50 protein-coding genes and 1 pseudogene (2 of these 51 running past the window's edge) are annotated in these 55232 nt (G+C 73.1%); 14 read left to right on the top strand and 37 right to left on the bottom strand.

Features of this window, described 5'->3' with window-relative positions:
- The 4 genes in view from flgH to flgF are tightly spaced (at most 29 nt apart) and all read right to left on the bottom strand, a layout consistent with a single transcriptional unit that may run on beyond the window.
- Positions 1-321, bottom strand: partial view of a flagellar basal body L-ring protein FlgH gene (flgH, locus tag LPC08_RS22080; protein ID WP_230450383.1) — the start only. 420 nt of this gene lie to the left of the window's left edge; the window shows 321 of its 741 coding nt (coding positions 1-321); the start codon lies at positions 319-321; the stop codon falls past the left edge of the window.
- Between the two features lie 14 nt (positions 322-335).
- A complete protein-coding gene (gene flgA / locus LPC08_RS22075) occupies positions 336-1265 on the bottom strand; it encodes a flagellar basal body P-ring formation chaperone FlgA (RefSeq protein WP_230450382.1) in 930 nt (309 codons plus the stop codon).
- Between the two features lie 12 nt (positions 1266-1277).
- The gene (gene flgG, locus LPC08_RS22070; RefSeq protein ID WP_230450381.1) at positions 1278-2063 is read right to left on the bottom strand and encodes a flagellar basal-body rod protein FlgG; all 786 of its coding nucleotides are present in this window, start codon (positions 2061-2063) and stop codon (positions 1278-1280) included.
- 29 nt (positions 2064-2092) lie between these two features.
- The gene (gene flgF, locus LPC08_RS22065) at positions 2093-2830 is read right to left on the bottom strand and encodes a flagellar basal-body rod protein FlgF (protein WP_230450380.1); all 738 of its coding nucleotides are present in this window, start codon (positions 2828-2830) and stop codon (positions 2093-2095) included.
- A gap of 261 nt (positions 2831-3091) precedes the next feature.
- Here flgF and LPC08_RS22060 point away from each other — a divergent pair, with 261 nt between their 5' ends.
- The 9 genes from LPC08_RS22060 to speE all read left to right on the top strand — a co-directional run bounded on the left by LPC08_RS22060 (position 3092) and on the right by speE (position 11273).
- Positions 3092-3631: a flagellar basal body-associated FliL family protein gene (locus LPC08_RS22060; RefSeq protein WP_230450379.1), complete on the top strand. Its 540-nt coding sequence runs from the start codon at positions 3092-3094 to the stop codon at positions 3629-3631.
- Positions 3628-4707, top strand: coding sequence for a flagellar motor switch protein FliM (gene fliM, locus LPC08_RS22055; protein WP_230450378.1), 1080 nt, complete (start codon positions 3628-3630; stop codon positions 4705-4707). Before LPC08_RS22060 ends, fliM begins: the two co-directional genes overlap by 4 nt.
- A complete protein-coding gene (locus tag LPC08_RS22050) occupies positions 4704-5174 on the top strand; it encodes a DUF6468 domain-containing protein (protein WP_230450377.1) in 471 nt (156 codons plus the stop codon). The genes fliM and LPC08_RS22050 overlap by 4 nt, the downstream gene beginning before the upstream one ends.
- A complete protein-coding gene (locus tag LPC08_RS22045; RefSeq protein ID WP_230450376.1) occupies positions 5171-5905 on the top strand; it encodes a MotE family protein in 735 nt (244 codons plus the stop codon). The genes LPC08_RS22050 and LPC08_RS22045 overlap by 4 nt, the downstream gene beginning before the upstream one ends.
- Positions 5906-5924: 19 nt before the next feature.
- Positions 5925-6305, top strand: a complete 381-nt coding sequence (locus tag LPC08_RS22040) for a chemotaxis response regulator CheY (protein WP_230450375.1) — start codon at positions 5925-5927, stop codon at positions 6303-6305.
- Complete coding sequence (locus LPC08_RS22035) at positions 6298-6903, top strand: protein phosphatase CheZ (RefSeq protein WP_230450374.1); 606 nt, start codon at positions 6298-6300, stop codon at positions 6901-6903. The genes LPC08_RS22040 and LPC08_RS22035 overlap by 8 nt, the downstream gene beginning before the upstream one ends.
- Positions 6903-9701 carry a hypothetical protein gene (locus LPC08_RS22030; protein ID WP_230450373.1) on the top strand — a complete coding sequence of 933 codons (2799 nt, stop codon included), beginning with the start codon at positions 6903-6905 and terminating at the stop codon, positions 9699-9701. Before LPC08_RS22035 ends, LPC08_RS22030 begins: the two co-directional genes overlap by 1 nt.
- 165 nt (positions 9702-9866) lie before the next feature.
- Positions 9867-10325 carry an adenosylmethionine decarboxylase gene (speD, locus tag LPC08_RS22025; protein WP_230450372.1) on the top strand — a complete coding sequence of 153 codons (459 nt, stop codon included), beginning with the start codon at positions 9867-9869 and terminating at the stop codon, positions 10323-10325.
- Between the two features lie 75 nt (positions 10326-10400).
- Positions 10401-11273: a polyamine aminopropyltransferase gene (speE, locus tag LPC08_RS22020; RefSeq protein WP_230450371.1), complete on the top strand. Its 873-nt coding sequence runs from the start codon at positions 10401-10403 to the stop codon at positions 11271-11273.
- Positions 11274-12074: 801 nt separating this feature from the next.
- Here the strand turns inward: speE and LPC08_RS22015 are convergent.
- The 11 genes from LPC08_RS22015 to LPC08_RS21965 all read right to left on the bottom strand — a co-directional run bounded on the left by LPC08_RS22015 (position 12075) and on the right by LPC08_RS21965 (position 22452).
- A complete protein-coding gene (locus tag LPC08_RS22015) occupies positions 12075-13343 on the bottom strand; it encodes a benzoate/H(+) symporter BenE family transporter (protein WP_230450370.1) in 1269 nt (422 codons plus the stop codon).
- 2 nt (positions 13344-13345) lie between these two features.
- Positions 13346-14341 carry a Bug family tripartite tricarboxylate transporter substrate binding protein gene (locus LPC08_RS22010; RefSeq protein WP_230450369.1) on the bottom strand — a complete coding sequence of 332 codons (996 nt, stop codon included), beginning with the start codon at positions 14339-14341 and terminating at the stop codon, positions 13346-13348.
- Between the two features lie 112 nt (positions 14342-14453).
- Entirely contained in the window at positions 14454-15809 is a 1356-nt protein-coding gene (locus tag LPC08_RS22005) for an MFS transporter (RefSeq protein ID WP_230450368.1), read from the bottom strand.
- A gap of 146 nt (positions 15810-15955) precedes the next feature.
- Positions 15956-16240, bottom strand: a complete 285-nt coding sequence (catC, locus tag LPC08_RS22000; protein WP_230450367.1) for a muconolactone Delta-isomerase — start codon at positions 16238-16240, stop codon at positions 15956-15958.
- 10 nt (positions 16241-16250) lie between these two features.
- Positions 16251-17411: a muconate/chloromuconate family cycloisomerase gene (locus LPC08_RS21995; protein ID WP_230450366.1), complete on the bottom strand. Its 1161-nt coding sequence runs from the start codon at positions 17409-17411 to the stop codon at positions 16251-16253.
- A 57-nt stretch (positions 17412-17468) separates the two neighbouring features.
- Positions 17469-18398 carry a catechol 1,2-dioxygenase gene (gene catA / locus LPC08_RS21990; protein ID WP_230450365.1) on the bottom strand — a complete coding sequence of 310 codons (930 nt, stop codon included), beginning with the start codon at positions 18396-18398 and terminating at the stop codon, positions 17469-17471.
- Positions 18399-18464: 66 nt separating this feature from the next.
- The gene (locus tag LPC08_RS21985) at positions 18465-19277 is read right to left on the bottom strand and encodes a 1,6-dihydroxycyclohexa-2,4-diene-1-carboxylate dehydrogenase (RefSeq protein ID WP_230450364.1); all 813 of its coding nucleotides are present in this window, start codon (positions 19275-19277) and stop codon (positions 18465-18467) included.
- Positions 19278-19287: 10 nt separating this feature from the next.
- Positions 19288-20325: a benzoate 1,2-dioxygenase electron transfer component BenC gene (benC, locus tag LPC08_RS21980; protein WP_230450363.1), complete on the bottom strand. Its 1038-nt coding sequence runs from the start codon at positions 20323-20325 to the stop codon at positions 19288-19290.
- A gap of 27 nt (positions 20326-20352) precedes the next feature.
- The gene (gene benB / locus LPC08_RS21975; RefSeq protein WP_230450362.1) at positions 20353-20880 is read right to left on the bottom strand and encodes a benzoate 1,2-dioxygenase small subunit; all 528 of its coding nucleotides are present in this window, start codon (positions 20878-20880) and stop codon (positions 20353-20355) included.
- 2 nt (positions 20881-20882) lie between these two features.
- Entirely contained in the window at positions 20883-22244 is a 1362-nt protein-coding gene (gene benA, locus LPC08_RS21970; protein ID WP_230450361.1) for a benzoate 1,2-dioxygenase large subunit, read from the bottom strand.
- Positions 22245-22257: 13 nt separating this feature from the next.
- Positions 22258-22452 carry a (2Fe-2S)-binding protein gene (locus LPC08_RS21965; protein ID WP_230450360.1) on the bottom strand — a complete coding sequence of 65 codons (195 nt, stop codon included), beginning with the start codon at positions 22450-22452 and terminating at the stop codon, positions 22258-22260.
- A gap of 154 nt (positions 22453-22606) precedes the next feature.
- Between LPC08_RS21965 and LPC08_RS21960 the strand changes: the two genes are divergently transcribed.
- Entirely contained in the window at positions 22607-23590 is a 984-nt protein-coding gene (locus tag LPC08_RS21960) for a LysR family transcriptional regulator (protein WP_441295820.1), read from the top strand.
- 376 nt (positions 23591-23966) lie between these two features.
- On the top strand, positions 23967-25793 hold the full coding sequence (gene htpG / locus LPC08_RS21955; RefSeq protein ID WP_230450358.1) for a molecular chaperone HtpG: 1827 nt from the start codon (positions 23967-23969) through the stop codon (positions 25791-25793).
- Positions 25794-26452: 659 nt separating this feature from the next.
- Here the strand turns inward: htpG and LPC08_RS21950 are convergent.
- The 4 genes and pseudogenes from LPC08_RS21950 to LPC08_RS21935 form a co-directional block, all read right to left on the bottom strand.
- Entirely contained in the window at positions 26453-28393 is a 1941-nt protein-coding gene (locus LPC08_RS21950) for an aconitase family protein (protein ID WP_230450357.1), read from the bottom strand.
- Positions 28390-29682, bottom strand: a complete 1293-nt coding sequence (locus LPC08_RS21945) for a CaiB/BaiF CoA transferase family protein (RefSeq protein ID WP_230450356.1) — start codon at positions 29680-29682, stop codon at positions 28390-28392. Before LPC08_RS21945 ends, LPC08_RS21950 begins: the two co-directional genes overlap by 4 nt.
- A 14-nt stretch (positions 29683-29696) precedes the next feature.
- The gene (locus LPC08_RS21940; protein WP_230450355.1) at positions 29697-30623 is read right to left on the bottom strand and encodes a hydroxymethylglutaryl-CoA lyase; all 927 of its coding nucleotides are present in this window, start codon (positions 30621-30623) and stop codon (positions 29697-29699) included.
- A gap of 49 nt (positions 30624-30672) precedes the next feature.
- Positions 30673-31600, bottom strand: a pseudogene (locus LPC08_RS21935) (LysR family transcriptional regulator).
- 150 nt (positions 31601-31750) lie between these two features.
- Here LPC08_RS21935 and LPC08_RS21930 point away from each other — a divergent pair.
- Entirely contained in the window at positions 31751-33328 is a 1578-nt protein-coding gene (locus tag LPC08_RS21930) for an ABC transporter substrate-binding protein (RefSeq protein ID WP_230450353.1), read from the top strand.
- 521 nt (positions 33329-33849) lie between these two features.
- Here LPC08_RS21930 and LPC08_RS21925 read toward each other — a convergent pair.
- The gene (locus LPC08_RS21925) at positions 33850-35379 is read right to left on the bottom strand and encodes a 3-hydroxyacyl-CoA dehydrogenase (RefSeq protein ID WP_230450352.1); all 1530 of its coding nucleotides are present in this window, start codon (positions 35377-35379) and stop codon (positions 33850-33852) included.
- A gap of 259 nt (positions 35380-35638) precedes the next feature.
- Entirely contained in the window at positions 35639-36259 is a 621-nt protein-coding gene (locus LPC08_RS21920) for a pyridoxamine 5'-phosphate oxidase family protein (protein WP_230450351.1), read from the bottom strand.
- A 109-nt stretch (positions 36260-36368) separates the two neighbouring features.
- On the opposite strand from LPC08_RS21920, the gene LPC08_RS21915 reads away from it, so the two are divergent.
- Positions 36369-37250, top strand: a complete 882-nt coding sequence (locus tag LPC08_RS21915; protein ID WP_230450350.1) for a LysR substrate-binding domain-containing protein — start codon at positions 36369-36371, stop codon at positions 37248-37250.
- A 529-nt stretch (positions 37251-37779) separates the two neighbouring features.
- On the opposite strand, the gene LPC08_RS21910 is transcribed toward LPC08_RS21915, so the two are convergent.
- Genes LPC08_RS21910 through ccoN form a run of 9 tightly spaced genes read right to left on the bottom strand, consistent with a single transcriptional unit; the run spans position 37780 to position 45823 of the window.
- Positions 37780-37989, bottom strand: a complete 210-nt coding sequence (locus LPC08_RS21910) for a hypothetical protein (RefSeq protein ID WP_230450349.1) — start codon at positions 37987-37989, stop codon at positions 37780-37782.
- Complete coding sequence (ccoS, locus tag LPC08_RS21905) at positions 37986-38144, bottom strand: cbb3-type cytochrome oxidase assembly protein CcoS (RefSeq protein ID WP_230450348.1); 159 nt, start codon at positions 38142-38144, stop codon at positions 37986-37988. The genes LPC08_RS21910 and ccoS overlap by 4 nt, the downstream gene beginning before the upstream one ends.
- Positions 38141-40486 carry a heavy metal translocating P-type ATPase gene (locus tag LPC08_RS21900; protein WP_230450347.1) on the bottom strand — a complete coding sequence of 782 codons (2346 nt, stop codon included), beginning with the start codon at positions 40484-40486 and terminating at the stop codon, positions 38141-38143. The genes ccoS and LPC08_RS21900 overlap by 4 nt, the downstream gene beginning before the upstream one ends.
- Positions 40483-40983 carry a FixH family protein gene (locus LPC08_RS21895; protein WP_230453134.1) on the bottom strand — a complete coding sequence of 167 codons (501 nt, stop codon included), beginning with the start codon at positions 40981-40983 and terminating at the stop codon, positions 40483-40485. The genes LPC08_RS21900 and LPC08_RS21895 overlap by 4 nt, the downstream gene beginning before the upstream one ends.
- A gap of 2 nt (positions 40984-40985) precedes the next feature.
- Complete coding sequence (gene ccoG / locus LPC08_RS21890; protein ID WP_230450346.1) at positions 40986-42491, bottom strand: cytochrome c oxidase accessory protein CcoG; 1506 nt, start codon at positions 42489-42491, stop codon at positions 40986-40988.
- A gap of 11 nt (positions 42492-42502) precedes the next feature.
- Positions 42503-43372 (bottom strand): cytochrome-c oxidase, cbb3-type subunit III, encoded by an 870-nt coding sequence (gene ccoP, locus LPC08_RS21885; RefSeq protein WP_230450345.1) that lies wholly within the window; start codon positions 43370-43372, stop codon positions 42503-42505.
- A 1-nt stretch (position 43373) separates the two neighbouring features.
- A complete protein-coding gene (locus LPC08_RS21880; protein ID WP_230450344.1) occupies positions 43374-43583 on the bottom strand; it encodes a cbb3-type cytochrome c oxidase subunit 3 in 210 nt (69 codons plus the stop codon).
- Positions 43584-43593: 10 nt separating this feature from the next.
- Positions 43594-44325, bottom strand: a complete 732-nt coding sequence (gene ccoO, locus LPC08_RS21875; RefSeq protein ID WP_230450343.1) for a cytochrome-c oxidase, cbb3-type subunit II — start codon at positions 44323-44325, stop codon at positions 43594-43596.
- 16 nt (positions 44326-44341) lie between these two features.
- On the bottom strand, positions 44342-45823 hold the full coding sequence (ccoN, locus tag LPC08_RS21870) for a cytochrome-c oxidase, cbb3-type subunit I (protein WP_230450342.1): 1482 nt from the start codon (positions 45821-45823) through the stop codon (positions 44342-44344).
- 257 nt (positions 45824-46080) lie between these two features.
- Here ccoN and LPC08_RS21865 point away from each other — a divergent pair, with 257 nt between their 5' ends.
- Positions 46081-46899 (top strand): DUF2189 domain-containing protein, encoded by an 819-nt coding sequence (locus tag LPC08_RS21865; protein ID WP_230450341.1) that lies wholly within the window; start codon positions 46081-46083, stop codon positions 46897-46899.
- On the opposite strand, the gene LPC08_RS21860 is transcribed toward LPC08_RS21865, so the two are convergent.
- The 7 genes from LPC08_RS21860 to fliP all read right to left on the bottom strand — a co-directional run.
- On the bottom strand, positions 46883-47611 hold the full coding sequence (locus LPC08_RS21860) for a sulfite exporter TauE/SafE family protein (RefSeq protein ID WP_230450340.1): 729 nt from the start codon (positions 47609-47611) through the stop codon (positions 46883-46885). The two genes, LPC08_RS21865 and LPC08_RS21860, sit on opposite strands and share 17 nt — an antisense overlap.
- Before the next feature lie 154 nt (positions 47612-47765).
- Positions 47766-48446: a 3'-5' exonuclease gene (locus LPC08_RS21855; RefSeq protein ID WP_230450339.1), complete on the bottom strand. Its 681-nt coding sequence runs from the start codon at positions 48444-48446 to the stop codon at positions 47766-47768.
- A gap of 11 nt (positions 48447-48457) precedes the next feature.
- Positions 48458-50287 (bottom strand): DUF294 nucleotidyltransferase-like domain-containing protein, encoded by a 1830-nt coding sequence (locus LPC08_RS21850; RefSeq protein ID WP_230450338.1) that lies wholly within the window; start codon positions 50285-50287, stop codon positions 48458-48460.
- Between the two features lie 42 nt (positions 50288-50329).
- Positions 50330-52027 carry a cation acetate symporter gene (locus tag LPC08_RS21845; protein WP_230450337.1) on the bottom strand — a complete coding sequence of 566 codons (1698 nt, stop codon included), beginning with the start codon at positions 52025-52027 and terminating at the stop codon, positions 50330-50332.
- Positions 52024-52353, bottom strand: coding sequence for a DUF485 domain-containing protein (locus LPC08_RS21840; RefSeq protein ID WP_230450336.1), 330 nt, complete (start codon positions 52351-52353; stop codon positions 52024-52026). The genes LPC08_RS21845 and LPC08_RS21840 overlap by 4 nt, the downstream gene beginning before the upstream one ends.
- A 33-nt stretch (positions 52354-52386) precedes the next feature.
- Positions 52387-54324 (bottom strand): acetate--CoA ligase, encoded by a 1938-nt coding sequence (gene acs / locus LPC08_RS21835; RefSeq protein ID WP_230449800.1) that lies wholly within the window; start codon positions 54322-54324, stop codon positions 52387-52389.
- 360 nt (positions 54325-54684) lie between these two features.
- A protein-coding gene (gene fliP, locus LPC08_RS21830; RefSeq protein WP_370643263.1) for a flagellar type III secretion system pore protein FliP crosses the window boundary here: on the bottom strand, positions 54685-55232 show its 3' portion. It continues 205 nt past the right edge of the window; only the last 548 of its 753 coding nucleotides appear in the window; the start codon falls outside the window, past its right edge; the stop codon is at positions 54685-54687.

Here is a 55232-nt window from a genome sequence, read left to right as displayed (position 1 = left end):
GTCGCGGGAACGCTCCGTCTCGTTCTGCAGCTGCGCCTGGTCCTGGATGGAGACCAGCACCGTCACCAGGTCGCCCACGGAGGCCGCGCGGCTGTCGCGCAGGAAGGTGCGGCTGCCCGGCCGCCACAGGCTGTTGGCGGACAGGGTGCTGGCATCGTGCGGGGCGGGGGTGGGCATGGTCACCGGCCGCCAGTCCGGGTCGCGGGTCGGATCCGCCACCGCCGCCATCTCCGGCGCGCGGCCGACCCGGGTCAGGCGCTCGGCGGAACCGCAGCCGGACAGCAGCGCGGCGAGGGGCAGGAGCAGCAGGGCGCGTCGCATGGCGGGGGCTCCGTTCAGCGGGGAGAGGGGCCAACGCGGACCCGGCCCGGGCCGATCGCCTGCGCCTCCACGACCTGGCGGGAGGACAGGTTCATCACGTTCACCACCCCGCCGCGCGGCGCGGAGTCCAGCGCGCGCCCCTGGGCGGTCAGCGCCAGCCCGCCCGCCTCCATCAGCATGGTGACGGTGCTGTTGCGCTCCACCACCGCGGGCGTGCCGAGGTCGTTCAGCGCGAAGGGCAGCCCCTCGCCCAGCGGCCGGCGCAACTGCTGCCCCACCACCTGCGACGGATCGCCCGCCAAGCCGGGGCGCACCCGCTCGGCGCGCAGCCGCTGCACCCGCACGTCGCCGGGCCGCACCACCTCCCCGATCGCCATCCGGCGCGTCGCGAGCGCCACCGCCACGGTGGCCGAGGCGCGGCCGGAGACGCGCATCCGCAGCACCGGCATGCCGTCCGCCAACACCACCAGCGTGGCGCCGAAGCGGTTGCCGCCGAGGCTGGGCTGCTCGACGCTCACCTGCGGCACGCCGGCGGGCGGGACCATGGGCGGTGAGAAGCCCGGCAGCTCCAGCTCCGCCTGCGGGTCCATGCCTAGGGCGAGCAACGCGTCGCGCAGCGGCTCGTGCCACTCCTCCCGCGTCAGCGCCCGGCCCGGGCGCTCCACCACCACGCGCTCGTTGGCGGAGAGCGGCCGCCAGGCGATGCCGTGCGCGCGGGCGATGGCGAGGAGCTGCGGCGTCTCGATCAGCAGGCGGCGGCCGGGGGCGGGGGCGGGGCCGACCCCGCGCGCGGCGGCGGGGCCGGCCTCGTCGAACAGGTCGCCGAGGCGGATCGTCTCCTCCTCCACCACCACCTGCGGGCGCAGGCTGGCGAGGTCCGTCCCGGGCTGCGCCCGGGCCGCGGCGGGCAGCAGCAGGGCGAGCAGGGCGAGCAGGCGGATCATGGCCCCCTCCCCTCACTTCAGCCGTGTCAGCGTCGAGAGCATCTCGTCGCTGGTGGTGATGACCTTGGAGTTCATCTCATAGGCGCGCTGCGCGGTGATGAGGTTGGTGATCTCCTGCACCACGTTGACGTTGGAGGTCTCCACGAAGCCCTGCATCACGTTGCCGAAGCCGGGCTGCCCGGGGGCCGCCTGCTGCGCCGCGCCGGAGGAGGGGGTCGCGAGCAGCATGTTGTCGCCCGTCGCCTCCAGCCCCGCCTCGTTGGCGAAGAGGGCGAGCTGGATCTGGCCGACATTCTGCGGCTGCTCCTGGCCCGCGACCTTGGCCAGCACCTCGCCATTGGCGTTGATCGTCACGTCCGTCGCATTGGCCGGGATGGTGATGCCCGGCGCGACCGGGAAGCCTTCCGCCGTGACCAGCATGCCCTCGGCGGAGAGGCCGAAGGTGCCGTCGCGGGTATAGGCCACCTCGCCGGAAGGGAGCTGCACTTGGAAGAAGCCGTTGCCCCGGATGGCGAGGTCGAACTTGTTCTCCGTCTGGTTCAGGTTGCCCTGCTCGTGGATGCGGTAGATCGCCGCCGTGCGCACGCCGAGGCCGACCTGCGCGCCGGAGGGCAGCGTCGTGCCCGTGTCGGAGCTCTGCGAGCCGACGCGGCGCATGTTCTGGTAGATCAGGTCCTGGAACTCGGCGCGGCGGCGCTTGTAGCCCGTCGTGCTCATGTTCGCGATGTTGTTGGAGATGACCTCGACATTGGTCTGCTGGGCCATCATGCCCGTGCCGGCCGTCCACAGCGAGCGCATGCGGGTGTTCCTCTATCTTCGCGGTCGGGTCAGCGGCGGCGCAGGATGCGCTCGACGGCGGATTGCAGGCGCTCGCCCTCGCGCTCGGCGAACTGGGCGACGAACTGGAACTCGCGCAGCTCGTTGGTCATGCGCGTCATCTCCAGGATGGGGCGGACGTTGCTGCCCTCCACCGCGCCCTGCACGATGGCCGGCCGCTCCATCTCCTCCGGCGCCTCGCTGCTGGCGAGGACGCGGTCGCCCTCGGCGGTCAGCTTCTGCGGGTCGGCGAAGCGCACCACGCGGATGCGGCCGATCTCGCCGTTCTCGCTCGACAGCACGCCCGTGCCGGAGACGGTCAGGCGCGTGTCGCCCGCGCCCACCCGCAGCGGCTGGCCGCCGGGGTTGAGCAGCGCGTTGCCCTCCGCGTCCACGATGCTGCCGTCGGGGCCGAGGGAGAAGCGCCCGGCGCGGGTGTAGCGCTCGCCGCGCGGCGTCTCGACCACGAAGAAGCCGTCGCCGGTGATGGCGAGGTCGAGCGGGTTTCCGGTGGTCTGCACCGGGCCGGGCGAGTCCTCGCGCCAGGTCGCGCGGTCCCAGGCGAAGGCGACGTTGCGGCCCGAGGGCGGCTGCGACACCCTGGCCTGCCGGTCCAGGTGCTCGGCGAAGAGCGGGCGGGCGGCGCGGAAGCCCGGCGTGTCCGCATTGGCCATGTTGTGCGCCGTCACCGCCGTGGCGCGCGCCTGCGCCACCAGCCGGGAGAGGGCGACGTAGCCGGGGTTGTCCATGCGGTCCTCCGCTGCGCGCCGCCATGGCGCGGGCGTCCTGGCGCAACCGGCGTGCCAGCGCGCGGCGGGGCTGGCGGGGGCCGGGCCTGCCGGGGCGGCGGCATTTCCTGCCGGCCGGGCGGCGGAAGGTGCCGGGGGCGCCCGGCCGCAAGCCTTCGTTAAGCGGCGGCCGCCATGCTGCGCCGCGGGGCGACCGGATGGTGCCCCACGCGATCCCCGGGCGTCGGAGCGGGGGCGGCAGCGGGGCGGCCAGGACGGCGCATGGCAAAGACGGAACAGCCCAAGGCCGCGGAGGGCGCGGCGGAGGGCAAGCCCGGCGGCAGGAAGAAGCTGCTGCTGGTCGCCCTGCCGGTGCTGCTGCTGGCGGCCGGGGGCGGCGCCTGGTTCATGGGGCTGGTCCCCGGACTCGGGGCGCATGCGAAGACGGAGTCGGCCGGGGAAGGCGGGCATGGCGACGGCCATGGCGGCGGGGGCGCGGCGCCGCGTGCGGCGGCGGCGCCCGTCTTCTTCGACATGCCGGAGGTGATGACCAACCTCAACGCGCCGGGCCGGCGCGCCGCCTTCATCCGCCTGCGCTCCAAGCTGGAGCTGTCGAAGCCCGAGGACGTGGCGGCGGTGCAGCAGGCCATGCCGCGCCTGCTGGACCTGTTCCAGACCTACCTGCGGGAGGTCCGGCCGGAGGAGCTGCGCGGCAGCATCGGCACGCACCGGCTGCGGGAGGAGCTGATCGCCCGCGCCAGCCTGGCCGCGCACCCCGCGCGGGTGAACGACGTGCTGTTCACGGAGATGCTGGTGCAATGAGCGGCGGCCTGGACGACCCTTCCGACGAGGATCTCGCCGCCGCCTGGGGTGCCGCGGTCGAGAGCGAGGGGCCCGATTCCGCCAAGGTGCTGAACCAGGCGGAGATCGACAGCCTGCTCGGGCTGGACGACGGCCCCGCCGAGGACCAGCGCAGCGGCATCGAGCGCATCATCAGCAGCGGGCTCGTCTCCTACGAGCGCCTGCCGATGCTGGAGATCGTGTTCGACCGGCTGGTCCGGCTGATGAGCACGACGCTGCGCAATTTCACCCAGGACAATGTCGAGGTCTCGATCGACGGCATCGTCTCGCTGCGCTTCGGCGACTACCTGAACTCCATCCCGCTGCCCGCCATGCTGGCCGTGGTGAAGGCGCAGGAGTGGGACAACTACGGCCTGCTCGTCGTCGACAGCGCGCTGATCTACTCGGTGGTGGACGTGCTGCTGGGCGGGCGGCGCGGCACGGCGGCGATGCGGATCGAGGGCCGGCCCTACACCACCATCGAGCGCACGCTGGTCGAGCGGCTGATCGAGGTGGTGCTGGAGGATCTGGGCGCGGCCTTCGACCCGCTCTGCCCGGTCACCTTCCGCTTCGAGCGGCTGGAGGTGAACCCGCGCTTCGGCGCCATCTCCCGCCTGTCCAACGCCGCCGTGCTGGCGCGGCTGCGGGTGGACATGGAGGACCGCGGCGGGCGGATCGAGCTGCTGCTGCCCTATGCCACGCTGGAGCCGGTGCGCGAGCTGCTGCTGCAGCAGTTCATGGGCGAGAAGTTCGGCCGCGACTCCATCTGGGAGACCCACCTGGCCGAGGAGCTGCGCCATACCGAGGTCGCGCTGGACGTGGTGATGGACGAGCAGACCCTGCCGCTCTCCGCCATCACCGCGCTGAAGCCCGGCGACCGGCTGACGCTGAACGCCGCCCCCGGTGCGCCGGTGCGGCTGCGCTGCGGCGACGTCGCGCTGTTCGAGGGGATGCTAGGCCGGCGGGAGAACCGCCTGGCCGTGCGGGTAGACCGCGAGCTGCTGCGTGGCGGCGAGGATGGGGGTCCGCTGGAGGCGCTGACGGGGAGGCTGGCATGAGCGGCGTCGAATGGGGGCTGCAGGGGCTGCTGCTGGCCCTGCTGATGGCGGCGATTCCCTTCGCCTGGCGGCTGGAGCGGCAGCTCGGGGCGCTGCGCCGCGACCGTCCGGCGCTGGAGCAGGGCGCGGCCGGCTTCGCCGAGGCGACGAAGCAGGCGGAGGCGGCGCTGTTCCGCCTGCGCGCCACGGCCGAGGCCGCCGGGCGCGGCGTGGCGGAGAAGGTCGCCCAGGCGGAGCCGCTGCGCGAGGACCTGCGCTTCCTGGTCGAGCGGGCCGAGGGACTGGCCGACCGGCTGGAGGAGCTGGTGCGCGCCGCCCGGCCGCTGGCGCCGCCCGGGCGCGGCCCGCTGCCTGCCCAGGCCGGAGCCGCCAGGCCCGCCGCGGCCGCGGTGGCGCCGGAGGCGGCGGAGGAGCCGCGCAGCCAGGCGGAGCGCGACCTGCTGCGCGCCCTGAGGCTGGGGCGTTGAGCGCGGCGGCCTCCCGCGCCTGGCCGCTGCCGCGCCTGCTGCCCGTGCTGATGCTGGGCGCGGGGGGGCTGGCGATGGTGAAGACGGGCGCGCTGATGCGGGCCCTGGCCGAGGCGATGCCGGTCGCGGCGGTGGCGCTGATCGCGCCGGCCGCGGCCTCCGGCACGGCGGCGCCCACGGCCGGGCCGGCGCCGGCCACGGCCATGCCCGCCTCGGCCCCTGCCGCCGCGGCATCCCCGGGCCCGGCGCAGCGCGCCGCGGCGCCGGCGCCCTCCCCGATGCCGCTGCCCGTCCCGGCCGCGCCCGAGCCGCCGAACCCCGTCGAGGCCGCGGAGCGCGCGGTGCTGGAGAGCCTGCGCAACCGGCGCGGCGTCCTGGAGGCGCGCGAGCAGGCCCTGGCGGCGCGGGAGGCGGTGCTGGCCGCGGCGGAGCGGCGGCTGAATGCCCGGCTGGAGGAGATGGCCGCGCTGCAGTCGCGGCTGGAGCAGCTCGACCGCCAGCGCGGCGAGCGCGAGGACGCGGGCTGGCGCGGGCTGGTGAAGACCTACGAGACGATGCGGCCACGGGATGCCGCCTCGGTCTTCGACGAGCTGGATCTGCCGGTGCTGGTCCAGATCGTCGACCGCATGCGCGAGGCCAAGGCGGCGCCGGTGCTGGGCGCCATGCGCCCGGAGCGCGCGCGGCAGCTCACCACGGAGCTGGCGCGCCACCGGGCCAGCCGGCCGGACTGAACACCCAGGAGGCGAGGCGATGGACAAGAGCACGAACGTGCTGATCGTGGACGACTACAAGACCATGCTCCGGATCATCCGCAACCTGCTGAAGCAGCTGGAGTTCGACAATGTCGAGGAGGCGACGGACGGACAGGAGGCGCTGGCCAGGCTGCGCAGCGGCAGCTTCGGGCTGGTGATCAGCGACTGGAACATGGCCCCCATGACCGGCCTCGACCTGCTGAAGGAGGTGCGGGCGGACGCGAAGCTGAAGTCCACGCCCTTCATCATGATCACCGCCGAGAGCAAGACGGAGAACGTGATCGCCGCCAAGCAGGCGGGCGTGTCCAACTACATCGTCAAGCCCTTCAACGCCGAGACGCTGCGCGAGAAGATCGCCAAGGTGCTGCCCAATGCCTGATGGGGATCATGCCGGCGGGGACCGGGTGGAGGAGGCGGTGCGCGCCGTCCTGGCCAGCCTGACCGGCGACATCACCGCCAAGGAGGCGGCGCTGCTGGCCGAGCTGGAGGCGCTGGGCCGCATGGTGGCGGAGGCCAAGGCGGAGATCGCGGCGCTGCGCGTGGACGACATCAACGCCAGCCACATCCCCGCCGCCACGGACGAGCTGGACGCGGTGGTGGAGCACACCGCCACCGCGACCAACGAGATCCTCGATGCCTGCGAGGCGCTGGAGCGGCTGTCGCCGTCCTTGCCGGGCGGGGCGGGGGAGACGGTCAGCGCCGCGGTGACGCGCATCTACGAGGCCTGCAGCTTCCAGGACATCACCGGCCAGCGCATCGGCAAGGTGGTCACCGCGCTGAAGACCATCGAGAGCCGGGTGCAGGAGGTGACGCGCCGCTTCGGCGGGGCCCTCCCCGGGGGGCCCCGCCCGGCCCCGCCGCCCGATGCGCCGCCCCATGCGCGCACCGAGGGGGAGCGGCTGGCCAACGGGCCGCAGCTGCCCGGCGCCGCCTCCTCGCAGGCGGAGATCGACGCGCTGCTGGCGAGCTTCGACTGATGCGGCGCCTGGCCTGGAGCCTGACGCTGTCCCTGCTGGCCTCGTCCGCCCTGGTCGCCCCGGCCTGGGCGCAGCGGGTGGCGGTGCGTGCCGGCGACCATGCCGAGCACAGCCGGGTGGTGTTCGACTGGCCCTCCCGCACCGGCTATCGGGTGGAGGAGGGGGAGGGGCGCGCCGTGCTGCGCTTCGACCGGCCCGCCGAGTTCAGCCTGCCGCGCCGGCTGCCGCGCAACGTGCTGGCCATGGAGCGGGTGGAGGGCGGGGTGGCCCTGACCCTGCGCCCCGGGGCGCGGCTGCGGGACGGGCGTCTGAACGGCAAGGTGATCCTGGACGTGCTGGACCCGGTGCCGGGGGCGCCGGCGACCGCCGGCCCCGCACCGGACCCCACGCCTGGGCCCACATCGGGCCCCTCGCCGGGCCATGCGCCGCTGCCGCAGCGCGACGCGGCCGTTCCGCCACCGGCCGCCGTGCCCCCGCCGGCCCCTGCCCCGGCCGTCCGGCCACCGGCCGCCCCGGCCGCGGCGCAGCCGGCGCCGCTGCCCAGCCTGCCGCCCGCCGGCGCGGTGCCCGTGCGCCTGTTCGCCGCGCCGGGCCGGGTGCGCTCCCTGGCCATGGCCCTGCCGGATGGCACCGGCCTCGCCGTGCTGCGCCGGGGCGATGCCCTGCTCGTGGTGCTGGACTCGCCCGTGCCGCTGGACCTCGCGGCGCTGCGCAACGATCCGGTCTTCGGCGGGGCCGACGCGCTGCACCTGCCGGAGGCGACGGTGCTGCGCCTGCGCCTGGCCGCCCCGGCGGTGCTGCAGGCGCGGCGGGAGGGCGCCCTCTGGGTGCTGGAGCCGGCGCGCGAGGCGCGGCCCGGCCGCACCATCCAGCCGGATGCCGATGGCTCGGTGCTGGCGCTGCGCGCTGCCGCCCCCGGCCGCGTGGTCGCGCTGGACGATCCCGAGACCGGCCTGCCGCTGCTGGTCGGCGCGGTAGCCGAGGCGGAGCAGTCCAGCCCCCAGGGCCGCCGCCTGCCGCGCGCCGAGCTGCTGCCGACCCTGCTGGGCACCGCCCTGCTGGCGCGGGGCGACGGCGTCTCCCTGCGCCCCGGAACGGAGCGCTTCCTGCTGGCCGGCGCCGGCGCGGGGCCCGCCCTGCCGGCCGCGCCCTCCGCCCAGGCGATCGCCATGACCCGCCTCTTCGACCTGCCGCCCGGCGATCCCCAGGCGGTGCAGGAACGGCTGCGGGCGCAGCAGGCCGGCATCGCCACCGCCGCGCCGCTGCAACGGCCGCTGCTGCGGCGCGACGCCGCCGAGACGCTGCTGGCGCTGGGCCTGCCGCAGGAGGCGCAGGCCATGCTGCGCCTCGCCTTCCAGGAGGACCCGCGCGCCGGGGCCGATCCGCGCACCCGTGCCCTGCACGCCGCCGCCGCGCTGCTCGCCGGGCGGCTGCCCGAGGCCGCCGCGCTGGAGGAGACGGAGCTGCCCCGCACGGACGAGGCGACGCTGTGGCGCGCGCTGCTGCGGGCCACGCGCGGCGACCGGGCGGGCGCCGCGCCGGGCCTCGCCGCGGCCGTGCCGCTGCTGCTGTCCTATCCGGAGCCGTTGCGCCAGCGGCTGCTGCCCCTGGCGGCCGAGGCGCTGGCCGAAGGCGGGGAGGCGCAGGCCGCCGCCCGCGTGGTCCAGGCCGCCGGCCCGCTGCCGGGAATGGATTATGCGCGTGGCCGCCTGGCCGAGGCGGAGGGCAAGGCCCCGGAGGCGCTGCTGGCCTACGAGGCGGCGGCGCAGGGACGCGACCGCCTGGCGCGCGCGCGCGCCCTGCGCCGCTCCGTCGAGCTGCGGCTCGCCGCCGGCGCGATCGATGCGGCCGGCGCCGCCGCGGCGTTGGAGGCGACGCTCTTCGCCTGGCGGGGCGATGCGGAGGAGGTGGAGGCGCGGATGCGGCTCGCGGCGCTGCGCCGCCAGGCCGGGGACGGGACCGGCTCCCTCGCGCTGCTGCGGGAGACGGCGGCGCAGTTCCCCGACCGTGTCGAGGCGCTGCGCCCCGCGATGCAGGAGGCGCTGCGCACCGCGCTGGAGCAGGAATCGCCCCTCGCGGCGGTGGCTCTGGCGGAAAGCCACCCGGAGCTGCTGCCGGCCGGTCCGGAGGGCTCGGCCGCCGTGCTGCTGCTGGCCGAGCGGCTGGTCACGCTGGACCTGGCCGATCGCGCGGCCGCGGTGCTGCAGCGCGCGATGGAGGGAACGGCCGGGGCGGAACGGGCGGCGCTGGGCGCCCGGCTCGCGGCCCAGCGGCTGGAGGAGGGGGATGCCGCCGCCGCCGCTGCGGCACTGTCCGGCAGCGAGGCGCCCGGCCTGCCGGCCCCGCTGGCGGAGACGCGCGCCATCCTGGGCGCGCGGATCATGGCCCGGCGCGGCGACCTGGCCGGCGCGGCGGAGGCGTTGCGCCGCCTCGGGCCGGCGGGGCTCTCCGCCCTGGCGGAGCTGCTGGCGGAACGGCAGGACTGGGCCGGCGCCGCCGGCGTGCTGGCGACCCTGGCGAGCCAGCCCGGCGAGGTGGACGAGGCGCGGCGCCGCACCGTGCTGCGCGCCGCCGCCTACGCCGCCCTGGCCGGCGATTCGGCCCAGCTCGCGGCCCTTCGCGGCGTGTGGTCCGCCCGGATGGGGGAGGGGCCGCTGGCGGAAGGCTTCGCGGCGCTGACCGCCGATCCGGTCCGCGGCGTCGCCGACCTGCCGCGGATGCAGCGAGAGCTGAATCTTTTCCGGGGAATTCCCGCCCGGCTGGAGGCATTGCGGGCGGATGCCTCCCCAACGCGGTGAGCCACGCGCCGGACGCGGGGGGGAGCCGCTTTTTTTTCGGCAGGATGGGGGCGAATTTTCCTTGCCCCCACCCCGCGCTTGCCCCATATGCGCGCCTCGCTAACAACTGACCTGTTCGGCGCCGCCGATGCTTCAGGTCGTCTTCTGGTGGAAATGGGGGCCGATATGGACGCTCTTGTTGCTCCGCTGGGGATGGTCTCGGATTTTCCGAGCGACGCCCAGGGTTCGTTCTCCTCTGGCCTGGATGAGGCCAAGGATTATTTCGTCGAGAAGGACGGCGTCCGCTTCGCGGGCACGCACCTGATCATCGACCTGTGGGGCGCGACCAACCTCGACGACCCCGCGCACATCGACGAGGTGCTGCGCGAGGCCGCGATCGAGACGGGCGCGACCATCCTGCACGGCCACTTCCACCACTTCCAGCCGAATGGCGGGGTGTCGGGGGTGCTGGTGCTGGCGGAGAGCCACGTCTCCATCCACACCTGGCCGGAGAAGTCCTTCGCCGCGCTCGACATCTTCGTCTGCGGCGCCTGCGATCCCTACAAGGCGATCCCGGTGCTGAAGAAGGGCTTCCTGCCCGAGCGCGTGCAGCTGGGCGAGCACCGCCGCGGCATCACCGTCTGACGCGGAAGCGTCACGCACGAGACCGGGGGCGGGCCCTAGGGTCCGCCCTCTTTCTATGTGGAGATGGGGGTTGAGATGGCCACCGATTCCTGGGTGAACGAGACGCTCTACGCCGACTGGGGCCAGCGCTTCCGCGTGAAGCGCGAGCTGGCGCGCGTTCAGTCGGACTTCCAGGACATCATGGTCTTCGAATCCTACAGCCACGGCCGCGTCATGCTGCTCGACGGCGTGGTGCAGATCACCGAGATGGACGAGTTCGTCTATCAGGAGATGCTGACCCACGTGCCGCTGCTGGCGCATGGCGAGGCGCGGCGCGTGCTGATCATCGGCGCCGGCGACGGCGGCGTGCTCCGCCGCGTGCTGCAGCACCGCAACGTCGAGAAGGCCGTGATGGTCGAGATCGACGGCGAGGTGATCCGGCTGGCCAAGGAGTTCCTGCCCGGCATCGCCGGCGACGCCTGGACCGACCCGCGCGCCGAGGTGATCGTGGGCGACGGAATCGACTATGTCCGCAAGGCGGAGGCCGGCTCCTTCGACGTGGTGATCGTGGACAGCACCGACCCGATCGGCGTCGGCGAGGTCCTCTTCACCGAGGAGTTCTACGCCAATGCCGCCCGTCTGCTGTCGGAGCGCGGCATCATCGTGAACCAGTGCGGCGTGCCGATCATGCAGGCGGACGAGCTGCGCGACACCTCGCTGCGCCGTGGCAAGGTCTTCGCCGATGTCTGGGCCTATGTCGCGGCCGTGCCGACCTATGTCGGCGGCTTCATGACGCTGGGCTGGGCCGCGAAGGACAGCGCCTCGCGCCAGGTGACGGTGGAGCAGGTGCGCGCACGCGCCGAGGCCGCCGGCATCCTGGGCAAGACCCGCTACTGGACACCCGAGATCCAGGTCGGCGCCTTCCACCTGCCCCCCTACATCGCCGAGCACCTGCCCCGGAAGGGCTGAGCCGCACGGCCGACGCTTCGGCCGCCGCGCTCCACCGGTTCCGCTGTCGCCGCCCCGGCTTCCGGGTTTGGCGCTTTCGGGACACGGGGACGCGGCGGCCGCACTCCACGCTCCGGCCGCCGCAGGCCACCGGTCCCGCCGTCGCCGCCCCGTTCCGGGCATGGCGCTTTCGGGACGCGGGGCTGCGGCGGCCGCTTTCCACTCGGGATGCGGCCCGGCCACCCGACCCGACACGGCCCCTGGCGGCCAGAGGCGCTGATCCAGGACCAGGATGGCGACAACACGCATGGCCGTGAGCAGCGCCCGCAGGATCAGGCACGCTCCCCTCGCCGCTCCCACCGTCTTGAGGAACCGCATCATACGCGCGACGTGATGCGTTGACGTCTGCCGGCGTGGTGCCCGTGACCCGGGGGCAAGGCTCTGCCTCGCCCCCGATACCCCCACTCCGCCAGGACCCTGCGGGCCCTGGACCCGAGGGGCGCTGCCGCGCAGATGACTGCGACGGGGTCGAGGCGCCGAGGAGCCATGCTCCTCGGCGGGTACGGCCACCACACTCGCTGACGCCTTTGATGTTTCTTTCAGCGTCCCGCCTGTCCGCGTTCCGTCAGGGTTCAGCCCGGAGGCTGACACCCACCGCACAGAACCAACTCCCAGCGGGGACCGGGGCCCGCTTGTGGCCCCGGCAGGGGAGGGTCTGGGACGGGGATCGATGCACTGCGTCGATGCCGCAGGCCGGCGTCCCCTCCCGGTCCGACGATGGAACACCACAGCACGACGGGTCACGACATCCCGCCGTCGGTATCAGTTCGTCCCCCCAGTTGGAGCGAAGTCGGCCTTCTCCAGCAGCCGCGAAACCAGCAGGCCGGCGAGCAGCCCCCAGAAGGCGGCGCCGATGTTCAGCACGGGGTGGTCGGCCACCGTCACCAGGAAGCTGACGAGCGCCCCGAGGGTGAAGCGCCCCCCGAACGAGGTGATGAAGGCGCCCTGCAACACGCGGAGCATCGCCAGGCCGCCGAGCGCCATGATGAATTCCCGGGGTGCCGCGAGCATCCATCCGGTGAAGGTGGGCGCCAGAAGCCCGAACCCGATCGCCAGCAGCCCCGTGAAGACCGCCGCGGTGTAGTGCCGCCTGCGTTCGCCGGAGGCGATGAGGAGGGCGTTGGTCGGGCCGGTGAGGCAGGAGCTGACGGCCCCGACCGTCGCCGCGAGGAGGGAGCCGATGCCGCAGGCCACGGTGACGGCGTTGAACGGGGGCCGGTGCCCCCCGGCCCGCAGGACGGCGAAGCCCTGCCCGTTCTGCACGACCAGCACGGTGATGGCCAGCGGCACGACGAGCTCCACCATCGCGGCGAACGACCAGGCGGGCGCCTGGATCACCGGCCTCGCGAAGCCGATCGTCCCGAAGGCGGCGCCGCTGAAGCGGCCGAGGAGCAGGGCGGCGGCCGCGCCGACCAGCAGTGCGCCGATGAGGGGTGGAAGGCGGCGGCCGGCGGCCGGCCAGGCCGAGAGCGCGAGGAAGGCCAGGAGCATCGGCACGGCGATCGCCGCGTCGGCGTGGAGCGCGTGCACGAGGTCGAGGCCGAAGCGCAGGAAGACCCCCGCCACCATGCCCATGACGACCGGCATCGGCACATGGGCCATGGCCCGCTTCACCCAGCCGGAGGCGCCGAGGACAAGGATCAGGACCGCCGTGGCGTAGAAGGCCCCGATCACCTCGGGGAAGGACTGGTGCTCCAGGGCCGGGCCGACCAGCACCGTGCCCGGGATGGTCCAGAGGACGCAGAGCGGCTCGCGGTAGCGCCAGCTCATCGCGACCGTGATCACGCCGTTGACGAAGAAGACGCCGAAGATCCAGGAGGCGAGCTCGGCCGGCGACAGGCCGCCGCGGGTGCCGACCGAGAGGATGATCGCGGTGGGCCCGGAGGCCGCGAAGAGGAAGCCCGTGAAGCCGCTCGCGGCATAGACCGGGCCGAAATCGGCGAGAAGCTGCCGCCAGCCCGGCGCCGGCACCGGGGCGGGCTCCAGCCGTGCCGACGGGCCCGGCACGGGCAGGGTGGGGAATCGCGGCACGGCTAGTCCGGCCGGATGCCGAGGCGCGCGACGAGGCCGCCCCACCGGGCGGTCTCCTCGGCGATGAGGCGCCCGAGCGCCGCGGCGTCGCCCTCCATCGGCTCCGCCCCGATCGCCGCGAACCGGCCCCGCAGCTCCGGGTCGCGCAGCGCGCCGGCGACGACCGCCTCCACGCGCGGGGCGGCCTCGGGCGGCAGGGAACGCGGCGCCAGCAGCGCGAACCAGGGGTCGAGCGCATAGCCGGGCACCCCGGCCTCGGCCACCGTCGGCAGGTCGGGGAAGGCGGCGATGCGGTGCGCGGTGGTGACGGCGAGCGCCCGCAGCCGGCCCGAGGCGACATGCGGCGCGGCGGAGGTCACGCTGTCGAACATCGCATCCACCCGCCCGGCGACGAGGTCCGCGATCGCGGGCGCCGAGCCGCGATAGGGCACATGGGTCATCTCCACCCCCGCCATGACGCCGAACAGCGCCCCGGCGAGGTGGATGGAGGTGCCGTTCCCGGCCGAGGCATAGGTCAGCGACCCGGGCTGCTGCCGCGCCGCCGCGATCAGCTCCGTCACGTTCCGCCAGGGCCGCGCCGCGGGCACGACGAGGATGTTCGGAACGACCGCGACGGGCGCCAGCGGCACGAACTCCTCCTCCCGATAGGGCAGGGACGGGTAGAGGGCGGGGTTCACGGCATGCGCGATGGAGACCATCAGCAGCGTGTGGCCGTCCGTGCTCTGGGCCGCCGCCGCGGTGCCGACGGTCCCGCCCGCCCCGGGACGGTTCTCGACCAGCACGGTCGCGGGGGAGCGCCCGTCCGGGCCGAGGGCCGCGGAGAGGCGCGGCGCGAGCAGCCGGGCCATGGCGTCGATCGCGCCGCCGGGCGGGAAGGGCACGATGATCCGCACCGGGCGCGAGGGCCAGGAGGCCGGCTGCGCCCCGGCCGGGCCAGGCCGGGCCAGGCCCGCGGCCGCCAGGGCGGCGGAAAGGGTGAGGAAGGGCCTTCGCCGCATCGTTCGCATCGGTCCTCGTTCCAATCCTGGACGTTCGTTGGGCCCGGCGACGCGCCGGGCCGGGCAGGAGAGGGATCCCCGCGCCGGGCGGGGATCCCTCCCGGGCGTTCCGTCAGGCCGTCTGACGGGTCGTGGCGTCCGGGACGGGGACGGCGACCGTCGGCCCGACGCGGCCCTTGGCGAAGATCGCGATGCCGGCGATGAGGGCCGGGACCGCCGCGATGGCGAACACCGTCGCGAGATTCCAGCCCATGCCGAGCAGCTGGCCGCCGATCATCGAGCCGACCACCGAGCCGCTGCGGCCCACCGCGTTCGCCCAGCTCACGCCCGTCGCGCGGCTCGCCGTGGGGTAGAAGGCCGCGGCGAGCGCGTTGATGCCGATCTGCGAGCCGCCCGTTCCGATGCCCGCCCCGAACACCGCGAGCACCAGGATCGCGGGGGCCGCGGTCGAGACGCCGAGGAGCAGGATGAAGGCCGCGGCCAGCGTGTAGCTGCCGAGGAGCACGGCATGGGGGTTGAAGCGGTCCATCAGCAGGCCGATGGCGATGGCGCCCACCGTGCTGCCGATCGGCAGCATCAGCGCGATGAGCGGCGCCGTCTGCGGCGTGTAGCCCGCGCTGTTCAGCAGCGTCGGCAGCCAGCTCGTCAGCAGGTAGAAGACGAGGAGGCTCATGAAGAAGGTGATCCAGAGCAGGAGCGTGCCGCCGGCCAGCCCGGCCGCGAAGAGCTGGCGCACCGGCGAGCCCTCGATCCGCCGGATGCCCGTGAAGTGGGCCCCCGCGATCTGGGCCGAGCCGTCCACCCGCGTCAGGATCGCCTCCACCCGCGCATCCTGCCCACCGCGGAGGACGAGGTAGCGCACCGACTCCGGAAGGAAGACGAGGAGCGCCACCGCCAGCAGCAGCGGCAGCACGCCGCCCAGGATCAGCACGCCCTGCCAGCCGAAATCGGCGATCAGCGCCGCCGCGCTGAGGCCGCCGAGCGCGCCGCCCATGGTGAAGCCGCAGAACATGATCATGACGAGCAGCGAGCGGTTGCGCTCGGGGCAGTATTCCGAGGTCATCGTGATCGCGGCGGGCATGGCGCCGCCGAGGCCGATGCCGGTGACGAAGCGCCAGACCGTCAGCGCCTCGATGCTCGTGGCCGTGGCGGAGAGGATGCTCGCGACGGCGAAGGCGGCCGTCGTGAGGACGAGAACCGCCTTCCGGCCGATCTTGTCCGCCAGCGGGCCGAAGACGAAGGCGCCCGCCATGAGGCCGAAGAGCCCGGCGCCGAACAGCGGCGCGAGCTGGGCGGGGGTCACGCCCCAGGCCGAGCGCAGCGCGGGCGCGATGTAGCCGACCGCCGCGGTGTCGAAGCCATCCGCCGCCACCACGAGGAAGCAGAGCAGGATGACGATGGTCTGGTACCGGCTCAGTGGCCTGGAGTTGATGAAGTCCTGAACGTCGATCGTCTTGGCGGTTGCCATCACTCTCCCCTCCCTCGGGATGCGCATGGGCTGTTCGTGCGGGGCGGCCATGCGTCACCCCGTTCCCCCGGGGCACGCCCCGGGGTGTGGTCTTCGTCCCCCCGAGGAGGGAGCGGGCTTTCGGCTGGGCGGCCGGGCCGCGGGCCTCAGCGCGTGTCGAGTGCCGAGGGATGCCGGGCGAGGGGCACGACGCTGATCTCCATGAAGGGGAACAGCGGGAGGGTGGAGAGGATCGCGTGCAGCTCGTCGTGATCCGCCACGTCGAAGACGGAGACGTTCGCGTACTGCCCGGCGATCCGCCACAGGTGCACCCACTTGCCCTGGCGCTGGAGATCCTGCGCGCGGGCCTTCTCCTCGGCCTTCAGCCGGTCGAATGCGGCCGGGTCGACACCCTGTGGCGGCCGCACGTCCATCCTCACGTGGTAGAGCATGCCTTCCTCCTCACGCCCGCGCGTAGTGGCGCAGCTTGTCCTCGTCGACGACCACGCCGAGGCCGGGACCGGCCGGCAGGTGGACCTCGAACTCCTCGAAGCGGAGCGGCTCCGTCACGTACTCGCCCGTCAGGATCTGCGGCCCGAAATGCTCGCAGCCCCAGGCCAGCTCCCGCAGGGTGGCGAAGACCTGGAGGTGCGCCGCCGCACCCACCGAGCTCTCCAGCAGGCAGCCGCCGTACAGGCCGATGCCGGCCGCCTCGGCCACCGCCGCCACCTTGCGCAGGCCGAGCAGGCCGCCATGCTTCACCAGCTTGAGGGAGACCGCGTCCGCCGCGGCGGCGGCCCCGACCATGAGCATGTCGTGCGCATCGAACACGCACTCGTCGGCGAGCAGGGGCGGCGTCCCGGGCCGGGCGCGGAGCCGCGCCATCCCGGCCAGGTTCCAGGCCGGGACGGGCTGCTCGACGAGCCGCACGCCCATCTCCGCGAGCTGCGGCAGGCAGCGCGCCGCGACCGTCTCGTCCCAGGCCTGGTTGGCGTCCACGATCAGCTCCGCGCGGCCTTCCAGCGCGCGGGCGAGGTGGCGCATCCGGGCCATGTCCGCCTCCGGCGCCTGGGCGCCGATCTTCACCTTGAAGACGCGGTGCAGCCGGGCCGCCAGCTTGCGCTCCGCCTCCTCCGCCTCCTGCGCCGGATCGCCCGAGGCGAGGGTCCAGAGGACGGGGATGCGGTCGCGGACCGCGCCGCCGAGCAGGGCCGTGGCCGGCAGGTCGAGCGTCTTGCCGACCGCGTCGAACAGCGCCGTCTCGATCGCCGCCTTGGCCGCGTTGTTGCGCTTGGCGGCGGCATCGAGGCGCAGGCCGATGGCCTCGAACAGGTCGGCGCGCTGGCCCTGGATCGCCGGCGCCAGATAGGCGTCGATATTGGCCTTCATGGCCTCGACGCTCTCCTCGCTCCAGCGCGGGCCGCCCAGCGTGGCGGCCTCGCCGATGCCCACGGCGCCGTTGGCCAGGCGCACCCGGACGAGCACGTAGCTCTGCGCGGTGACCGAGGTCTGCGACAGCTTGTGCCGCCGCACGGTCGGCACATCCACGATGGTGCTGTCGACGGCGGCGATCGCGAGGTCGCGGCGCAGGTCGGCAGGAACGGAGAGGATGGTGTCGGGCATGCGGGGCTCCGAAGTCGGGAAGGGAAGGCCCGGCCGTCGGACGGCCGGGCCGGATCGTCACGCCGCTTCGGCGTGGGTGCGGTGCACCTCGACGTTCGGGGCCGCCGCCACGTCGCGGTTCAGCACGAAGTCGAAGGTGATCTCGGCATAGGGCGCGTTCAGGCCACGCTTGTGGACCTCCGCCGCGTCCTCGACGCGCCGCACGGGCGGGATCAGCTCGTCGCGCGTGGCGAAGGCGAAGTCGTCGTGCAGGTAGGCGTCGCCGTCGATGTTGATCTGCGTCGTCAGCTTGCGGTAGCCCGGCGCGGTGACGAAGAAGTGGATGTGCGCCGGCCGGTTGCCGTGGCGGCCGAGATGGTTGAGCAGCGCCTGGGTCGGCCCCTCCGGCGGCAGGCCGTAGCCCGCCGGCAGGATGGAGCGGAAGCGGTAGCGGCCCTCGGCATCCGTCTCGATGCGGCGGCGCAGGTTGAACTTCTCCTGCGACGGGTCGAAGAAGGAGTAGCCGCCGAGCGTGTTGGCGTGCCAGACATCGACGATGGCGCCGGCGATCGGCTTGCCGTCGGCGTCGCGCACCTGCCCGTCCATGAACAGGACCTCGCCCTGCTCGTGGCCGTTGTCGAGCCGCGCCTCGCCCTTGCTGAGCGGCGCGCCGGCGATGTAGAGCGGCCCCTCGATGGTGCGCGGGGTGCCGCCCTCGATGCCCGCCCTGCGCTCCGCCTCGTCCATGCGGATGTCGAGGAAGGTCTCGAGGCCGAGGCCGGCCACCAGCAGGCCTCCCTCGTTCGCCTGGCCGACCCGGGTCAGGTAGTCCACCGCGGCCCAGACCTCGTCCGGCTGCAGGTCGAAATCCTCGATGATCTGGAAGATGTCGTTGACGACGCGGTGCATGATCCTCTTCATGCGCTCGTCGCCCGCCTGCTGGCCGAAGCCGGCGGCCTTGCTCGCCAGCGTCGTCACCTCGGGCTTGCTCATCACGGTATCGGTCATGGGTCCCACCCCTTCCGGCCAACGGGCCGTTTGCTCTTCTGGCCGGAAACGGTCCGGCCGCCGTCGCTAACCGAGGTCTCCGCCCGCGACGGGCAGGATGACGCCGGTGACGTAGGAAGCCTCGTCGGAGGCCAGGAACAGGATCGCCGCCGCCTGCTCCTCCGCGGTGCCGTAGCGGTGCAGGAAGCTGGACGCCCTGGTCTGCTCCGAGACCTGCTGCCACCAGAGCTGCTGCTGCTCGTCGGGGCCCGAGGGCGCCGAGAGGTTGCGCGGGATGCGCCGCGGCGGCGCCTCCGTGCCGCCCGGCGCGACCGCGTTCACGCGGATGCCCTGCGCCGCATACTCCCAGGCCAGGCAGGTGGTGATCGCGTTCACCCCGCCCTTCGCCGCCGCGTAGGGCACGCGGTTGAGGCCGCGCGTCGCGATGGAGGAGACGTTCACGATGGCCCCGCCGCCGCTTTCCAGCATCGCCGGCAGCGCGGCCCGGCAGCACCAGAGCGTGGGGAAGAGCGAGCGGCGGATCTCCGCCTCGATCTGCGCCTCGGCGTAGTGGCCGTAGGGCATCGCCCAGATGGTGCCGCCGACGTTGTTGACGAGGATGTCGAGCCGGCCGAAGCGGGACATGGCGCCGGCCACGGCGGCTTCCGCCCCCGCGAAGGTCTCCAGGTCGGCGATGACCGCCGCGGCCTGCGCACCGGCCGCCTCCGCCTCGGCACGGACCTCCTCCACGAGGGGCGAGCGGTCCACGAGGACGACCCGGCCCCCCTCCCGCGCGAGGCGCAGCGCGACGCTGCGGCCGATGCCCTGCGCCGCGCCGGTCACCAGCGCGACCTTGCCGGCGAAGCGGCCCGTCCAGGCCGCATCGTCCCGGGATGCCACGGTGCTCATCCTAGGCGGCCGCCCGGTGCGATTCGCCGATGGCGTTGACGGCACCGCTCGGGGAGAACTTCTCGTAGTAGAAATTGGCCGGCGTGATGCCCTGGCCGGAAAGCCAGTTGCGCACCGCGTCCACCATCGGCGGCGGGCCGCAGAGGTAGATGTCCACGTCGCCGCCGTGCAGCGCCTCCGGCGCGATATGCGCGGTGACGTAGCCCTTGCGGGGATGCGCGCTGGACTCCGCCGCGACCACGGTGGCGAAGGTGAAGTCCGGGATGCGGGCCGCATAGGCCTCCAGCTGCTCCACCCCCACCAGGTCGGCGTCGTTCGTCACGCCGTAGACCATGTGGACGGGATGGGCGCTGCCCTCGGCGGCGAGCTTGCCGAGCATGGAGAGGAAGGGCGCGAGGCCCGTGCCGCCGGCCAGGAACAGGAGCGGCCGGCGCGCGTCGCGCAGGTAGAAGCTGCCCGAGGGGCCCACGAACTCGATGGGCGTGCCCGGCACCGCCTCCCGCAGGAAGCTGCTCATCAGCCCGTGCGGGATGTCGCGCACCAGGAAGGACTGCGTCCCGGCGCCCGGCGGGGAGCTGAAGGAGTAGGAGCGGCGCGCCTCCGTCCCGGGCACGAGCACGTTCACGTACTGCCCGGGCAGGAAGGAGATCGGCCCCGCACCTTCCAGGGAGAAGGCGATGGAGGTCTCGGAGAGGCGGTCCACCGAGCCGATCGTCGCCCGGAAGCTCTGCCCCTTGGTCTTGCAGACCTCCGAGGAGGCGAAGACGCCCACCACCAGGTCGGATTTCGGCCGCATCTGGCAGGCGAGCGCCAGCCCCTCGGCCGCCTCCTCGTCGGTCAGCGCCTCCTCGATGTAGCTGCCGCCGTCGTACTCGCCGGATTCCACGCGGCACTTGCAGGTGCCGCAGGCGCCGTCGCGGCAGTCGAGCGGGATGTTGATCCCGAGGCGGTAGGAGGCATCCGCGACCGTCTCGCTCTGGTCGCAGGCGATGAAGCGGGTGACGCCGTCCTCGAAGTTGAGCGCGATGTTGTATCCCATGGAACCCTCCCTGCCGTCTCCGCCGGATCAGATGTGGTAGATGTCGACGACGTGGTGGATGTAGTCGTTCTTCATCACCACCTTCTTCCGCTTGATCAGCGGCTGCGCCCCGGTGGTGTCGAGCGTGTAGAAGGAGGTGCCGAAGTAGGTGTCGATGGTCTTGTAGCGGTAGCTGAAGGTCACCCAGTTGAAGCGCAGCTCGCAGCGCCCGCCTTCCTGGCGCAGGATCTCGACGTTGCTGATGTTGTGCGACGTGCGCGGCTCCGGCAGGCTGGTGGCGCTGGAGCGCTCCGTGCGGATGCGGAAGACGCGATCCTCCAGCCCGCCCTTGTTGCCGTACCAGATCAGCGAGATCTCCTGCTGCGGGTCGGTGACGAGCTGGTCGTCGTCGTCCCAGGAAGGCATCCAGAACTCGGCATCCTTGGCGTAGAAGGCGAGCCAGGCATCCCAGTCCTTGTCGTCCAGGCTGCGCGCCTCGCGGTAGAGGAACTGCTGCACCTGCTCCAGGCTCAGCGCCGGCGCGGCCGCGACGGGCGCCTCGATGGTGATCGACATGGTCAGCCCTCCCCCTTCCCGGTCGCTTCCGCCGCCAGGGCGCGCTGCATCGTCTCGTGCCAGTACCTGTGCTGGACGACGAACAGCCCCTCATCCTCCGTGCGCAGGCCGCTCATCAGCGGCTGCATGCCGATGGCCTGGGCAGCCTCGTCGGCGCCGTCGATCCAGTGCTTGGCGCCGCGGGACATGTCGTTCCAGCGCGCCGTTCCCGCGCGGTAGGAGAACTGGCAGGCGCGGAACTCCTCCAGGTCGTCCGGCGTGGCCATGCCGCTGGCGTTGAAGAAATCCTCGTACTGCCGGATCCGGCGCGCCCGTGCCTCGGGGGCCTCGCCCTTCGGCGCGATGCAGTAGATGGTCACCTCCGTCTTATCGACGGCGATCGGGCGGTAGTGGCGGATCTGGGAGCCGAACTGGTCCATGAGGTAGACGTTCGGATAGAGGCACAGGTTCCGCGAGCGCTGCACCATCCAGTCGGCGCGGGCCTGCCCGAACTGCGCCGCCAGCTCCTCCCGCCGGTCCCAGTTCGGCCGGTCCTCGGGGTTGGCCCAGTTGGTCCAGAGCAGCAGGTGCCCGTTCTCGAAGGAGTAGAAGCCGCCGCCCTGCTTGGCCCAGCCGCCGGCGCTCATGGCGCGGGTGGTGTCCGCCTGCTCCGCGTCGCGCAGCTTGCGCTGGTTCGTGGTGGCCGCGTAGTTCCAGTGGACGGCGCTCACATGGTAGCCGTCGGCGCCGTTCTCGGTCTGCAGCTTCCAGTTGCCGTCATAGACGTAGGTCGAGGAGCCCCGCAGCACCTCCAGCCCCTCGGGGGACTGGTCCACGATCAGGTCGATGATCTTGGTGGCCTCGCCCAGGTGCTCGCGCAGGGGCACCACGTCCGGGTTGAGGCTGCCGAACAGGAAGCCGCGATAGGATTCGAAGCGCGCGACCTTGGTGAGGTCGTGCGAGCCTTCCGTGTTGAAGCTGTCGGGATAGCCCGCGCCGTCGGGGTCCTTCACCTTCAGCAGCTTGCCGGAGTTGTTGAAGGTCCAGCCATGGAAGGGGCAGGTGTAGGTGGACTTGTTGCCGCGCTTGTGGCGGCAGAGCATCGCGCCGCGGTGGCTGCAGGCGTTGACGAAGGCGTTCAGCTCGCCGTTGCGGTTGCGGGCGATGAAGATGGGCGTGCGGCCCATGTAGGTGGTGAAGTAGTCGTTCTTGCCCGCGATCTGGCTCTCATGTGCCAGGTAGATCCAGTTGCCCTCGAAGATGTGCTTCATCTCGAGCTCGAAGAGCTCGGGGTCGGTGAAGATGTTGCGGGCGACGCGGAAGTGACCCGTCCCGGCGTCATCCTCCAGCGCGGTGTCCACGGTCTTCTGGATGGAGTCGAGCATTCCTGGTCTCCGGTTATTGTTGGACGGTGCGGGCGAGCGGCGAGGGCGCCGCGTCGCTGCGGATCAGGTGGAGGATTGTTGCCGTGCAGCATCCGCACTGGGCGTTGCAGCCGCAGCCGGCATAGACGTCCCGTGGCCGGCTGGCGCCGTCGCGGATCGCCCTGCGGACATCGCGCTCGCACAGCGCGTTGCAGATGCAGACATACATCAGCGCGCAACCGGCAGGATGTGGATGATGGAGGGGCCTGGGCGGCACCGCGCCGTGCCTGCCGCGCCGTTCGCGGCCGGGTCGCCGTGACGGCGATCGATCCCCTTTCCAGCGCAGGCTTCAGCCCTTTTGCAGCGCATCGCCTTCCTCCCTTATGGAGTCATCTGGGCTCTTCCATCGTTCCTGGTCCAAGACTAAATGGGTTGGAACCATACCCGGGAGGTATCGTCTGGAACTCCGCCACCTCCGCTACTTCGTGGTCGTTGCCCGCGAGCGGAACTTCACGCGCGCGGCGGAGGTGCTCCATATCGCCCAGCCGCCGCTCAGCCGTCAGATCCAGCAGTTGGAGGAAGAGCTGGGCGTCACGCTGATCGAACGCGGCAGCCGCCCGATCCGCCTCACGGCTGGCGGCAAGCTGCTCTACGAGCAGGCCGTGCAGATCCTGGAACGGATCGACGACCTCAAGGCCATGACGCGACGTGTCAGCAACACGACGCAGACGCATTTCAGCATCGGCTTCGTGGGCTCCACCCTGTACGGGTATCTGCCGGAGGTCGTGCGGCGCTATCGCGCGACCCGCCCGGACGTCGAGTTGTCGCTCCTCGAATTCACCACGCTCGAGCAGATCGTCGCCCTCAAGGAGGGTCGCATCGACGTTGGCTTCGGGCGCATCCCGTTTGACGATCCCGCGGTCGACCGCATCCTCCTCCGCAACGAGAAGATGATCGTGGCCCTGCCGTCGAACCACGCCCTGCTGGAATCCCGCGCGCCGCTGATGATGAGGGATCTGGTGGACCAGCCGGTCGTCGTCTATCCGAAGGCCCCGCGCCCGAGCTTCGCCGATCAGGTCCTCGCCCTCATCCGCAGGGCCGGCGTGAAGCCGGCGGCCGTCTATGAGGTGCGCGAGGTCCAGACCGCGCTGGGGCTCGTGGCCGCGGAGACCGGCGTCTGCATCGTCCCGGCATCGGTGGAGCGCTTGCGGCGCGACAATGTCGTCTACCGCTCGCTCGACGAGCCTGATGCGGTGACGCCCATTATCATGAGCACGAGGAAGGGAGATCCCTCCGAGGAGATAAAGGTGATCCTGAAGCTCATCCGCGAGCTGTACCGCAAGGAGGGGATCACGTTCGGCACCTGATGCTGGCCGAGTTTGGCAGTTTGCCTGCTGGGACGGTCCTGCGGGCCCGGTGCACGAGGGACGGCGGCTGTCCCGCATCTCCTGCAGGCGGGCCGCCGCGCGCTGCTGGTTCTGGCCCAGTCGCGCGGCCTGGGTGGCGGGCCCGGCATCGAGGCTCACCCCCCCGGGTCGCGGCCGGCACCGTCACGGCACGGTTGGCCAGGCTCGCGGCGCGCACCTCCACCATGCCGGCGGGCGTGGCGCCGGGCGGTGCCCGGGCTTTCGCGGGCGATGCGGGTGGACCCGGATCTGCCCCGGCACGATGCCCGCCGGTTGAAACGCCTGCCCGGCTCAAGCATATGGCGCGCCGTCCGAAAGCAGATCGTGAGGATGGCTGGTGAGCGAGACCGTGGAGCGGCACGAGTTCGGCGCCGAGGTGGGACGCCTGTTGGACCTGGTCGTCCATGCCCTGTACTCGGACCGCGAGATCTTCCTTCGGGAGCTGGTCGCCAACGCGGCCGACGCCATCGACCGGCGCCGGTTCGAGGCGCTGACCGACCAGGCCCTGACCCTGCCCGTTGAGGCAAAGGTCCGCATCCTGCCCGACAAGGCGGCCCGGACGCTGACGATCTCCGACCCCGGCATCGGCATGACCAAGGCGGAGCTCGCCCAGCATCTGGGCACCATCGCCCGCTCGGGCACGCGGGCCTTCGCCAGTGCCCTGGCCGAGGCGCCCGGGGCGGACAAGCCGAGCCTCATCGGCCAGTTCGGCGTCGGCTTCTATTCCGCCTTCATGGTCGCCGACCGGGTGGAGGTCACCTCCCGGCGGGCGGGGACGGAGGAGGCCTGGCTCTGGGCCTCGGAGGGCAAGGGGGACTACACCCTCGCCCCCTCCGACCGCGGGGAGGCCGGCACGGACGTCGTCCTGCACCTCAAGGCCGATGCCGAGGAGTTCCTCGATCCCTGGCGCCTGCAGGCGATCATCCGCAAATGGGCGGACCACGTCACCATCCCGATCACCGTCGCCCGCGATGGCCGGGACGAGCCGGCGAATGAGGGCACGGCGCTTTGGCGCAAGGCGAAGTCCGAGGTCGGCGAGGAGGCCTACGCCGAGTTCTACCGGCATGTCGCCCACGCCTTCGACCAGCCCTGGGCGACGCTGCACTGGCGGGCCGAGGGCACGCTGGAGTTCTCGGCGCTGCTCTTCGTCCCCGGCCTGAAGCCCTTCCAGGCGGTGGAGGGCGAGCGGGAAAGCCGGGTCCGGCTGCACGTCCGGCGCATGTTCATCACCGACGAGGCGAAGCTGCTGCCGCCCTGGCTCCGCTTCGTGCAGGGCGTGGTGGACACCGAGGACCTGCCGCTGAACGTCTCGCGCGAGATGCTGCAGGCGACGCCGGTGCTCGCCCGCATCCGCAAGGCCGTGACCGGCCGCGTGCTGACGGAGCTGAAGGCGCGCGCCAGGGACGCGCAGGACTACGCGACGTTCTGGGAGAATTTCGGGCCCGTGCTGAAGGAAGGGGTCTGGGAGGACGCCGAGCACCGCGGGGAGGTCGCGGCGCTGCTACGCTTCCGCTCCTCGGCGGTCGAGGGCTGGACCTCGCTCGCGGACTATGTCGGGCGGATGAAGGAGGGGCAGGAGGCGATCTACCTCCTGGTCGGCGACGACCCGGCGGTGCTGGCGGCGTCGCCACAGCTGGAGGGCTTCCGCGCCAAGGGGGTGGAGGTGCTGCTGCTGTCCGACGGCATCGACGCCTTCTGGCCGGAGCGGCTGCCGGAGTTCGAGGGCCGGCCGATCCGCAGCGTCACCCAGGGGACGGTGGACCTGTCGAAGGTCGCGGGTGGCACCGAGGCCGCCGAGACGCCGGAGATCGCCACGCTGCTGCCCCGGCTGCGGGACGCGCTGAAGGACGAGGTCGGCGAGGTGCGCGCGACGGACCGGCTGGTGGAGAGCGCGGTGGTGCTGGCCGCCCCGGCACACGGCCCCGACCTGCAGATGCAGCGCCTGCTGCGCCGCGCCGGGCAGGGCGCGGGCGGGCCGCTGCCGGTGCTGGAGGTCAACCCGCACCACCCGCTGATCCGCAAGCTGGCGGAGGGCAGCGCCACGGATGCGGCGTTCGCTGAAACGGCGGGCCTGCTGCTCGACCTGGCGCGGGTGCAGGACGGTGATGCGCCTCGCGATCCGGCAGCCTTCGCCCGGCGGGTGACGGCGGCCCTCGCCTCCTGAGGCCCGCACCGCCGCCGCAGCCGCAGCCGCAGCGGACCATCCGCGCCACCTGACGCCAGCCCGGAAGCATGCCTCGGCGTCACGCCGGCCCCCGGGCCGCCAGAGCGACGCGCACAAGCGCATCGCCCGCCTCCTGCGAGAGGCTGGGCTGGCCGGCAACGGCATGTCCGCTCCGCGATCATACGCACGGCGTGATGCGCTGACGTTGGCCGGCGTGGCGCCTGTGGCCCGGGGGCAAGGCTCTGCCTCGCCCCCGTACCCCCACTCCGCCAGGACCCTGCGGGCCCTGGACCCGGTGGGCGCTGCCGCGGGACAGCCGGACACGGGGTCGAGGCGCCGAGGAGCCATGCTCCTCGGCGGGTACGGCCACAGCACTCCCTGACGCCTACGAAGTTCTTATGGAGTCCTGCCTGTCCACGTTCCGTCAGGGCTGAGCCCGGAGGCTGACGCTCACCACGGAGAGCCAATTCCCAGCGGGGACCGGGGCCCGCTTGTGGCCCCGGCAGGGGAGGGTCTGGGACGGGGATCGACGCACGGCGTCGATGCCGCAGGCCGGCGTCCCCTCCCGGTCCACCGCCGGACCATGACAGCACGACGGATCAGGACATCCGGGCATCCACATCAGACCGGCCAGGGCATGCCGCACATGGCGTCGTGCGTCAGCCGTAGCGGGCGCGCAGTTCCTCGAAGGAGATCAGCTCGCCGGCGATGGCGCTGGCTGCCACGGTGGGCGGGCTGGCCAGCCAGACGGCGCCCGGGCCGCCGCGCCCGGGGAAGTTGCGGTTGATTGCGCTGACCGTCACCTGATCGGCCCGGGTGGAGGTGCCGGGGCCGCAATTGGCGCAGGCGCCACAGGCCGGCAGCAGGATCTGCGCGCCGACCCGCTGGAAGGTGTCGAGGTAGCCGCGCCCGGCGCAATAGTCCCGCACGGCCATGGTGCCGAACTGGAGGAAGAGGCTCACCCGTTCCGGCACCCGCAGCCCGCGGCCGGCGGCCCAGGCCAGGACCTCGTGGTAGCGGTCGAAATCCTCCCGCTTGCCGGCGGTGCAGGAGCCGCCATAGGCGATGTCCACCGGCACCGGCCCAGGAAGCGCCGACAGGTCGAGCCCGCGCCCCGGATCGCCGGGGGCTGCCACCATCGGCGCCAGGGCGGCAAGGTCCACCGGGATCACCCCGGCGCAGGGCGCCCCCGGATCGCTGCGCATCCAGGGCTCCAGCACCGCCTCCACGCCGCGCCGTTCCTTCAGGAAGCGCAGGGTCTCCGCGTCCGGCGCGACGATGCCGGTGAAGCCGCCCAGCTCCGCGGTCATGTTGGTCAGCGTCGCGCGCTCGTCCGTGTCGAGCCGCGCGATGCCCTCCCCGGCGAACTCGAAGACCTTGCCCACGCCCGCGCCCGCCCGCAGCGCGGGCAGCGCCAGCAGGTGCAGCACCACGTCCTTCGCCGTCACCCCGCGCGGCAGCGTGCCGTTCAGCTCGATGCGCAGCACCTCCGGCACGGTCAGGCGCACCACCCCCGTCACCATGGCGTTGGCCATGTCCGTCGTGCCCACGCCGAAGGCGAGGCAGCCGAGCGCGCCGCTGTGCGGCGTGTGGGAATCCGTGCCGACGACCAGCGTCCCGGGCAGCGCGTAGTGCTCGGCCATCAGCGCGTGGGAGATGCCCTCCGACCCCTCGCCGCCCGGCAGGTAGCCGTGGTCGCGCAGCCCGTGCTCGGCCACGAAGGCGCGGTGCGCCGCCGACAGGGCGCGCACCTGCGGCAGCAGCCCGCGCGCCACATGCGCCGGGCTGCGATGGGCGTAGGAGTAGTGGTCCTCGAAGGCCAGGATGGAGCCGGGGTCCTGCAGGGCCAGCGCCTCGCCGAAGCTGTCGCGCAGCATGAAGCGGCACATGGCCGTGTAGATGTCGTGGATGAAGCGCAGGTCCGCGCGCACGAAGGCGCCCTGTCCCGGCGTGAGGGAGGCCGGGCTGTCCGGCGTCGCCACCGCGTGCCGCGCCAGGATCTTCGCCACCAGCGTCTGCGGCCCCTCCAGGGCCACGGGGGCCGGCGCCGCGCCGGCGAGGCGCGCCTGGCCGTAGCGCAGCAGCCCGCCCGCGCGCAGCACGGCGGCGGTGACGGCGTCGCGGCCGGCGACCAGCTCCTCCACCGCGATCGGCTCGCCGCGCCGGATGCGGTCGAGCAGCCCGACATCGGTCGAGGTGAAGAGGCCGAGATTGTCCGCGTTCTGGCGGTAGATGCGCTCGAAGCTCTCCGCGATCACCAGCCGGATTCCCGCCATCCGCTCGGCCAGCGGGCTGTGCTCGCGCGAGGAGCCCTTGCCGTAGCGCCCGCCGGCGACGGCCACGGAGAACCCGCCCGCCCGCACCGCGCCCACGCCGACCGGCAGCGCCTCGCCCGCCTTGACCCCGGTATAGGCGTGCTCGGCCAGGCGCTCGTCGAAATGGACCAGCGCGGGCAGCGGGGTGATCTCGTCGGTCGAGACCTCGTCGCGCAGCCTCCCCGCTTCCGCCCGCTCCAGGTCGCGGCCGCCGAGCTGCGCCGCGATCAGCGCCGGGTCCTCGGAGAGGAACAGGACCCGGCCGGGGAGCGGCAGCGCGCTCATTCCGCGGCCAGGGGGACGGGCGGCGCCCAGAGCGTGCCCTCGGCGAGCAGGGCGTCGATCTCCGCCTCCGACAGATGCGCCTCGCGCGCGATCTCGACGCTGTGCTCGCCGTTGCGCGGCGGCTGGCGGTGCAGCCCCATCCGCTGGCCATCCAGCGCCACCGGCAGGCCGGGCAGCCCGGCGGCGGGCCGGGCGGGGGCGCCGCCCGGGGCGCCCTCGGCGCTGGACAGCGCGATCGGCAGCAGCCCGCCGGAGGCGAGCAGATGCGGGTCCTCGAACAGGTCGGACGGCTTGGCGATGGGGGCGAAGGACAGGCCCAGCGCCTCGCAGCGCGCCATCAGCTCCGCCTTGGGCAGGGAGCGGAAGACGGCGGCGACGCGCGGCAGGTAGCGGGAGCGGTCGGCCACGCGCTGCGACTGGGTGGCGAGGGCGGGGTCGGCCAGGAGATCCCCCAGGCCGAAGGCCTCGCAGAAGCCGCGCCACTGCGTCTCCGTCACCACGCCGACGAAGACCTGCCCCCCCGGATCGGCGCTGTCGAAGACGTCGTAGACGGACCAGGGCTTCTGCATCGCCGGATCGGCGAAGGAGGGCGGGTTGCGCCCCGCGATGGCCGCGCCCGCCATGTGCTGGGCCATGAGCACCATGTTGGTCTCGAACAGGCCGGACTGCACCAGCGCGCCGCGCCCGGTCGCCTCCCGCTCCCGCAGCGCGGCCATGATGCCGATGACGCCGAACAGCCCGCCCATGACGTCGTTGACCGAGGCGCCGGCGCGCAGCGGCTGGCCGGGCGGGCCGGTCATGTAGGCGAGGCCGCCCATCATCTGCACCACCTCGTCCAGCGCCGCGCGGTGCTCGTAGGGGCCGGGCAGGAAGCCCTTGCAGGAGCAGTAGACCAGCCGCGGGTTGAGCGCGGCGAGGGCGGCGTAGCCGAGGCCGAGCCTGTCCATGGCACCGGGGCGGAAGTTCTCCACCACCACATCCGCCTGGGCGGCGAGCTTGCGCACCAGGGCGAGGCTGGCGGGCTTCTTCAGGTCCACCGACAGGCTGCGCTTGTTGCGGTTGAAGGCGGGGAAGAAGCCCACGGCCGCGCCCATCAGGCGGCGCGTGTTGTCGCCGTCCGGCCCCGGCTCCACCTTCACCACGTCGGCGCCGAGATCGGCCAGCACCATGGCGCAGCTCGGCCCCATGATCATGTGGGTGAACTCCAGCACGCGGAGGCCGCGGAGCGGGCCGGGGCGGGAGGGGGCCGGTTCGGCGGCGGTCTGGTCGGCGGCGGTCTGGTCGGGCATGGGGGCGGTCTCGGTCAGGCGGCGGCGCGCGCCGGGTGATAGGTACGGGGGATGCCGGCGGCGGCGACGCGGCCGGCGAGGGCCTCCCCGGGCAGGCCGTCGCGCAGCGCCCCGCGCGCCTCCAGCAGCGCGGCGAGGTCGATGCCCGTGTCGAATCCCTCGGATTCCAGCAGGTAGACGAGGTCCTCGGTGTTGACGTTGCCGACCGAGCCAGGCGCGAAGGGGCAGCCTCCGAGCCCGCCCAGCGCGGCGTCGAAGCCACGCACCCCCGCCTCCAGCGCCGCGAGCACGTTGGCCAGGGCGGTGCCGAGCGTGTCGTGCAGGTGCAGGTGGCCGAGCGGGACGGGGCCGACCGCGGAGCGCACGGCGCGCACCAGCCGCCGCACCTGGCCGGGGGTGGCATAGCCGAGCGTGTCGGCGAGGGCGACCGCGGCAGCCCCGGCCTCGGCCAGCTCGGCGGCCAGCGCGACCACCTCCCGCTCCGGCACGGCGCCCTGCAGCGAGCAGCCGAAGGCGGTCGCGATGCCCGCCTCGATGCGCGGCGCGGCCTCGCCCAGCCCGCGCGCCCAGGCGGCGATGGCGCGGAAGGCGTCCACCTGCTCCGCGCGGCTGCGGCGCACGTTGGACCGGCTGTGCGCCTCGCTGGCCGAGACGGGGATGACCAGGGTCTGCGCCCCCGCCGCCGCCGCGTCCCGCGCGCCGCGCAGGTTGGGCGCCAGGGCCACGGCGCGCAGGGCCGGATGCCGTACCCGGACCGTGCGGACGACCTCGGCCGCGTCCGCCATCTGCGGCATGGCGGCGGGCGGCACGAAGCTCGCCACCTCCATCTCGCGCAGCCCGGCGGCGGCCATGGCGTCGATCCAGCGCAGCTTCGCCGCCGTGGGCATCACCGCCCGGACCATCTGGAGCCCGTCGCGCGGCCCGACCTCGCGGACCGTCACCGGTTCCGTTCTGCTGGCGTCTCCCATGGGGCCATGATGCCAACGCCGCTCAGGGGGGAGAAGCGCCGTCTGGCGCAGCCGGCGTGCGCGCCGGGCGCACGCTGCCGAGCAGGTGCTCGCGCAGCAGCCGTGCAGGGGGCGGCAGGGTCCCGGCCGGGCGCGAGACGAGGCGGAGCCGGCGCAGGGCCCAGGGCTCGCGGAGCGGCACGGCGCGCAGCCCCGGCCCGACCAGCCCCTCCGGCAGCACGGCCAGGCCCAGCCCCGCCGCGACCAGGCTCCGCGCCGCCTCCGACCCGTCCACCTGGAAGCGGTGGTCCGGCCGCCGGCCGAGCCGCTGCGCGGCCTCGGCCAGCAGCAGCGACAGCGCCCCGCTGCACGTCGACCAGCGGGTGGTCCAGCACCGCCTCGAAGCGCAGCCCCGGGGAATCCGCCAGGGGATGGTCCGGCGGCATCGCCACGACCAGCCGGTCGTGGCGCCAGGAATGGCCCTCCAGCCCTGCCGGCACCTCGCTGGCGCCGGTGATGAGGCCGAGATCCGCCCGCCCCTCCGACAGGTCGTGCAGGATGGCGAGGCTGTTGCCCTCGCGCAGCTCCACCCGGATGCCCGGGCTGGCCGAGCGGAAGCCGGCCAGCAGCTCCCCCACCCCGTGCCCCGCGATCACCGAAGGCGCGGCGTGCAGCCGCACGCTGCCCCGGCCGCCGGCGGCGAAGGCGCGCAGGTCGGCGGACATGCGGGCGGAGAGGTCGAACAGCGCCCGGGCATGCTGCGCCAGCGCCTCGCCGGCCGGGGTCGGGCGGACGCCCCGCGCGCCGCGTTCGAGCAGGGCGAGGCGGTGGTCCGCCTCCAGCACGCGCAGCCGCTTCGCCGCCGCCGAATGCGCGATGCCGCAGTGCCGGGCCGCCCGGGCGATGCTGCCCAGCTCCAGCGCCGCCAGGAACAGGCGCAGCGTCACCCAGTCCACGTCATGGCCCGCCATCGGCACTGCCCGCCCCCTTCCGATGCAGGGGCGGCATGATCGGCGCCCGTGCCGCGCCAGGAAACCCGGGCTTGGCGGGCGGCGCGCGCTGCGGCTAGACACCCCCGGACTGGCCAACCGGGACAACCCGGCGGCAGGGGAGGATGCGGCATGGACAGGCGTGGCTTTCTGGTCGGCGGTGCGGCCCTGCTGGCGGCGCCGCGCCTGGCGCGGGCACAGGACAACCGGGTGCTGCGGGTGATCCCGCAGGCGGACCTGGCCGTGCTGGACCCGGGCATCACCACCGCGACGGTCACCCGCAACCACGGCTTCATGATCTTCGACACGCTCTACGGGCTGGACGCCGCGGGCGAGCCGGTGCCGGAGATGGTGGGCGCGCAGGAGGTCACGGAGGACGGCAAGGCCTGGACCCTGCGCCTGCGCGACGGGCTGCGCTTCCATGACGGGGAGCCGGTCCGCGCCGCCGACTGCGTGGCCAGCCTGCGGCGCTGGGCGCGGCGCGACCCCTTCGGCAAGACGCTGATGGCCGCGACGGACGAGCTGTCGGCGGTGGACGACCGGACGCTGCGCTTCCGGCTGAAGCACCCCTTCCCGCTGCTGCCGCAGGCGCTGGCCAAGACCACGCCCTATACCCCCTTCATCCTGCCCGCGCGGGTGCTGCCGGCCGATCCCAATGCGGCGGTGACGGAGATGGTGGGCAGCGGCCCCTTCCGCTTCCTGCCGCAGGAGCGGCTGCCCGGGGCGCGCGTGGTCTATGCCCGCTCCGAGAGCTACGTGCCGCGCCCGGACGGCAGGCCCGGCTTCTCCAGCGGGCCGAAGCAGGTGAACGTCGACCGGGTCGTGTGGCAGGTGATCCCCGACGCCGCCACCGCCCTCGCCTCCATCCAGCAGGGCGAGGTGGACTGGTGGGAGCGGCCGATCCCCGACCTGCTGCCGCTGGTGGCCCGCGACCGGTCCCTGAAGGCGGAGGTGACGAACCGCGCCGGGACCGTCGCCTTCCTCCAGTTCAACCACCTGCACCCGCCCTTCGACAACCTGGCGATCCGCCGCCTCGTCCTTTCGGTGATCAACCAGGCGGACTTCGCCGCGGCGATCGGCGGCTCCGACCCCTCGCTGCGCGGCGGCAAGGTCGGAATCTTCCTGCCGGGCGGGCCGATGGCGACCGAGGCGGGGCTGGAGGCCCTGACCGGGCGCACGGACTTCGCCGCCGTCAAGCGACAGCTCACCGAGGCGGGCTACAAGGGCGAGCGCGTGGTCATGCTGGTCGGCACGGACAGCGCGGTGAACAACGCCGCCAGCGAGGTGGCGGGCGACCTGCTGCGCAAGATGGGCTTCAACCTCGACTACCAGTCGATGGACTGGGGTAGCGTCGTGCAGCGCCGCACCAGCCAGCAGCCGATCGACAAGGGCGGGTGGAGCATCTTCGCCGTCAGCGCGGACGGCGACTACTTCACCGACCCGACGGTGGTTCCCGCCATCCGGGCGAACGGCAAGGATGCCTGGATCGGCTGGCCGGACAGCCCCGCGATCGAGGCCCTGTACCGCGACTGGTTCCAGGCACCCGACCAGGAGAAGCGCCGCGCCATCGCGCGCGAGCTGCAGTTGCAGACCCTGCGCGACGTCACCTGGATCCCGGTGGCGCAGGTCTTCTTGCCGACCGTGCTGCGCAAGGAGATCTCGGGCGTGCTGCCGGGCTTCATCAAGTTCTGGAACGTCCGCAAGGGGTGAGGCCGACGGCGGGATGACCCGCTGTTCTGCGTGTTCCGGCGTGGGACCGGGAGGGGACGCCGTCCCCTCCCAGACCCTCCCCTGCCGGGGCCACAAGCGGGCCCCGGTCCCCGCTGGGAGTCTGGTGCTGTGGGGCTGTCGTCAGCCTGCGGGCTGATCCCAGACGGAGCGCGGACAAGCGGGACTCCAGAATAGTTTTGAAGGCGTCCGCGAGTGCGGCGGCCGGTCCCGCCGAGGAGCCATGCTCCTCGGCGCCTCGACCCCGTATCCGGCTGTCCCGCGGCAGCGCTGATCGGGTCCAGGGCCCGCAGGGTCCTGGCGGAGTGGGGGTACGGGGGCGAGGCAGAGCCTTGCCCCCGGGCCACGGGCGCCACGCCGGCACGGATCAACGCATCGCGCCGGTCAGGATGATGACGCGCACGGCTCCACCGCGAGGTTCGGCGCGTGGCGCTGCTCGGGCGGCCGATGGCCCGCAACGCGCGCGTCGCCCTCGCGGTGGCGGCTGACGACGGCCATCGCGCTCAGGCATGGGCTCCGTGGAAGGGCCGGCCGGTGACGGCGTGCCGGCGCAGCAGGGGGGCGGGGCGGTAGCGGTCCTCGCCATAGGCGCGGGCGAGCTGGCCGATCACCCCGGCCACCCAGGCGGCGCCGAGCGCATCGGCCCATTCCAGCGGGCCGCGCGGGTAGTTGACGCCCTGGCGCATCGACAGGTCCACCTCCGCCGCGCCGGCCACGCCCTGGCCGACCAGCTCGGCCGCCTCGTTGGCCAGCATCGCCACCGTGCGCGCCACGGCCATCCCAGCCGCGTCGTCCAGCACGGACACCGTCTTGCCCAGCGCCTGGAAGAAGCCTGCCGCCGCGGCCAGGGCCTCCGGCGGCGTGCCATCGGCGGGGGCCAGGGCGATGCGCGTGGCGGCGGCATAGTCCAGCGCCAGGTCGAAGAGCACCAGCGGCCGGCCCGCGGCGCGTTCCGTCGCCAACCGCCCGTCGGTCAGCGCCAGCACCGCGCCGTCCAGCCGGATCAGCCCCTCACCCCGTCTTTGCTCCACGGCGATCCCAACCTCCCCTGCCAGGGCGGCGAGCGGGTCGGCGGGGCCGAGTGCGCCTTCCACCACGATGCGCGTCGGACGCGGGCCGGGCGGTGCCTCGGGCGGTACGGGCGGCCCGGCGCCGTCGCGGTAGTCGTAGAAGCCGCGCCCGGTCTTGCGGCCGAGCAGCCCCGCCTCCACCAGCGCCTGTTGCACCAGGGAGGGGGCGTAGCGCGGATCGCCGAAGGTGGCGGCATGGACGGAGCGGGTGACGGCGAGGTTCACGTCGTGCCCGATCAGGTCCATCAGCGCGCAGGGCCCCATGCGGAAGCCGCCGGAGCCGGTCAGCACCGCATCCAGCACCTCGGGCGGCGCCGCCCGCTCGGCCAGCAGGCGCAGCGTCTCGCCATAGAAGGGCCGCGCCACGCGGTTGACGATGAAGCCCGGCGTGGAGCGGCAGCGCACCGGCACCTTGCCCCAGGCCGCCGCCGTGGCCGCGAGGGTCTCCGCCACCGCCGGTGCGGTGAGGTGGCCGCTGACCACCTCGACCAGCGGCAGGACGGGCGCGGGGTTGAAGAAGTGCATCCCCGCCACCCGGTCCGGCCGGCGCAACCGGGCGGCAAGGGCGGTGACGGAGAGGGAGGAGGTGTTGGTGGCCAGGATGGCGTCCTCCGCCACCAGCGCCTCGACGGTCATCAGGACCTTCGCCTTGATGTCGAGGTCCTCCACGATCGCCTCGATCACCAGCCCGGCCCGGGACAGGTCCTCCAGCGCCGGGGCGGGGCGCAGGCGGTCCAGCCGCGCCGCCGCTTCCGCCGCCGGGAGCTTGCCGCGCGCCACCAGCCGGTCGAGATCGGCGCGCAGCCGGGCAAGGCCCTGCTCCACCGCCCCCGGCGCCGCATCGTGCAGCCACACGCGGTGCCCGGCCGCGGCCGCGACCAGCGCGATCCCCGCGCCCATCGTCCCCGCCCCGATCACCGCCACCGCCGCCTCGCGCGGCAGCGCGTCGCCCGTCGCCTGCATGGCCCGTCCCCCCCTCGCCTTGTCGCGGCTCGCTGCCGCAATCGCCCTGGCAGCCTTGCGCCGGATGCCGGCTACACCGGCCGCCGCCCTGCCCTGGCCTCGATCGGCGCCGCCATCAGGCACACCGTCCGGACCTGGCGGCCGGCGCCGGACGGGCCTGGGTGCGCCCCGGCGGCGGCCGTCCTCCGAGCATCGTGTCGCGCCCACGAGCCCTCGATCATCGCGACAATCGGGGGCGTCCTCCACACGCGCATGGGGCTCACCACATGGTCTGGCGGGCCCGCTCGGCCCAGCCGCGGTCGTACTCCTCGCCCCCGACAAGCCCCTGGCTCATGCTGCGGAGGATCTGGCCGGGCGTGGGCAGGCTTCGCGGGTCCACCTGGCTCTCCGCCTTCCACAGGCCCGAGCGGAGGATGGCGCGGGCGCACTGGAAGTAGACCTCCTGCACCGCGACCACCATCACGCTGCGCGGCGCCTTCTCCTCCACCGCGAAGGCTTGCAGCAGCGCCGGCTCCGTCTCCAGCACCGCACGCCCGTTCACCCGCAGCGCATTGCCGCTGCCCGGGATGAGGAACAGCAGCCCCACGCGCGGGTCGCGCACGATGTTGCGCAGGCTGTCCACGCGGTTGTTCCCCCGCCGGTCGGGGAGGAGCAGGGTGCGCGGGTCCGCCACCCGCACGAAGCCCGGCCGGTCGCCACGGGGCGAGCAGTCCAGCCCCTCCGGTCCGACCGTGGCCAGGGCCAGGAAGGGCGCGGCCGCGACGAAGCGCGCGTATTCGGGCGTCACATGGTCCGCCACCTTGGCCGTCGAGGCCGGCGCCACCTCCTCCAGCCGGCCATAGACCGCCTCCAGCTCCTCCAGGCTTCCGATCACCGCCACCGCTGCATCCTCCGCTCCCTGCGCGGCACCGGGCTAGACCATGCCGGCGGCGGGGACTATCGAGTTGATCTGACGCATCGGTGAGTTTTTCTCACGAAGGGAGGGCTGATTGCGCCGCCTCCCCCCACTGTCCGCGCTGCGGGCCTTCGAAGCGGTGGCACGGCTGGGCTCGGTGACGCGCGCGGCGGAAGAGCTTGGCCGCACGCACGGGGCGGTCAGCCGCCAGCTCCGGACGCTGCAGGAGGCAGCCGGCATCGACCTGTTCGAGAAGGCCGGCACGGGCCTGCGCCCCAACGCCGCCGGCCAGGCGCTGCGCGACGTGGCCGCCACGGCGTTCGGCGGCCTGGAACAGGGCTGGGGACGGCTGCTGGACGAGGCGCGGTCGCCCGCGATCCATGTGGCCTGCTCGGCCAGCTTCGCGATGCGCTGGCTCGTGCCGCGGCTGGGCGACTTCCAGAAGCAGCAGCCCGGGACACGGCTGCGGCTCTCCATGACCACGGCACGGGAGCTGCGGCACGAGGGGGCCGACCTGGTGATCGCCTGGAACCGCGCCTCCTATCCGCGGACCGAACAGGCGCAGGCCATCCCCCTGGGCGGGATCGCCTTCGGGCCGGTCTGGTCGCCTGCCTACCCGGTGACGGTGACACCGGGCCGCCTGGAGTTCCGGGACAGGATCGCGCACGAGCACCTCGGCGCGGCCTGGGAGCTGTGGCAGGCGCGTAGCGGGACGGAGGTGCAGGCCGGGGCCACGCTGGCCTTTCCGCACACCCATCTCTGCATCGAGGCCGCGATCGCCGGCATCGGCGTGGCCCTGGTCGAACGGCGCCTGGTGCGCGACGATCTGGCGCAAGGCCGCCTCCTCGCCCCCTGCGGCTTCACCCCCTTCCCGGAAGGCATCGCGGCAGTGCCCACCTCGGAAAAGGCCCGCTCCCCGGCGGCACGTGGCTTCCTCGCCTGGCTTTCCGGAACCCTGCGGGACACGGCGGGCTGATGCGGACGGCAGGATGCTCCTTGACCCGCGCCGGCGCAGGGTGTGCCCGTGGCCCGGGGGCAAGGCTCTGCCTCGCCCCCGTACCCCCACTCCGCCAGGACCCTGCGGGCCCTGGACCCAGTGGGCGCTGCCGCGGGACAGCCTGATACGGGGTCACGGCGCCGAGGAGCCATGCTCCTCGGCGGGTACGGTGTCCGCACTTGCGGACGCCTTCAAAGCTATTCCGGAGTCCCGCCTGTCCGCGCGCCGTCAGGGTTCAGCCCGAAGGCGGACGCTCACCGGAAGCACCAGACTCCCAGCGGGGACCGGGGCCCGCTTGTGGCCCCGGCAGGGGAGGGTCCGTGGAGGGGACGGCGTCCCCTCCCGGTCCGACGCCGGAACACCACAGCACGACGGATCAGGCCATCCCGCCGTCCGTGCGACATAGGCCAGCCGACGGGCCGCGGCCCCGGCGCGGACGGGGCGACGTGGCCGGCGCGGCATGGCCTCCGTCATGGCCGCTGCCGGGGCGCCGGGCAGCGCCGTGCGATCAGGCCGACCGTGCGTGGTGCCGTGCCCGGGCCGCGTCCAGCGCGTCGTAGTGGCGCCGGATGATGCCCAGGGCGCAGAGCAGGCCGAAGCCGATCAGCGACAGGCCGAAGACGGTGATCGGCAGGTCCACCGCGGCGCCGGCCATGAACAGGCCGATCAGGGCGAGGACGCAGTAGAGGATCAGGAAGAAGACCTGGCTGGCGTTCATTTCGGTTCTCCCGGAGGGGGGTCGTCGTAGAGGATTCGGTTCGCGGCGCCGTCGAGGTCCTCGTACTGCTTCGAGCGCAGCGCCCAGAGGAAGGCGGCGAGCCCGCCGAGGCCCATCAGCAGCGCCAGCGGCACGAGCAGGATGAGCGCGTTCACGGCGCCCGCCCCACCCGCAGCGCGTTCAGCACCACGAGGATCGAGGAGGAGGCCATGATCAGCGCCGCGATCAGCGGCGTGGCGAGGCCCAGGATCGCCACCGGCACGGCCACCAGGTTGTAGGCCAGGCTGAAGCCCAGGCTCTGCCGCGCGATCCGCCGCGCCCGGCGCGACAGGGCGACGGCGTGGGGGAGAGCGGCGAGTCCTTCGGTGCGCAGCACCAGGTCGGCGGCGGATTGCGCGATGTCCGTGGCGTCGGCCGGGCTGGCGGAGACATGCGCCTCGGCCAGCGCCATGGCGTCGTTGATGCCGTCGCCCAGCATCAGCGGCCGGCGCCCCTCGGCGCGCAGGGCGGCGAGCCGGGCGCGCTTGGCCTCGGGGCCGGCGTTGGCGGTCCAGGCGTCGATGCCGCAGGCGGCCGCCGCCTCGCGCACCGCCGCCTCGCCGTCGCCCGAGAGCAGCTCGACGGTCAGGCCCAGGTGCCGCAGCGCCGCGACGGAGACCGCCGCGTCCTCACGCAGGCGGTCGGCGAAGCGGAAGGTCCAGGCGGGGCCGTCGCCCTCTCGGTAGACCAGGGTCATGCCCTGCCCGTCCCCGGCCACGCCGCAGAAGTCTGGGGAGCCGAGCCGGCGCTCTCCGGCGGCGAGACCCTGGCCGGGGTGTTCCACCACCCCCTCGGCCACCGTCCCGCCGGGCACCGCCGCCGCCAGGGCGCGGGCCAGCGGGTGGCGCGAGGCGCGGGCCAGCGCCGCCGCGCGCGCCGAAACCCCGGCCGGGATGGCGGGGTCGGCGATCCAGCGCGGCCGGCCCTCGGTCAGCGTGCCCGTCTTGTCCAGCACGGCGTGGTCCGCCTCGGCCAGCCGCTCCAGCGCGGTGGGGGAGGAGACCAGCACGCCGCGCCGGAACAGCGCCCCCACCGCCACCGCCTGCACCGCCGGCACGGCGATGGCGAGGCCGCAGGGACAGGTGATGAGCAGCACCGCCACGGCGGGCACCAGCGCCGCCGGCCAGGGCAACCCCGCCCAGAGCCACCAGCCGAGGAAGGTCGCCGCCGCGACGAGGTGCGCGATGGGCAGGTAGAGCCGCGCCGCCCGGTCGGCCAGCGCGTGGTAGCGGCCCTTCGCCGCCTCCGCCTGCTCCAGCAGCCGCGCCATGGCGGCGAGCGAGCCATCGGCGGCCGCGGCGGAGACGGTCAGGCGGAAGGGCGCGCCCATGTTCACGGCACCCGCCGGCAGGGCCTCGCCCGCCGGGATCCCGCGCGGCAGGCTCTCGCCGGTGATGGCGGCGGTGTCGAGCAGCACGGCCTCCGCCGCCATGCCGTCGAGGCGCAGCCGCTCCCCGGCCGCGACCAGCAGCACGTCGCCCGCCCGCGCCTGCTCCATCGGGATGGCCTGGGCCGTGCCGTCGGGGGCGATGCGGGTGACGCTGCCCTCGCGCAGCGCCAGCAGCTCGGCCGCGGCCTGGCGCACCCGGCGGCGCGCGGCGCGGTCCAGCACCCGGCCCGCCAGCAGCACGGCGAGGAGCATGGTGGCGCCGTCGAACCAGGTGAAGCGGCCGTTCTGCACCGTCTCCGACAGGGACATCGCGGCCGTCGCCAGCACGCCGAGCGAGATGGCGAGGTCCATGCTGACCCGCCCGGCCCGCAGCCCCGCGACGGCCGAGCGGTAGAAGGGCATCCCCGCGACCAGGATCACCGGCAGGCCGATCAGCGCCGCGACCCAGTGCAGCGCCGCTCGCGTCGCCTCGCCCATGTCCGCGCCGACCCAGACGGCGACGGAGAGCATCATCACGTTCACCGCGCCGAAGGCGGCGATGCCCAGCGCCCGGACCAGCGCACGGCCCTCGGCATCCTCGGTGGCGCGCAGGCAGGCGGGGGACCAGGGAGCGACGCGGAAGCCCAGCCGCGCGACCAGGGCGGCCAGCGCGTCGGCCCGGGCGGCCGGGCCGTTCCAGGCGACGGAGAGCCGGCGGTCGGAGAAGTTCAGCCGGGCGCGGGTGACGTCCGGCTCCTGCGCCAGCGCCTGCTCCACCAGCCAGACGCAGGCGCCGCAGGTGAGGCCCGCCACCATCAGCTCCAGCCGGTACGCGCCCTCGCCCGCCGGCACGGCGAGGGCGGCGTATTCCACCGGGCTCGCCTCCACCTCGGGGCGCAGCGTGCCGTCCGCCGCGGCGCGGCGCCGGTAGAAGCCGTCGAGGCCGAGGCGGTTCACCAGGGCGAAGGCGCCCTCGCAGCCATGGCAGCAGAAGCGCGCCTGGCCCGGGGCCAGGGCGCCGCCGCAATGGACGCAGCGCGTGGCGCTGGCGGCGGCCGTCTCGGCCAGGACGGGCGAGAGCGCGTTCACGGCAGGACCAGCCGCTCCCGCACGTCCAGCGCGGCGCCGTCCGGGGCGGTCAGGCGCAGCCGCGCCTGCCACAGCCCGGGGCGATCCTCGCGCAGCGCCGCCTGCCAGCGGCCGGGGGCGACGGCGGCGACGTCGAGCGGCAGCTCCCGCCCGTCGACCGGGCGTTGCAGCACCCCCTCCACCCGGCCGGACAGGGGCAGCCCCTCGCGGTCGGCGACGCGCAGCTCCAGCACCCCGCCCACGACGCGCAGCGTGGCGCGCCAGCCCAGCGCGTCCTGCCGCGCCGCCTCCTCCAGCACGCGGTTGTAGTCGCGGCCGGCCTCGTAGGGGTGGCTGGTGGTGATGCCGGTGAAGGTGGTGACGGCGGCGGTGATCAGCACGGCGTTTACCGCCACCACCACGGCCATGCCGCCGGCGATCGCCCAGGGGATCCAGCGCCCGCGCCGGGGGTCGTAGCCGTGGGGATCGCGGTCGCCGGTTCGACGGTCGAGGGTCATGCTCACGGCTTGGGTCCCAGGAAGACGCTGGACTCGCGCGCGGCGACGCGCCCGTCCGGCTTGAGCAGGCTGAAGGTGACGGCGACGGATTCCGGCGCCGGCCCGGGCCCGCGGGTGACGAAGACGCGGAGCTGGCTCAGCGTGTCCGGGCGGCTCTCGATCACCGGGCGGCCCTGGCCGTCCGTCTCCGCATCGGGGGCGGAGAGCAGGTGGCCCGGCGGCGCGTCCATCACCACGGACAGGGTGGCGGCCTCGCGGGTCTTGTTGGCGACGCGCAGCGTATAGGCGTTCCGAACCCCGCCCTCCGAGAGGCGGACGTAGAGCGGCGCGCGCTCGCGCAACACGGTCAGCGTCGTCTCCGCCCGCATCAGGAAGGCGCCGAGCATGACGGCGCCGACGACGGCCAGCGCCCCGGCATAGACCAGGGTGCGCGGGCGCAGGAAGCGCGGCGCCTTGCGCGCGGCCATCCCGGCGGCGAGGCGCTGCGGCCCCGGCGGCAGGGGGGCGGCGACGCGGCTGCTGGCCTCCAGGTTCGTCAGCGTCTCGAAGGCGATCAGGCCGCCCTCGCGGTGCAGCTTCGCCATCACCTCGTTGCAGGCGTCGATGCACAACCCGCAGCCGATGCACTCCATCTGCTGCCCCTCGCGGATGTCGATGCCCGTTGGGCAGACATGCACGCAGCCGAGGCAGTCCACGCAGTCGCCCACGCCCTGGGCCTTGGCCTTGCCGCGCGGCTCGCCGCGCCAGTCGCGGTAGGTGACGACGAGGGAGTTCTCGTCGAGCATCGCGGACTGGAAGCGCGGCCAGGGGCACATGTAGGTGCAGACCTGCTCCCGCGCCCAGCCGGCCAGCAGGTAGGTGGTGGCGGTGAAGAGGGCGATGAAGAAATACGCCTCGAAGGAGGCGCGGCCGGTGAAGAAGTCCCGCACGATCGTCGGCGCGTCGGCGAAGTACATGATCCAGGCGCCGCCGGTGGCGAGCGCGATGAACAGCCAGGCGGCGTGCTTGGCGGTCTTGCGCAGCCAGACCTCGCGCGTCCAGGCGCCGCGGTCCATCCGCATCCGCGCGTTGCGGTCGCCCTCGATCCAGCGCTCGACCAGCATGAACAGGTCCGTCCAGACCGTCTGCGGGCAGGTGAAGCCGCACCAGAGGCGCCCGAACAGGGAGGAGACGGCGAAGAGGCCGAAGGCCGCGAAGATCATCAGCAGGGTGACGAGGTAGATGTCCTGCGGCCAGATCTCCAGGCCGAACAGGAAGATGCGCGCGTGCTGGATGTCCACCAGCACCGCCTGGTCCGGCACGCCGGGGCCGCGGTTCCAGCGCAGCCAGGGCACGAGGTAGTAGAGGCCCAGGCAGAGGGCCAGCACCACCCACTTCACCTGCCGGATCGTCCCGCGCACCGCGCGCGGGTAGACCTTGCGGTGGCTGGCGTAGAGGGACGGCGGCGCCGCCTCGGGGGTTGCCCGAGGGGATTCCGCCGGGCGGTGCAGGGTCCGGGCCTCGCTCATCACACTGCGGCCTACTCGCCGCCTCCCAGGGAATGGACGTAGATCGTCAGCATGTTGACCACCGCCGGGTCGAGGCGGCGCTGCCAGGAGGGCATCACCCCGCCGCGCGAGTAGGAGACGCTGCGCAGGATGGAAGCCTTGTCGCCGCCGTAGAGCCAGACCTGGTCGTTCAGCCGCGGGGCGCCGAACTGGCGGTTCCCCTCGCCGCGCTCGCCATGGCAGGAGGCGCAGTTCTCGGCGAAGACCGCCGCCCCGCGCGTGGCCGCCGCCTGGTCCGTGGCGCGGCCGGTGAAGGCCAGCACCGCCTCGGCGACGTCGTTCACCTGCGCCGCCGTCAGCACCCCGTCGGCCAGGAAGCGCGGCATCATGGACACCCGCTGCTCCTCGCTCTCGTTGGAGCGGACGCCGTGGGTGACGGTCTGGCGGATGTCGTCCAGCGTGCCGCCCCACAGCCAGTCGTCGTCGGCCAGCGAGGGGAAGCCGCCCGGCGCGCCCTGCCCGCCCGCGCCGTGGCAGGCGGCGCAGTTGTTGGCGAAGGCGATGCGCCCGCCGGCCATCGCGAAGTCGCGCAGCTCCGGATCGGCCGCGATCTCCTGCGGCGTGGCGGCGCGCAGCCGGGCCATCATCGGCGCGCGCTCCGCCTGGGCCGCGGCCATCTGCGGCACCACCTCCTCGCGGGCGATGCTGCCGGTCAGGCCGGTCATGCCCCAGAAGGGCAGGGCGGGGTAGAGCACCACCCAGACCAGGGAGAAGGCGATGGTGGCGTAGAAGGTCCACAGCCACCAGCGCGGCAGGGGCGTGTTCAGCTCCCGGATGCCGTCCCACTCGTGGCCGGTGGTGGTGCGGCCGGTGACCTCGTCCCGGACGATCTTGTCTGCCATCTCAGCGCTCCTGGCGCCCGTTCCCGGGGCGCCCGTTCCCGGGGCGCGCGTCCCCGGGCGGTTCGTCCTGCAGGGGAATCCTGCCCATCTGCTCGTAGTCCCGCTTCTTCGAGGGTCGCATCACGCGCAGGACGACCCACACGAACAGCACGAAGAACAGCACCACCCACAGCGACCGCATCGCCGGGTAGATCGCGATCAGCGTGTCCATCGCCGCCGCCCTACTGCTGGCGCATCTGCTGCGGGGCCACGTCGCGGAAGTCGACGAGGGTCCCCAGCATCTGCAGGTAGGCGACGACCGCGTCCATCTCCGTGACCTCGCGGGCATCGCCGTCGAAGACGCCCTGCCGGGACTTGGCGTAGCGCGAGAGCAGCCCCGCCCCGTCCAGCGCCGGGTTCGCCTGCGCCCGCAGGTCGGCCTGGGCGTTGGCGATCATCGCGTCCGTATAGGGCACGCCCACGGCGCGCAGCGTGCGCATGCGGTCGGCCACGTCCTCCGTCCGCAGCGGGCGGTCGAGGAAGGCGTAGGGCGGCATCACGCTCTCCGGCACCAGGGCGCGGGGCGAGCGCAGGTGCGCCGCGTGCCAGTCGTCCGAGTAGCGCCCGCCGACGCGCGCCAAGTCCGGCCCGGTGCGCTTGGAGCCCCACTGGAAGGGATGGTCGTACATGCTCTCCGCGGCCAGGCTGTAGTGGCCGTAGCGCTCCAGCTCGTCGCGGAAGGGGCGGATCATCTGCGAGTGGCAGAGGTAGCAGCCCTCGCGCACGTAGATCTCGCGCCCCATCAGCTCCAGCGGCGAGTAGGGGCGCACGCCCTCCACCCGCTCGATGGTGGTCTCCACGGCGAAGAGCGGCACGATCTGCACCAGCCCGCCGATGGAGATCGTGATCAGCGTCAGCACGCCGAGCAGGATCAGGTTGCGCTCGATCTTGCCGTGGTCGAACCAGCGGAACATCGCGGTGTCCTCCCGCTCACTCGGCCGCGGCAGGGATCGGGGCGGGCAGGAACTCCGCCTCCGTCTCCTGCGCGCCGCGGATGGTCATGAAGACGTTGAAGGCCATCATCAGCCCGCCGGCGAGGTAGAGCACGCCGCCCAGCGCGCGGATGGCGTAGTAGGGGTGCATCGCCGCGACCGTCTCGATGAAGCTGTACTGGAGGAAGCCCATCTCGTCGAAGGCGCGCCACATCAGCCCCTGCATGATGCCCGAGACCCACATGGCGGAGATGTAGAAGACGATCCCCAGCGTCGCGATCCAGAAGTGCCAGGAGATCAGCTTCTCCGACCACATGCCGGCGCGGCGCCACAGCACGGGGATGAGGTAGTACATCGCGCCGAAGGTGATGAAGCCGACCCAGCCCATGGCGCCGGAATGGACGTGGCCGATGGTCCAGTCGGTGTAGTGGGAGAGGCTGTTGACCGAGCGGATGGACATCACCGGCCCCTCGAAGGTGCTCATGCCGTAGAAGGCGACGGCGGCGACGGAGAAGCGCAGCGCGGGGTTGGTGCGCAGCTTGTCCCAGGCGCCCGAGAGGGTCATCAGCCCGTTGATCATGCCGCCCCAGGAGGGCATCCACAGCATCACGCTGAAGACCATGCCCAGCGTCTGCGCCCAGTCCGGCAGGGCGGTGTAGTGCAGGTGGTGCGGCCCGGCCCAGATGTAGAGGAAGATCAGGGTCCAGAAGTGGATGATCGACAGGCGGTAGGAATAGACCGGCCGGTCGGCCTGCTTCGGGATGAAGTAGTACATCATCCCCAGGAAGCCCGCGGTCAGGAAGAAGCCCACGGCGTTGTGGCCGTACCACCACTGGATCATCGCATCCTGCACGCCGGAGGCCGCGGTGTAGGAGCGCGCGGAGCCCAGGCTGACGGGGATGGCGATGTTGTTGCCGATGTGCAGCACGGCGATGGTGATGATGAAGGCCAGGTAGAACCAGTTGGCCACGTAGATGTGCGGCTCCTGCCGGCGCAGGATCGTGCCGCCATAGGCCAGCAGGTAGACCACCCAGACGAAGGTCAGGTACCAGTCCACGTACCACTCGGGCTCGGCGTATTCCTTGCCCTGGGTGACGCCCAGCACGTAGCCGAGCGCCGCCATGACGATGAAGAACTGGTAGGACCAGAACAGGAACCAGCCCATCTCCTCGCCGCCCCACAGCCGCGCGCGGCAGGTGCGCTGCACGACGAACAGGCTGGTGCCCAGCAGCGCGTTGCCGCCGAAGGCGAAGATGACGGCGCTGGTGTGGACCGGGCGCAGCCGCCCGAAGGTCGTCCATTCCAGGTCGAGGTTGAGCAGCGGCCAGGCGAGCTGGCTCGCGATCAGCACCCCCATGAGGAAGCCGACCACGCCCCAGAAGACGGTGGCGATGGCGAAGGCCCGGATGGGCGCCTCGACATAGGGTTCCGCGAGTCTCGCGGGTGGTCCCGCGGCGATGGCTGTGGTGGCCTGGTCCATATCCGTTCGTCGTCCCTGCACGGCGCGCCCCCCGGCCCGGGGGGATGCTCCCATTGGCCGAACTAGGCCGCCCGGCCTCACGCGTCCTTGATTCGGATCAAGGACGGCGCGGGCCGGAGCAGGCAGCAGGACCGGCGGGGATCGGACAGGGGAGGCAAGGCTTGGACCGAACGACCATACCCAGGGGGTCGGCGGGGGAGGTCCCCGGGGATCTCCCCGACCGGGAGGGGGTTCCGGCGTGGTCCGGCGAGCTGGGCGTGCTGCCGACGCCCTTCGGCTTCGCGGTGCGCCGGGTGCCGCCGGACCGGCCCTGGGCCTGGCTGGCCGCGGGCTGGGACGACCTGCGGGCGGCGCCCCTGGCCGGCTTCCTCAACGGCGCCGCCGTGGTGGCGGCGGGCTGGGTGCTGGTGTCGGGGCTGCTCTCCCTGGGCATGGCCTGGGCGGTGCCGCCGGCCATCGCGGGCTTCCTGCTGATCGGGCCGCTCTGCGCCGCCGGGCTCTACGAGGTCAGCCGCCGCCGCGCCGCCGGGCTGCCGCTGCGGCCGGGGGACTGGCTGGACGGCTTCGCCCGCAACGGCTCGCAGATCGCGCTGGTCGGGCTGGCGCTGCTCCTGCTCCACATCGTCTGGGTGCAGGTCGCGGCGCTGCTCTTCATGGCGATATTCGGCCTGGGCTTCGCGCCGCCGATCGAGCACCTGCCCATGGCCCTGCTGCGCTCGCCCCGGCTGCTCCCCTTCCTGATCCTGGGCACCGGCGCGGGGGCGGTGCTGGCGGCCATCGCCTTCGCCCTCTCCGCCGTCTCCATCCCGCTGCTGGTGGATCGCGACGCCGGTGCCGTCACCGCCATGACCGCCAGCGTGCAGGCGGTGCGCGCCAATCCCGGCCCGATGCTGTTCTGGGCGGGGCTGATCGTCGTCTTCACCGCCATGGCGCTGGTGCCCTTCTTCCTGGGCCTGGCGCTGGTGGTGCCGCTGGTCGCGCATGCGAGCTGGCACGCCTATCGCGACCTGATCCTGTGGGACGCCGCGCCGGAGGGTGCCCCGGCGAAGGCGCCCGCGCTCAGCCGGCCAGCCTGAGCGCCATCGCCGCCAGCACCACCGCGTTGGCGGCGAAGAGCAGCCCGCCCAGGGCGCGCAGCCGCGGCCCCGCCCGGCGCGCCAGGAAGCCGCCCAGCAGCCCCACGCCCACCAGCGCCGGCAGGGTCCCCAGCACGAAGGCCAGCATGGCGAGCGCCCCGCCCAGCACGCTGCCGGCCGCCGCCGCCCCGGCCAGGGCGCCGTAGAGCAGGCCGCAGGGCAGGGCGGAGAGGCAGAGGCCCAGCGCGAAGCTGCGCCAGCCGCCCGCCGGCGCCCCGAAGGGTTGCAGCCGGGCCAGCAGCCCGGACGGCAGGCGCAGCGCCGGCGGGTGCGGCAGCAGCGCGGCGAGGCGCGTGGAGGCCTGGGCGGCCATGGCCAGGGCGGCGGCCAGCAGCATCGCCACCAGCACCCAGCGCAGCCCGGAGGCGAGGCTGACCAGCCCGGCCAGCCCGCCGACCACCCCGCCCAGCAGCGTGTACCCCGCCACCCGCCCGGCGTGGTAGGACAGCAGGGCCGCCCCGGCGAGGCGCTGCAGCCGCCCGCCTGCCAGGCGGTCCGGCCGCGCCGCCACCTGGGCCATCACGAAGGGGCCGCACATGCCGGCGCAATGGGTCAGCCCGCCCGCCAGCCCGGCCAGGAACAGCGCTGCGGCCAGGGTCGCGAGCCCCCCGACCCCCAGCGCATCCAGGCCATGCAGGCAATCGGCGAGCATGGCGCGGAAGGTGCCACGGCGCCGCGCCCCGCACCCCTGCGCAAAGCGGGCCCAAGGCATGCATCCACCCCCCGCCCGGCTCCTGCGCCCTTCGGGCGGGTTCGTCCGCCTCGGTCGCCGCCAGCCATGGTCCGGCGGCCGGGGCGATGCAGGATCAGGCCCCCGTCGGCGGCGCCGAGTCGATCGCGGCGCGCTTCCGGTGAGGACGGACGCGGCGCTGCGCCATATCCACAAGCTGAAGATAGGCCTCGGCCGCCGCGACCGCGTCGCCCAGTGCATCGTGCTGCCGCCGCAGCGGGATGCCGAGCTCCTCGAGCAGCGCCGGGAAGCGAAGGTCGACGACGGTGCCGGGAGGGGCATGGCCGTACTTGAACCGGTAGTACAGGGCCGAGATCTCGATGCGTCGGTTGGGGAGCTTCGCCTGGATCATCGGCAGGACGTGGCGATCGAGCATGGCCACGTCGAAATCCAGGTAGTACCCGACCAGGGGCCGGCTGCCGATGAAGCGCAGCAGCCGCGGCAGAACCTGGCGGATGGGCTCGCCGCCCTCGAGATCGCGGGCGCGCAAGCCATGGATGCGGATGGAGGCGGGGGACAGCGCGGCCTCGGGCTGGATCGTCGCCTGGAAGCGTTCGCTGAGCAGGATGCGGTTCCCGACCAGGCGCACGGCCGCGATGCTGACGATGTCGTCCCGCTGCCTGTCCAGCCCCGTGGTCTCGCAGTCCAGGGAGACGGCCTCTCCCTTCGGCTCGGGGCCGAAGAGGAAGCGGTAGCTGTGGTCGCCCAGAGATACGCGGTAGAACGCGCGCCGCAGCGCCGGGAGGATGGGCCCCATCGCCGCCCCCGTCAGAAGGCCTGAAGCTGGTAGCGGTCCTGCACCAGGCCACGAAGCTCGCGGGCGAGGCGCAGGGCGTCGCGGAGGATGTCGCGGTCCACGGCAGAGAGCCGATCCAGCCGGACCACCGACCCCCCGCCCTCCTTGGGATCGTTGCGCCGCCGGGCTTCCAATTGCGCGCGCAGGCGGAACTCCATCAGCACCCGCAGCGCCGCCAGCAGCTCGCGCCCGAACTCCCCGCTCAGGCCGCCGGATTCCACCACCGCCTTCAGCCGTCCGGCGGTCGAGCTGGCGGGGATGCCGCGCTCCAACGCCATCACGCGCAAGCCATGGACGATGGGGAAGAGTCCGGCGCGCTTGATGTCGATGCTGTCCGGCCCGCCGATGCCCACCGAGGCCATGAGGGAGCCGAGCAGCCCCGCCCCCGGCGCGGCGAAGGTCTCGATCAGATGCGCGAACCGGGCGAGCAGCACCGGCTCGCCGCGCATCAGCCCAGCCAGGTGGCCGCGGGCCTCCTGCAGCAGCGCGGCCGGGCCCGCCACGGCCTCGGCATCCGCGAAGATGGCGAGATGCATCGCCGCCTCCGGCTCGCCGCCCCGGACCCAGCCCTCGATCTGGCGCAGGAACTCGTGCAGCGGGCGCGACCAGATCGGGTTGCGCACCATCACCTCGCCCGGGCATGGCGGGAAGCCCAGCCGGTCGAGCGCGCCGGTGAAGTCCGCACGATAGGCCGCCAGCTCCGCCTCCGGCACGGGCCCCGCCAGCAGCAGGCCGTTGTCCTGGTCCGTGCGAAGGGTCTGCTCCCCGCGCGCCTCCGAGCCCATCAGGAAGAGGCAGCCCATGGTACGGATGCCGGCGGGCGCCACCATGTCGTGCACGCGCGCAAGCAGGCGGCGATTGAGGTCGGAGGTGACCTCGGCGATCGCCTCCACCCGCAGCCCCTGCCGGTGCAGCCGCTCCACCTGCGCCTGGATGTCGGCCGCCACTCCGGCCAGGTCGTCCAGGCCGCGGGCGCTGTCGATCCGGCTGGGCAGGAGCTGGGCGTTGCCGGCGAAGAGGCCGAGCAGGTCGATATCCTCGAGGAAGCCCGTGAACTCCCCCGATCTGCGCACCGCAAGACGCCGCTTGCCGTGCTTGTACATCAGCAGGAGCGCGTCCGAGACGAAATCCTCCGCCTCCACGGCCAGCAGGTCGAAGTGGGCGATCTCCCGGATCGGCGTGCCGAGCGGCAGGCGGCGCAGGATGAGCGCCTTGGCCAGGTTCATCCCCGTCACGACCCCGACGCGCTCCCCGTCGCGGACGAAGAGGGCGTTCGTATCCGCCTCGCCCATGAGCGTGCCGGCGGCTTCGATGCTGGCCTCCGCGCCGATGAAGACGGCGCGGCCGCGGCGGGCCTCGTCGACCCGGGCATGCAGGACCGAGTCGACGCCGTGCACGCCGCCCTGCATGGCGAGAGCGTCGAGCTTGCGCGAGATCTCCGCGTAGAAGAAGGCCGCGAAGCCGGCATTGGCGCTGATCAGGGCGCGGACCAGAGCACCAGGGAGAAGGTGGCAGAGCGTCTCCTCGCCCGCCACGAAATCCTCCCCGGCCGCGCCATGCACCAGGGCGCGCGCATCGAAGCTGTCGTGCGGGCCGAGCATCGCCTGCAGCTCGCCCGCGGCATCGCGGACCTCGACGCGGCCCTTCAGGACGACATGCAGGTGGTCGGAGGTCTGGCCCCGCGTGACGATGCGCTCGCCGGGGCGGAAGTAGGCGATGTCGAGGGCATCGCGCAGCCGCTCGACCTCGGCATGGGTCAGGCGGTCGAAAGGCGGGTTGCCGGAATGGAAGCCTTCGGACATGGGGCGGCGGCGGCCGGGCCGCGGGGACCCGGCCGCCTCCCTTCAGTGGACGTGGGCGGAGGCGGCGCCGATCCCCGTCTCCGAGCGCACGTACTGCGCGTCGAAGCTCGCGATCTCGCGCCGCGCCCGCTGGCTGGCGTCCATCTTCGAGAAGAGCCAGATCCCCCCGAAGGCGATCGGCATGGAGAAGATCGCGGGGTTGTCGTAGGGGAACAGCTCGTGCGGGAAGCCGAAGGTCGTGACCCAGACGGCCTTGCTCAGCACCACCATCACCACCGCCGAGACCAGCCCCAGCAGCCCGCCGGCGAGCGCCCCCAGCGTGGTGGTGCCCTTCCAGAAGACGGACATCAGCAGCACGGGGAAGTTGCAGCTCGCCGCCACGGCGAAGGCGAGGCCGACCATGAAGGCGACGTTCTGGTTCTCGAAGACATAGCCCAGGTAGATGGCGACGATGCCGATCACCACGGCGCTGATCTTGGAGATCTTCACCTCCTTGGTCTCGGAGGCGCGGCCGCGGGCGATGACCTCGGCATAGAGGTCGTGGCTGACCGCCGAGGCGCCGGCGAGGGTGAGGCCGGCCACCACCGCCAGGATGGTGGCGAAGGCGACGGCGGAGATGAAGCCCAGGAAGAGCGAGCCGCCCACCGCGTCGGCCAGGTGGATGGCCGCCATGTTGGTGCCGCCCAGCAGGCCGCCGACCTTGTTGTACGCGCCCCCCGCGATCGCCCCGTAGTAGTGCGGGTTCTCCATCAGGAAGGTGATGGCGCCGAAGCCGATGACGAAGGTGAGGATGTAGAAGTAGGCGATCAGCCCGGTCGCGTAGAAGACGGACTTGCGCGCCGCCTTGGCGTCGGAGACGGTGAAGAAGCGCATCAGGATGTGCGGCAGGCCGGCCGTGCCGAACATCAGCGCGAGGCCGAGCGAGATGGCCGAGACCGGGTCGCTGACCATGGCGCCCGGCCCCATGATGGCATCGCCGCGCGGATGCACGCGTACCGCGTCGGCGAACATCGACTCCGGGTTGAAGCCGTAGCGCAGCAGCACCATGACCGCCATGAAGCTGGCGCCGGCCAGCAGCAGGCAGGCCTTGATGATCTGCACCCAGGTCGTCGCCTTCATGCCGCCGAAGGCGACGTAGACGATCATCAGCGCGCCCACGATCACCACGGCGTAGAGGTAGTCCAGCCCGAAGAGGAGCTGGATCAGCTTCCCCGCGCCGACCATCTGCGCGATCAGGTAGAAGGCCACCACCACCAGCGTCCCCACCGCGGAGAGGATGCGGATCGCCGTCTGGTCCAGCCGGAAGGAGGCGACGTCGGAGAAGGTGAACTTGCCCAGGTTGCGCAGCCGCTCCGCGATCAGGAACAGCACGATCGGCCAGCCGACGAGGAAGCCGATCGAGTAGAGCAGCCCGTCGAAGCCGCTGGCGAAGACCAGGCCGGAGATGCCGAGGAAGGAGGCGGCGGACATGTAGTCGCCGGCGATGGCCAGCCCGTTCTGGAAGCCGGTGATGCCGCCGCCGGCGGCGTAGAAATCGGCGGCCGAGCGGGTCTGCGCCGCGGCGCGGTAGGTGATGCCGAGCGTCATGAGCACGAAGATCAGGAACATGACGATCGCCGCCACGTTCAGGCCCTGCTTCTCCACCGGGCCGGAGACGGCATCGGCAGCCCAGGCGCTGGCCACGGCGCCGCCGAGCAGCAGCGCCAGGGCGGCGAAGGCGAGGGGACGGACATGCCTCATCGCGCCAGCTCCCGCGTCAGGTTGCGGGTCAGCTCGTCGAAGCGCGTGTTGGCGCGCTGGACGTAGATCCCCGTCAGCACGAAGGCGGAGGCGATCACCACCAGCCCGAGCAGGATGCCGAGCGAGGTGACGCCGCCGCCGACCTTCATCGCCAGCAGGCTCTTGTCGAAGGCCACCAGCAGGATGAAGCCCAGGTAGATCGCGAGCATGATGGCCGAGAGCAGCCAGGAGAAGCCCGAGCGCTCGCGCACCAGGGCCTGGAAGCTGGGGCTCTGCATCACCCTCTGCGCCTCCTGGTCGGCCGACCTGTCCGTTTGGACGTCCATGGTTCTTTCCCCCTTACGCAAAGGCCGGCCGGGTCACGTTGTGACCCGTGTTTCGATGAGGTCCTGGACGACGGTGGGGTCGGCGAGGGTGGAGGTATCGCCCAGGCCGTCGACCTCGTTGGCGGCGATCTTGCGCAGGATGCGGCGCATGATCTTGCCCGAGCGGGTCTTGGGCAGGCCCGGCGCCCAGTGGATGGCGTCGGGCGCGGCGAAGGGCCCGATCTCCTTGCGCACCCAGGCGACGAGCTCCTTGCGCAGCGCCTCGGTGGGCTCCTCCTGGGCGATCAGCGTGACATAGGCGTAGATGCCCTGGCCCTTGATGTCGTGCGGCATGCCGACCACCGCGGCCTCCGCCACCTTGGCGTGGGCGACCAGCGCGCTCTCGATCTCGGCCGTGCCCATGCGGTGGCCGGAGACGTTGATCACGTCGTCCACCCGGCCGGTGATCCAGTAGTAGCCGTCCGCGTCGCGCCGCGCGCCGTCGCCGGTGAAGTAGGTGCCGGGGAAGGTGGAGAAGTAGGTCTGCACGAAGCGCTCGTGGTCGCGGAAGACCGTGCGCATCTGCCCGGGCCAGCTGTCGGTGATGACGAGGTTGCCCTCGGTCGCGCCCTCCAGCCGCTTGCCCTCGCCGTCCACCAGCGCCGGCTGCACGCCGGGCAGCGGCAGGGTGGCGGAGCCGGGCTTCTGCGCCACCGCCCCGGGCAGCGGCGAGATCAGGATGCCGCCCGTCTCCGTCTGCCACCAGGTGTCGACGACGGGGCAGCGCTCGTCGCCCACGACGCGGTAGTACCACAGCCAGGCTTCCGGGTTGATCGGCTCGCCCACGCTGCCCAGGATGCGCAGCGACTTGCGCGAGGCCTTCTTCACCGGCGCCTCGCCGTCGCGCATCAGGGCGCGGATGGCGGTCGGCGCGGTGTAGAAGATGTTCACCTGGTGCTTGTCGATCACCTGCCAGAAGCGGCCGTTGTCCGGCCAGGACGGCACCCCCTCGAAGACCAGGCTGGTCGCGCCGTTGGCGAGCGGGCCGTAGACGATGTAGGTGTGCCCCGTCACCCAGCCCACGTCGGCGGTGCACCAGTAGACCTCGCCGGGGCGGTAGTCGAAGACCGTCTCGTGCGTGAAGCTGGCCCAGACCATGTAGCCGCCGGTGGTGTGCAGCACGCCCTTCGGCTTGCCGGTGGAGCCGGAGGTGTAGAGGATGAACAGCGGGTCCTCCGCGTTCATCCGCTCCGGCTCGCAGACCGGCTCGGCCGCCGCGCAGAGCGCCTCCCAGGAATGGTCGCGCCCCTCCTGCATCGCGACCTCGCCGCCGGTGTTGGCGGCGACGATCACGTGGCGGATGGTCGGGCAGGTCTTCAGCGCCTCGTCCGCATTGGCCTTCAGCGGCACCTTGCGGCCGCCGCGCCGTCCCTCGTCGGCGGTCAGCAGCAGCACGCTCTCGCAATCCTGGATGCGGCTCGCCAGGCTCTCGGCCGAGAAGCCGCCGAAGACGACGGAATGGATCGCCCCGATCCGGGCGCAGGCGAGCATCGCCACCGCCGCCTCGACGATCATGGGCAGGTAGATCGTCACCCGGTCGCCCTTGCCGACGCCCAGGCCCCGCATGGCATTGGCCAGGCGGCAGACCTTCTCGTGCAGCTGGCGGTAGGTGACCCTGGCATCGCTCTTCGGGTCGTCGCCCTCCCAGATCAGCGCGACCTGCTCGCCGCGGCTCTCCAGGTGCCGGTCGAGGCAGGAGACGGAGGCGTTCAGCTCCCCGTCCTCGAACCACTTGATCGACACGTCGCCGGTGAAGCTGGTGTTCTTGATCCGGGTCGGCTCGCGCATCCAGGCAACGCGGCCCATCTCCTCCCGCCAGAACCCCTCCGGGTCCTCCCCCGCACGGCGCACCATCGCCTCGCGGACCTGCTCGTTCACGCGTGTCGTCCCAGCAATCTCGGGCTTGACGGCAATCAGCAGATCGTCAGCCATCCTCTCCCCCCTGAAGTCTTGCTTCAGTGTGAAGATTGTCATGGCTGGAGGAGGTTCGCGACGTAAACAGTGCGGAATGATGTTACTGGCCGGCATTTGGACGGTGAAGACAGTAAAGATCAGGACCGGGATAGTCCGGGTTGGTGCATCCTGCGGGGCGTGCACGGCCCCGCATGGGCAGCGACCGGGCGGGAAGGACCCGGCAGGGTCGGACGGGGATGATCCATGCTCGGGGCGAGGACCCGGGAAGCGTGGTCCGCTACGCCACCATGCGCTCCCGCCGGATGGGGTGAGGGGGCAGCGCACCGGCCTGATGCGGCCGGCGCCACGGCGTCGGTGCCGGACATCCCGGCACGCGCCTCAGCTCGCGAAGCCCTGCACCAAGCTGCCCGAGACGAGGCGCCAGCCATCCACGATGACGAAGAAGATCAGCTTGAAGGGCAGGGACACCACGCTGGGCGGCAACATCATCATGCCCAGCGACATCAGCAGCGAGGCCACCACCAGGTCGATCACCAGGAAAGGCAGGAAGAGCAGGAAGCCGATCTCGAAGGCCCGCTTCAGCTCGCTGACCAGGAAGGCGGGCACCAGGGCGCGCCAGGGCGCGGCCTCCGGCTCCCCGGCCGGCAGTTTGGCCAGGTCGAGGAACAGCGCCAGGTCGCTGTCGCGCACGTTCGCCGCCATGAAGCCGCGGAAGGGTTCGGCGGAGCGCGACAACCCTTCCAGCTCGGCGACGCGCCCCTCGATCATCGGCTGCAGGCCGTTGTCCCACGACGCCTCGAAGACAGGCTGCATCACGAAGAAGGTCAGGAACAGGGCAAGGCCGATCAGCACGGGGTTGGGGGGCACGCCGGGCGCGCCGATCGCGCTGCGCAGCAGCGACAGCACGATGACGATGCGCGCGAAGG

The sequence above is a fragment of the Roseomonas sp. OT10 genome, assembly GCF_020991085.1.
GTDB lineage: Bacteria > Pseudomonadota > Alphaproteobacteria > Acetobacterales > Acetobacteraceae > Roseomonas > Roseomonas cutis.
Note: the sequence above shows the minus strand (reverse complement) of the source record. Positions and strands in the feature narration are given on the sequence as shown.

Excerpts from the sequence above, each read along its gene's own strand:
- flgA (WP_230450382.1), bottom strand. The coding sequence starts at position 1,265 with ATGATCCGCCTGCTCGCCCTGCTCGCCCTGCTGCTGCCCGCCGCGGCC.
- flgG (WP_230450381.1), bottom strand. The coding sequence starts at position 2,063 with ATGCGCTCGCTGTGGACGGCCGGCACGGGCATGATGGCCCAGCAGACC.
- flgF (WP_230450380.1), bottom strand. The coding sequence starts at position 2,830 with ATGGACAACCCCGGCTACGTCGCCCTCTCCCGGCTGGTGGCGCAGGCG.
- LPC08_RS22060 (WP_230450379.1), top strand. The coding sequence starts at position 3,092 with ATGGCAAAGACGGAACAGCCCAAGGCCGCGGAGGGCGCGGCGGAGGGC.
- fliM (WP_230450378.1), top strand. The coding sequence starts at position 3,628 with ATGAGCGGCGGCCTGGACGACCCTTCCGACGAGGATCTCGCCGCCGCC.
- LPC08_RS22050 (WP_230450377.1), top strand. The coding sequence starts at position 4,704 with ATGAGCGGCGTCGAATGGGGGCTGCAGGGGCTGCTGCTGGCCCTGCTG.
- LPC08_RS22040 (WP_230450375.1), top strand. The coding sequence starts at position 5,925 with ATGGACAAGAGCACGAACGTGCTGATCGTGGACGACTACAAGACCATG.
- LPC08_RS22035 (WP_230450374.1), top strand. The coding sequence starts at position 6,298 with ATGCCTGATGGGGATCATGCCGGCGGGGACCGGGTGGAGGAGGCGGTG.
- LPC08_RS22030 (WP_230450373.1), top strand. The coding sequence starts at position 6,903 with ATGCGGCGCCTGGCCTGGAGCCTGACGCTGTCCCTGCTGGCCTCGTCC.
- speD (WP_230450372.1), top strand. The coding sequence starts at position 9,867 with ATGGACGCTCTTGTTGCTCCGCTGGGGATGGTCTCGGATTTTCCGAGC.
- speE (WP_230450371.1), top strand. The coding sequence starts at position 10,401 with ATGGCCACCGATTCCTGGGTGAACGAGACGCTCTACGCCGACTGGGGC.
- LPC08_RS22010 (WP_230450369.1), bottom strand. The coding sequence starts at position 14,341 with ATGCGGCGAAGGCCCTTCCTCACCCTTTCCGCCGCCCTGGCGGCCGCG.
- LPC08_RS22005 (WP_230450368.1), bottom strand. The coding sequence starts at position 15,809 with ATGGCAACCGCCAAGACGATCGACGTTCAGGACTTCATCAACTCCAGG.
- catC (WP_230450367.1), bottom strand. The coding sequence starts at position 16,240 with ATGCTCTACCACGTGAGGATGGACGTGCGGCCGCCACAGGGTGTCGAC.
- LPC08_RS21995 (WP_230450366.1), bottom strand. The coding sequence starts at position 17,411 with ATGCCCGACACCATCCTCTCCGTTCCTGCCGACCTGCGCCGCGACCTC.
- catA (WP_230450365.1), bottom strand. The coding sequence starts at position 18,398 with ATGACCGATACCGTGATGAGCAAGCCCGAGGTGACGACGCTGGCGAGC.
- benC (WP_230450363.1), bottom strand. The coding sequence starts at position 20,325 with ATGGGATACAACATCGCGCTCAACTTCGAGGACGGCGTCACCCGCTTC.
- benB (WP_230450362.1), bottom strand. The coding sequence starts at position 20,880 with ATGTCGATCACCATCGAGGCGCCCGTCGCGGCCGCGCCGGCGCTGAGC.
- benA (WP_230450361.1), bottom strand. The coding sequence starts at position 22,244 with ATGCTCGACTCCATCCAGAAGACCGTGGACACCGCGCTGGAGGATGAC.
- LPC08_RS21965 (WP_230450360.1), bottom strand. The coding sequence starts at position 22,452 with ATGTATGTCTGCATCTGCAACGCGCTGTGCGAGCGCGATGTCCGCAGG.
- LPC08_RS21960 (WP_441295820.1), top strand. The coding sequence starts at position 22,607 with ATGGAGTCATCTGGGCTCTTCCATCGTTCCTGGTCCAAGACTAAATGG.
- LPC08_RS21950 (WP_230450357.1), bottom strand. The coding sequence starts at position 28,393 with ATGAGCGCGCTGCCGCTCCCCGGCCGGGTCCTGTTCCTCTCCGAGGAC.
- LPC08_RS21945 (WP_230450356.1), bottom strand. The coding sequence starts at position 29,682 with ATGCCCGACCAGACCGCCGCCGACCAGACCGCCGCCGAACCGGCCCCC.
- LPC08_RS21930 (WP_230450353.1), top strand. The coding sequence starts at position 31,751 with ATGGACAGGCGTGGCTTTCTGGTCGGCGGTGCGGCCCTGCTGGCGGCG.
- LPC08_RS21925 (WP_230450352.1), bottom strand. The coding sequence starts at position 35,379 with ATGCAGGCGACGGGCGACGCGCTGCCGCGCGAGGCGGCGGTGGCGGTG.
- LPC08_RS21910 (WP_230450349.1), bottom strand. The coding sequence starts at position 37,989 with ATGAACGCCAGCCAGGTCTTCTTCCTGATCCTCTACTGCGTCCTCGCC.
- LPC08_RS21895 (WP_230453134.1), bottom strand. The coding sequence starts at position 40,983 with ATGACCCTCGACCGTCGAACCGGCGACCGCGATCCCCACGGCTACGAC.
- ccoG (WP_230450346.1), bottom strand. The coding sequence starts at position 42,491 with ATGAGCGAGGCCCGGACCCTGCACCGCCCGGCGGAATCCCCTCGGGCA.
- ccoP (WP_230450345.1), bottom strand. The coding sequence starts at position 43,372 with ATGGCAGACAAGATCGTCCGGGACGAGGTCACCGGCCGCACCACCACC.
- LPC08_RS21880 (WP_230450344.1), bottom strand. The coding sequence starts at position 43,583 with ATGGACACGCTGATCGCGATCTACCCGGCGATGCGGTCGCTGTGGGTG.
- ccoO (WP_230450343.1), bottom strand. The coding sequence starts at position 44,325 with ATGTTCCGCTGGTTCGACCACGGCAAGATCGAGCGCAACCTGATCCTG.
- ccoN (WP_230450342.1), bottom strand. The coding sequence starts at position 45,823 with ATGGACCAGGCCACCACAGCCATCGCCGCGGGACCACCCGCGAGACTC.
- LPC08_RS21860 (WP_230450340.1), bottom strand. The coding sequence starts at position 47,611 with ATGCTCGCCGATTGCCTGCATGGCCTGGATGCGCTGGGGGTCGGGGGG.
- LPC08_RS21855 (WP_230450339.1), bottom strand. The coding sequence starts at position 48,446 with ATGGGGCCCATCCTCCCGGCGCTGCGGCGCGCGTTCTACCGCGTATCT.
- LPC08_RS21850 (WP_230450338.1), bottom strand. The coding sequence starts at position 50,287 with ATGTCCGAAGGCTTCCATTCCGGCAACCCGCCTTTCGACCGCCTGACC.
- LPC08_RS21845 (WP_230450337.1), bottom strand. The coding sequence starts at position 52,027 with ATGAGGCATGTCCGTCCCCTCGCCTTCGCCGCCCTGGCGCTGCTGCTC.
- LPC08_RS21840 (WP_230450336.1), bottom strand. The coding sequence starts at position 52,353 with ATGGACGTCCAAACGGACAGGTCGGCCGACCAGGAGGCGCAGAGGGTG.
- acs (WP_230449800.1), bottom strand. The coding sequence starts at position 54,324 with ATGGCTGACGATCTGCTGATTGCCGTCAAGCCCGAGATTGCTGGGACG.